The sequence below is a fragment of the Pseudomonas taiwanensis DSM 21245 genome (assembly GCF_000425785.1).
In the GTDB taxonomy this organism is placed as follows: domain Bacteria; phylum Pseudomonadota; class Gammaproteobacteria; order Pseudomonadales; family Pseudomonadaceae; genus Aquipseudomonas; species Aquipseudomonas taiwanensis.
Map to the genome: position 1 here is coordinate 1 of NZ_AUEC01000035.1, position 57,671 is coordinate 57,671.

General features: G+C 61.9%; 50 protein-coding genes. 23 read left to right on the plus strand and 27 right to left on the minus strand.

The window, feature by feature from the left end:
- Nucleotides 1-268: 268 nt before the first annotated feature.
- Together rhtA and H620_RS0115805 are read left to right on the plus strand one after the other, a co-directional pair.
- Complete coding sequence (gene rhtA, locus H620_RS0115800; RefSeq protein ID WP_027907618.1) at nt 269-1,156, plus strand: threonine/homoserine exporter RhtA; 888 nt, start codon at nt 269-271, stop codon at nt 1,154-1,156.
- A gap of 189 nt (nt 1,157-1,345) precedes the next feature.
- Nucleotides 1,346-1,627: a hypothetical protein gene (locus tag H620_RS0115805; protein WP_023379779.1), complete on the plus strand. Its 282-nt coding sequence runs from the start codon at nt 1,346-1,348 to the stop codon at nt 1,625-1,627.
- 49 nt (nt 1,628-1,676) lie between these two features.
- Here the strand turns inward: H620_RS0115805 and H620_RS0115810 are convergent, their stop codons facing one another.
- The gene (locus tag H620_RS0115810; protein ID WP_027907619.1) at nt 1,677-3,485 is read right to left on the minus strand and encodes an aminopeptidase P family protein; all 1,809 of its coding nucleotides are present in this window, start codon (nt 3,483-3,485) and stop codon (nt 1,677-1,679) included.
- Nucleotides 3,486-3,709: 224 nt separating this feature from the next.
- On the opposite strand from H620_RS0115810, the gene H620_RS0115815 reads away from it, so the two are divergent.
- Entirely contained in the window at nt 3,710-4,819 is a 1,110-nt protein-coding gene (locus H620_RS0115815; protein ID WP_027907620.1) for a DUF3182 family protein, read from the plus strand.
- Complete coding sequence (locus tag H620_RS0115820) at nt 4,803-5,573, plus strand: alpha/beta hydrolase family protein (protein WP_023379776.1); 771 nt, start codon at nt 4,803-4,805, stop codon at nt 5,571-5,573. Before H620_RS0115815 ends, H620_RS0115820 begins: the two co-directional genes overlap by 17 nt.
- Here the strand turns inward: H620_RS0115820 and H620_RS0115825 are convergent.
- Complete coding sequence (locus H620_RS0115825) at nt 5,552-5,932, minus strand: hypothetical protein (protein ID WP_027907621.1); 381 nt, start codon at nt 5,930-5,932, stop codon at nt 5,552-5,554. The two genes, H620_RS0115820 and H620_RS0115825, sit on opposite strands and share 22 nt — an antisense overlap.
- 87 nt (nt 5,933-6,019) lie before the next feature.
- Between H620_RS0115825 and soxR the strand changes: the two genes are divergently transcribed.
- Nucleotides 6,020-6,472, plus strand: coding sequence for a redox-sensitive transcriptional activator SoxR (gene soxR, locus H620_RS0115830; protein WP_027907622.1), 453 nt, complete (start codon nt 6,020-6,022; stop codon nt 6,470-6,472).
- Here the strand turns inward: soxR and H620_RS0115835 are convergent, their stop codons facing one another.
- Complete coding sequence (locus H620_RS0115835) at nt 6,473-7,453, minus strand: GlxA family transcriptional regulator (protein WP_023379773.1); 981 nt, start codon at nt 7,451-7,453, stop codon at nt 6,473-6,475.
- Nucleotides 7,454-7,535: 82 nt separating this feature from the next.
- On the opposite strand from H620_RS0115835, the gene H620_RS0115840 reads away from it, so the two are divergent.
- Nucleotides 7,536-8,084: a cysteine hydrolase family protein gene (locus H620_RS0115840; RefSeq protein ID WP_023379772.1), complete on the plus strand. Its 549-nt coding sequence runs from the start codon at nt 7,536-7,538 to the stop codon at nt 8,082-8,084.
- A gap of 19 nt (nt 8,085-8,103) precedes the next feature.
- On the opposite strand, the gene H620_RS0115845 is transcribed toward H620_RS0115840, so the two are convergent.
- Nucleotides 8,104-8,667 carry a helix-turn-helix domain-containing protein gene (locus H620_RS0115845; protein WP_027907623.1) on the minus strand — a complete coding sequence of 188 codons (564 nt, stop codon included), beginning with the start codon at nt 8,665-8,667 and terminating at the stop codon, nt 8,104-8,106.
- 83 nt (nt 8,668-8,750) lie between these two features.
- Here H620_RS0115845 and H620_RS0115850 point away from each other — a divergent pair, with 83 nt between their 5' ends.
- The 7 genes from H620_RS0115850 to H620_RS0115880 all read left to right on the plus strand — a co-directional run bounded on the left by H620_RS0115850 (nt 8,751) and on the right by H620_RS0115880 (nt 15,909).
- Nucleotides 8,751-9,701 (plus strand): DMT family transporter, encoded by a 951-nt coding sequence (locus H620_RS0115850; protein ID WP_023379770.1) that lies wholly within the window; start codon nt 8,751-8,753, stop codon nt 9,699-9,701.
- 150 nt (nt 9,702-9,851) lie between these two features.
- Nucleotides 9,852-12,767, plus strand: coding sequence for a monovalent cation/H+ antiporter subunit A (locus H620_RS0115855; protein ID WP_027907624.1), 2,916 nt, complete (start codon nt 9,852-9,854; stop codon nt 12,765-12,767).
- Entirely contained in the window at nt 12,767-13,111 is a 345-nt protein-coding gene (locus tag H620_RS0115860) for a Na+/H+ antiporter subunit C (protein ID WP_023379768.1), read from the plus strand. The genes H620_RS0115855 and H620_RS0115860 overlap by 1 nt, the downstream gene beginning before the upstream one ends.
- Nucleotides 13,108-14,787, plus strand: a complete 1,680-nt coding sequence (locus tag H620_RS0115865) for a monovalent cation/H+ antiporter subunit D (protein ID WP_023379767.1) — start codon at nt 13,108-13,110, stop codon at nt 14,785-14,787. The genes H620_RS0115860 and H620_RS0115865 overlap by 4 nt, the downstream gene beginning before the upstream one ends.
- Nucleotides 14,784-15,272: a Na+/H+ antiporter subunit E gene (locus tag H620_RS0115870; protein WP_023379766.1), complete on the plus strand. Its 489-nt coding sequence runs from the start codon at nt 14,784-14,786 to the stop codon at nt 15,270-15,272. The genes H620_RS0115865 and H620_RS0115870 overlap by 4 nt, the downstream gene beginning before the upstream one ends.
- On the plus strand, nt 15,269-15,547 hold the full coding sequence (locus H620_RS0115875) for a K+/H+ antiporter subunit F (RefSeq protein WP_023379765.1): 279 nt from the start codon (nt 15,269-15,271) through the stop codon (nt 15,545-15,547). Before H620_RS0115870 ends, H620_RS0115875 begins: the two co-directional genes overlap by 4 nt.
- A complete protein-coding gene (locus H620_RS0115880; RefSeq protein WP_023379764.1) occupies nt 15,544-15,909 on the plus strand; it encodes a Na+/H+ antiporter subunit G in 366 nt (121 codons plus the stop codon). Before H620_RS0115875 ends, H620_RS0115880 begins: the two co-directional genes overlap by 4 nt.
- A gap of 12 nt (nt 15,910-15,921) precedes the next feature.
- Here H620_RS0115880 and H620_RS0115885 read toward each other — a convergent pair whose 3' ends face one another.
- From H620_RS0115885 to H620_RS0115945, 13 genes are all read right to left on the minus strand, one after another.
- Nucleotides 15,922-16,134: a hypothetical protein gene (locus tag H620_RS0115885; RefSeq protein ID WP_023379763.1), complete on the minus strand. Its 213-nt coding sequence runs from the start codon at nt 16,132-16,134 to the stop codon at nt 15,922-15,924.
- Nucleotides 16,131-16,601, minus strand: coding sequence for a hypothetical protein (locus H620_RS0115890; protein ID WP_023379762.1), 471 nt, complete (start codon nt 16,599-16,601; stop codon nt 16,131-16,133). Before H620_RS0115890 ends, H620_RS0115885 begins: the two co-directional genes overlap by 4 nt.
- Nucleotides 16,602-16,977: 376 nt before the next feature.
- Nucleotides 16,978-17,172, minus strand: a complete 195-nt coding sequence (locus H620_RS0115895; protein WP_023379761.1) for a hypothetical protein — start codon at nt 17,170-17,172, stop codon at nt 16,978-16,980.
- 180 nt (nt 17,173-17,352) lie between these two features.
- Nucleotides 17,353-17,757 carry a TraR/DksA family transcriptional regulator gene (locus tag H620_RS0115900; protein WP_023379760.1) on the minus strand — a complete coding sequence of 135 codons (405 nt, stop codon included), beginning with the start codon at nt 17,755-17,757 and terminating at the stop codon, nt 17,353-17,355.
- 290 nt (nt 17,758-18,047) lie between these two features.
- Nucleotides 18,048-18,821 carry an enoyl-CoA hydratase gene (locus H620_RS0115905; protein ID WP_023379759.1) on the minus strand — a complete coding sequence of 258 codons (774 nt, stop codon included), beginning with the start codon at nt 18,819-18,821 and terminating at the stop codon, nt 18,048-18,050.
- Between the two features lie 13 nt (nt 18,822-18,834).
- Nucleotides 18,835-19,962: an acyl-CoA dehydrogenase gene (locus tag H620_RS0115910; RefSeq protein WP_023379758.1), complete on the minus strand. Its 1,128-nt coding sequence runs from the start codon at nt 19,960-19,962 to the stop codon at nt 18,835-18,837.
- An 8-nt stretch (nt 19,963-19,970) separates the two neighbouring features.
- Nucleotides 19,971-21,164: an acetyl-CoA C-acyltransferase gene (locus H620_RS0115915; protein WP_027907625.1), complete on the minus strand. Its 1,194-nt coding sequence runs from the start codon at nt 21,162-21,164 to the stop codon at nt 19,971-19,973.
- Nucleotides 21,165-21,176: 12 nt separating this feature from the next.
- Nucleotides 21,177-21,944 (minus strand): SDR family NAD(P)-dependent oxidoreductase, encoded by a 768-nt coding sequence (locus H620_RS0115920; protein ID WP_023379756.1) that lies wholly within the window; start codon nt 21,942-21,944, stop codon nt 21,177-21,179.
- 13 nt (nt 21,945-21,957) lie between these two features.
- Nucleotides 21,958-23,604: an acyl-CoA synthetase gene (locus H620_RS0115925; protein ID WP_027907626.1), complete on the minus strand. Its 1,647-nt coding sequence runs from the start codon at nt 23,602-23,604 to the stop codon at nt 21,958-21,960.
- Nucleotides 23,605-23,732: 128 nt separating this feature from the next.
- Nucleotides 23,733-28,178, minus strand: a complete 4,446-nt coding sequence (locus tag H620_RS0115930; RefSeq protein ID WP_162144452.1) for an NEL-type E3 ubiquitin ligase domain-containing protein — start codon at nt 28,176-28,178, stop codon at nt 23,733-23,735.
- 251 nt (nt 28,179-28,429) lie between these two features.
- A complete protein-coding gene (locus H620_RS0115935) occupies nt 28,430-32,947 on the minus strand; it encodes an NEL-type E3 ubiquitin ligase domain-containing protein (protein ID WP_027907628.1) in 4,518 nt (1,505 codons plus the stop codon).
- Between the two features lie 97 nt (nt 32,948-33,044).
- Nucleotides 33,045-34,067, minus strand: a complete 1,023-nt coding sequence (locus tag H620_RS0115940) for an AraC family transcriptional regulator (RefSeq protein ID WP_023379753.1) — start codon at nt 34,065-34,067, stop codon at nt 33,045-33,047.
- Nucleotides 34,064-34,924, minus strand: a complete 861-nt coding sequence (locus H620_RS0115945) for a LysR substrate-binding domain-containing protein (protein ID WP_027907629.1) — start codon at nt 34,922-34,924, stop codon at nt 34,064-34,066. Before H620_RS0115945 ends, H620_RS0115940 begins: the two co-directional genes overlap by 4 nt.
- A gap of 134 nt (nt 34,925-35,058) precedes the next feature.
- Between H620_RS0115945 and H620_RS0115950 the strand changes: the two genes are divergently transcribed.
- Nucleotides 35,059-36,165 (plus strand): 2-aminoethylphosphonate--pyruvate transaminase, encoded by a 1,107-nt coding sequence (locus tag H620_RS0115950; protein ID WP_023379751.1) that lies wholly within the window; start codon nt 35,059-35,061, stop codon nt 36,163-36,165.
- Nucleotides 36,166-36,203: 38 nt separating this feature from the next.
- Nucleotides 36,204-37,031, plus strand: a complete 828-nt coding sequence (phnX, locus tag H620_RS0115955; RefSeq protein WP_023379750.1) for a phosphonoacetaldehyde hydrolase — start codon at nt 36,204-36,206, stop codon at nt 37,029-37,031.
- A gap of 48 nt (nt 37,032-37,079) precedes the next feature.
- Here phnX and H620_RS0115960 read toward each other — a convergent pair whose 3' ends face one another.
- A complete protein-coding gene (locus H620_RS0115960) occupies nt 37,080-37,637 on the minus strand; it encodes an NADPH-dependent FMN reductase (protein ID WP_023379749.1) in 558 nt (185 codons plus the stop codon).
- Nucleotides 37,638-37,794: 157 nt separating this feature from the next.
- Here H620_RS0115960 and H620_RS0115965 point away from each other — a divergent pair, with 157 nt between their 5' ends.
- On the plus strand, nt 37,795-38,013 hold the full coding sequence (locus H620_RS0115965; RefSeq protein WP_023379747.1) for a hypothetical protein: 219 nt from the start codon (nt 37,795-37,797) through the stop codon (nt 38,011-38,013).
- Here H620_RS0115965 and H620_RS0115970 read toward each other — a convergent pair.
- The 4 genes from H620_RS0115970 to H620_RS0115985 all read right to left on the minus strand — a co-directional run bounded on the left by H620_RS0115970 (nt 37,997) and on the right by H620_RS0115985 (nt 42,414).
- Nucleotides 37,997-40,246 (minus strand): Orn/Lys/Arg family decarboxylase, encoded by a 2,250-nt coding sequence (locus H620_RS0115970; protein WP_023379745.1) that lies wholly within the window; start codon nt 40,244-40,246, stop codon nt 37,997-37,999. The genes H620_RS0115965 and H620_RS0115970 overlap by 17 nt on opposite strands.
- Nucleotides 40,247-40,354: 108 nt before the next feature.
- Nucleotides 40,355-41,113: a DNA polymerase III subunit epsilon gene (gene dnaQ, locus H620_RS0115975; protein ID WP_023379743.1), complete on the minus strand. Its 759-nt coding sequence runs from the start codon at nt 41,111-41,113 to the stop codon at nt 40,355-40,357.
- 51 nt (nt 41,114-41,164) lie between these two features.
- Complete coding sequence (rnhA, locus tag H620_RS0115980; protein WP_023379742.1) at nt 41,165-41,611, minus strand: ribonuclease HI; 447 nt, start codon at nt 41,609-41,611, stop codon at nt 41,165-41,167.
- A 44-nt stretch (nt 41,612-41,655) separates the two neighbouring features.
- On the minus strand, nt 41,656-42,414 hold the full coding sequence (locus tag H620_RS0115985; protein ID WP_027907630.1) for a class I SAM-dependent methyltransferase: 759 nt from the start codon (nt 42,412-42,414) through the stop codon (nt 41,656-41,658).
- 83 nt (nt 42,415-42,497) lie between these two features.
- On the opposite strand from H620_RS0115985, the gene gloB reads away from it, so the two are divergent.
- From gloB to H620_RS0116020, 7 genes are all read left to right on the plus strand, one after another.
- Nucleotides 42,498-43,277, plus strand: coding sequence for a hydroxyacylglutathione hydrolase (gene gloB / locus H620_RS0115990; protein ID WP_023379738.1), 780 nt, complete (start codon nt 42,498-42,500; stop codon nt 43,275-43,277).
- Nucleotides 43,278-43,377: 100 nt separating this feature from the next.
- Nucleotides 43,378-44,805 carry a transglycosylase SLT domain-containing protein gene (locus H620_RS0115995; RefSeq protein ID WP_023379736.1) on the plus strand — a complete coding sequence of 476 codons (1,428 nt, stop codon included), beginning with the start codon at nt 43,378-43,380 and terminating at the stop codon, nt 44,803-44,805.
- Nucleotides 44,806-45,049: 244 nt separating this feature from the next.
- Nucleotides 45,050-46,879, plus strand: coding sequence for an extracellular solute-binding protein (locus H620_RS0116000; protein ID WP_027907631.1), 1,830 nt, complete (start codon nt 45,050-45,052; stop codon nt 46,877-46,879).
- The gene (locus H620_RS0116005) at nt 46,876-48,717 is read left to right on the plus strand and encodes an extracellular solute-binding protein (protein WP_027907632.1); all 1,842 of its coding nucleotides are present in this window, start codon (nt 46,876-46,878) and stop codon (nt 48,715-48,717) included. The genes H620_RS0116000 and H620_RS0116005 overlap by 4 nt, the downstream gene beginning before the upstream one ends.
- A gap of 1 nt (nt 48,718) precedes the next feature.
- On the plus strand, nt 48,719-49,792 hold the full coding sequence (locus H620_RS0116010; RefSeq protein WP_023379731.1) for a microcin C ABC transporter permease YejB: 1,074 nt from the start codon (nt 48,719-48,721) through the stop codon (nt 49,790-49,792).
- A gap of 1 nt (nt 49,793) precedes the next feature.
- Complete coding sequence (locus H620_RS0116015) at nt 49,794-50,813, plus strand: ABC transporter permease (protein WP_023379729.1); 1,020 nt, start codon at nt 49,794-49,796, stop codon at nt 50,811-50,813.
- Nucleotide 50,814: 1 nt separating this feature from the next.
- On the plus strand, nt 50,815-52,425 hold the full coding sequence (locus H620_RS0116020) for an ABC transporter ATP-binding protein (RefSeq protein ID WP_023379728.1): 1,611 nt from the start codon (nt 50,815-50,817) through the stop codon (nt 52,423-52,425).
- A 140-nt stretch (nt 52,426-52,565) separates the two neighbouring features.
- Here H620_RS0116020 and H620_RS0116025 read toward each other — a convergent pair whose 3' ends face one another.
- From H620_RS0116025 to H620_RS0116045, 5 genes are all read right to left on the minus strand, one after another.
- The gene (locus H620_RS0116025) at nt 52,566-53,120 is read right to left on the minus strand and encodes a helix-turn-helix domain-containing protein (protein WP_023379726.1); all 555 of its coding nucleotides are present in this window, start codon (nt 53,118-53,120) and stop codon (nt 52,566-52,568) included.
- 252 nt (nt 53,121-53,372) lie between these two features.
- Nucleotides 53,373-54,731 carry an aspartate aminotransferase family protein gene (locus H620_RS0116030; RefSeq protein ID WP_023379725.1) on the minus strand — a complete coding sequence of 453 codons (1,359 nt, stop codon included), beginning with the start codon at nt 54,729-54,731 and terminating at the stop codon, nt 53,373-53,375.
- A gap of 70 nt (nt 54,732-54,801) precedes the next feature.
- Nucleotides 54,802-55,575 (minus strand): gamma-glutamyl-gamma-aminobutyrate hydrolase family protein, encoded by a 774-nt coding sequence (locus H620_RS0116035; RefSeq protein WP_023379724.1) that lies wholly within the window; start codon nt 55,573-55,575, stop codon nt 54,802-54,804.
- Between the two features lie 84 nt (nt 55,576-55,659).
- Nucleotides 55,660-57,006: a glutamine synthetase family protein gene (locus H620_RS0116040; RefSeq protein WP_027907633.1), complete on the minus strand. Its 1,347-nt coding sequence runs from the start codon at nt 57,004-57,006 to the stop codon at nt 55,660-55,662.
- A 27-nt stretch (nt 57,007-57,033) separates the two neighbouring features.
- Nucleotides 57,034-57,588 carry a helix-turn-helix domain-containing protein gene (locus H620_RS0116045; protein WP_023379722.1) on the minus strand — a complete coding sequence of 185 codons (555 nt, stop codon included), beginning with the start codon at nt 57,586-57,588 and terminating at the stop codon, nt 57,034-57,036.
- Nucleotides 57,589-57,671 lie beyond the last annotated feature (83 nt).

Genomic DNA, 57,671 nt, shown 5'->3' on the forward strand with positions numbered 1-57,671 from the left:
GCTGTCAACCTTCTTGCCAACCGCCACCGACTTCGAGATCGAAGCCCTTCCGATACTACCTGAAAATTTAACTCTTTGATTAACAAAGCGTTTCTTTTTCGACCACGTCGGAAGAGGTGCGCATTATAAGGGGATTCGAAGGCCCGTCAACCCCCCCCTGTCGCAGAAACCCACACCCCCCCCTCATAGAGAAGCAATGCTTGCGGCCCGACCGATCAATTGCGCACTATAGTGCACATCACCCCTCTCCCAGGATCGCAACACAGCAATGAACACCCAATCCCGCAGTCTGGCCGCCACCCTTTTCCCGATAGGCCTGCTGCTTATTGCCATGGCATCGATTCAATCTGGCGCCTCGCTTGCCAAGAGCATGTTTCCGATCATCGGCGCACAAGGCACTACCACACTGCGGCTGGTTTTTGCGTCCGTGATCATGCTGCTCATCCTGCGCCCCTGGCGAGCACGCATTACCGCCACCACGCTGCGCAATGTGATCATCTATGGCATGGCGCTGGGCGGCATGAACTTCCTCTTCTATATGTCCCTGCAAACCGTCCCTCTGGGCATCGCCGTAGCACTGGAATTCACCGGCCCCCTGGCCGTGGCGCTGTTCGGCTCACGTCGAGCCATCGACTTCCTGTGGGTTGGCCTGGCCACTCTAGGGTTAGTGCTACTGATCCCTGCCGGCCATGGCGGCCAGTCGCTGGACCTTGTGGGTGCCACCTACGCTCTGGGAGCTGGCGTGTGCTGGGCGCTCTATATTCTGTTCGGCCAACGTGCCGGCGCCGAGCACGGTATCCAAGGGGCTGCGCTGGGTGTAGTGGTCGCCGCCATCTTCGTGGCGCCTATCGGTATCGTCCACGCCGGCAGCGCCCTGCTGACACCTGCCGTGATCCCGCTAGCCCTGGGTGTCGCCATCCTGTCGACCGCCCTGCCCTATAGCCTGGAAATGATCGCACTCACGAAAATGCCCGCGCGCACCTTTGGCACCTTGATGAGCATCGAGCCTGCGGTCGCCGCGATGTCAGGGCTGGTGTTCCTGGGCGAGGTCCTGACATTCACTCAGTGGCTGGCCATCGCGGCGATCATTACCGCTTCGGTGGGTGCCACACTGTCGATGCGCAGGGAAGCGAATCCTCCTGTCGCCGCCGACTGATATGAGAAATATTTTCATTTGAGACAGGATTAACCATTGTGGGCGCCCGCCGTGCTGATTAAGCTGTCACAGAATCATCATGTTTACGCTATCTACTGAGCCGAACACGGACGCTGGGGACATTTCAGGAAGAATTGACGCAATTACGACAGGGCGACACCTGACAAGCCCTGCACAGTAAGGACAGGAATGAAACGTATTTTGGTCATCCTGGCCATCTTCGCTATTGCTGGATGTGCCGCCACAGCCAAGACTGAGGTCAAGAGAGGGAAGAAGGGCCTGCATATCAACTGCTCGGGGCTCTCCTCTTCATGGGACAACTGCTACAGCAAGGCCGCAAACTCGTGCAGCAAGCGAGGCTACAAAGTCATCGCGCGGTCCGGGGATACCGATGAAGAACCCGGGGATTACCTGTTCGGCATCAATCCCGCCGGCTATACCAGCCGCAGCATGATCGTCATCTGTAAATAAGGAAGGGCAGCCCAAGTGCTGCCCTTTTTCGGTCGTGCAGAGGCTCACGTCACAACGGAGTTGTTCGCGCCTCCAGCCAAGTCAGTGCGTCACCCTGCAACAGCGGCGCGAGGCGCTCACGAACGATTAGGTGATAGCCATTCAACCATTCGCGTTCCTCCTCGGTTAGCGACTCCGGGACAAGGCAACGTGTGTCGATCGGGCACAACGTCAAGGTCTCGAAAGACAGGAAGTCGCCGAACACACTCTTGCCCGCCTCACGGGTTGCCACCAAATTCTCGATTCGCACCCCCCAAGCACCCGGCCGGTAGGTGCCTGGCTCGATCGAACTGATCATCCCTGCCTGCATCGCAGTCTGCGGAGCCGCCGCCGCTTGGTAGGCAATCACCTGCGGACCTTCATGCACGTTCATGAAGTAGCCCACGCCATGCCCGGTACCATGGCCATAGTCGACCTGGTCAGCCCAGATCGGTGCACGCGCAATGGCATCAAGCAGCGGCGACAGGATGCCCCGTGGAAAGGTGGCGCGGGACAGCGCGATCATCCCCTTGAGCACACGCGTGCAGTCCTTTTTCTGTTCAAGACTCGGGGTACCCACAGGAACCATCCGGGTGATGTCGGTGGTGCCGCCAAGGTACTGCCCTCCGGAGTCTATCAACAGCAGGCCATCGCCCTCGATGACCGCATGGGACGCTTCGGTCGCGCGGTAATGCGGCATGGCACCGTTACCATTGAAGGCGGCAATGGTCGAGAAACTCAGCGAAACGAAGCCTGGACGACGTCGACGCGCAGCGCTCAATTTCTCATCGACAGTCAGCTCGGTTATCACCTCTTGGCCCTGCTGCGCCTCGAACCAGGCGAAGAATTCGCACAAGGCCGCTCCATCCTGCTCCATGACCTGCCGAATATGCCGCAGTTCCTCATCGCTCTTGCGCGATTTGCTAAGCGTCGTCGGGTTCAAACCTTCGATCAGTTGCACCCCTGCGTCCAGGTTATTCAACAGGCCGCAGGTCACGCGCGCCGGATCGACCAGCAGCCGGCTGCCGTGTGGCAGTCGCTTCAATGCCTCGTGGACCGCGCTGTAATCACGTACTTCGATGCCATCCACTTCAAGCACATGACGCAAATGCTCATCGAGCTTGCTGGCCTCCACGAACAGAATTGCCTGGTCCTTGCCAATAAGTGCAAAGGCAACGAAGACCGGGTTGTATGAAACATCGCTTCCGCGCAAGTTGAACAGCCAGGCAATGTCATCCAAGGTCGCGATGAAATGCCAGTCTGCTCCCTTCTCCTGCAAGGCACCACGCAACTGGGCAAGTTTCTCGGCCCGGCTGACCGTGGCATAAGGAGGCAGGTGCTGATAGACCGGGTTGAAGGGCAGTTGCGGGCGCCCCTCCCAGACCTCTTCCAGCAGATCCTTGTCAGTGACAAGCCGCGCTTCGCGGGCTTTTAGCCGATCTTGAAGCTGTCGCGACGAAGCCAGAGCCATGACCGCCCCATCCACGGCCACCGTGCCATCGAACGGAATATGTTCTCCCAACCATTCCAGCGCCCCAGGCTTGCCCGGCATCAGCTTCATCAGTTCGATGCCGCTTCCGGCCAGCTCTTTCTCGGCCTGCTCCCAATAACGGCTGTCGACCCATACCCCTGCAAAGCCTGCAGTCACCACCAAGGTGCCCACCGAGCCGTCAAAACCCGACAGCCAACGGCGCCCCTGCCAATAACCGGGCAAGTACTCGGACAAATGGGGGTCGGCCGAAGGCACCAGCAGGGCATCGACACCCTCCCGCGCCATGACTTCGCGCACGCGCGCCAGGCGCTCCGGCACACTTTGCTCAATCGTGGTCTGAACGTTCATGCGCACTCCTGCGGACACATCTTGGTTATTCCAGGATGAGGATAATGGAACAGCAGCCACGGTGTCGCAATCGTGGCGTCGACTCACGGCATGCAATGCCCATGACGCCCTGTAGGAACGAGACACTGCCTACGATCGAGCGGGACCACCGATCAGTTCCGGCTGAACTTACCGCAAGCCACAGCTTCACAAACTCTATATTCATCGCGCTCAGGCGGAAGCACATGGCACGTGTCACCGAGAAAACCACCGTGGTACTGCTCGACACCCGCGAGCACACCCCGGAACACGAACACAGCGTGCATCTGAAACTGGCCCAGGGCCTGGCCCAACTGCTGGGGTGCGAGACGGTCCTGTCCGACCTGCCACCGTCGCAACACGAGCAGTGCTACTACCTGCCTACCGAAACGCTGATCGACCCGCAACGGTACACGGCGCTGGGCATTCACAGCGCGCGTGACCTGTTTGGCGGTTTGGTCAGCCATCCCTACATGGCGACGAAGGCAATCTCCCATCCACTGCCGGCAAATGCCAGCTTCCCGCCCGGCTGGACCGACGACTTTGCCCGACAAGCCAGCGATGCGCTGCTGTGCGGCTACACCGTATTCAGCAAGTCCGATGCCCGCCGCGCAGCCCAGTTGTTGCTGCGCGACGGGCCAGTGCGGATCAAACCCGTCCTGTCGCGCGCCGGGCGTGGCCAGAAAGCCATCAGCGAACTGGATGGACTGGAACCGCTATTGGCCAGCATGGACGACAAGGATCTGGCACTTTGGGGTCTGGTGCTTGAGGAAGACCTGAGCGACATACAGACCTTCAGCGTCGGCCAGGTACAGGTCGCAGGCCACACCTGCAGCTATCACGGCACCCAGCAGTTGACCCGTGATCACCAAGGGGAAGAGGTCTACGGCGGCTCAGAACTGGTCGTGGTACGTGCTGATTACCACGCCTTGCTGCAACTGCCCCTGGAAGACCATGTGCGCCTGGCGATCCGCCAGGCCATGATTTACGAGGAAGCCGCAGAGCAGCACTTTCCCGGTTTCATCGCATCGCGGCGCAACTATGACATCGCACGCGGGAGCAATGGCCAAGGCCGCCTGCGCAGCGGCGTGCTCGAGCAATCGTGGCGCGTCGGCGGCGCCAGCAGTGCAGAACTCCTGGCACTGCAGGCTTTCGCCGACGACCCGGCACTGCAGCAGGTCTGCGCCTCGACCCACGAAGTTTTCGGGCAACTTGAACTACCCACTGACGCCACCCTCTTCTACCAAGGAAACGACAGTGAACTCGGACAACTCAGCAAATTCGCACGGATTCGCCACTATGAGTATTCAGAGTGAATCCGTTGATCTGCAGGTCGAAGGCGACAGCATAGCCGGCACTCTTGTCAGCCCCGGCAACAAGATGCCAGGCATTCTGTTCGTCCACGGCTGGGGCGGTAGCCAGCAACGGGACCTGGCCCGCGCCAGACAGATTACGGGACTTGGCTGCGTGTGCATGACCTTCGACCTGCGTGGCCACGAAAATACCGCTAGCCAACGCCTGACCGTCACGCGCGAGCAGAACCTCCAAGACCTACTGGTGGCCTACGACCGCCTGGCCGGCCACCCGGCCGTCGATAGTAACGCTATCGCCATCATCGGAAGCAGCTACGGAGGCTACCTGGCAACCCTGCTGACCTTGCAGCGGCCCGTAAAATGGTTGGCCTTGCGCGTACCGGCAATGTACTGGGACGAGGATTGGCATAGCCCCAAGCAAACCCTCGACCGCCAGCGCCTCAACGCCTACCGCCAGCGCCCGCTTGGCCCGGACGACAACCGCGCCCTGGCGGCCTGTGCAGCGTTTCGCGGCGACGTGTTACTGGTCGAATCAGAGCAGGATGACTATGTCCCTCATACGACGATGATGAGTTATCGCTCAGCGTTCGTCAGCGCTCACTCGCTCACCCACCGCATTGTCGATGGAGCCGATCACGCGCTTTCCAGCGAGGAGAACCAAAAAGCCTACAGCTCGATCCTGACGGCGTGGATCAGCGAAATGGTGATCGGTGCACGCCTCGACCGCTACCCGCATTATGCCCCGTGGTATGCCTGACCCTCACCGATCTGGCAGTGCAGGTCTCCATCGGCGTCGCGCACCAGGCTGCACAATGCCTGGTAGGCGGCAAAGTTGACCCCCCGGGCCCGGTGTAGGCTCAACAGGTCGAAGAACGGCTCCTCGGCAAAGCACTCTGCAGCCGCTGCCCAGGCTTGGCGGGACTGCCATTGCAGGCACTGCAGCACCCGACTGCCATCGTCGCTGGTCTGGATGCTGACCCCTTGCAAGTCTTTGCAACGCACAGCCAACTCTTCGCTGCGCACGACCAGCGCCTGGGCCAACGCTGCCTGATGCGAGGCGGGCACTTGGTATTCGATCATCTGAGTGAACCACAGGGTTTGCGGTGTGGCTGTCATCAGCAGTCTCCTTGTCGAGGGCACTTGCTACAAGATGTTCGGCAGGGTAAAACCTCCAGTTAACTCAAGGTCAAGAGCTTTTTTAGCATGCCAAGCAAGCCCCCTATCGCCGCTGACAAGCTGCTCAGTGTTGGCCAACTGGCGGCACGCAGCGGTGTCGCGGTGACGGCCCTGCACTTCTACGAGACCAAAGGGCTGATCCAGAGCACCCGCAACGCCGGGAACCAGCGCCGCTACTTGAGGGCGATGTTGCGTCGAGTCGCGGTGATCAAGATGGCCCAGCGCCTGGGCATACCTTTAGCCGAAATTGCCGAGGCCCTTGCCGAGCTGCCCAGCGACCACACCCCCACCGCCGAGGACTGGCGGCACCTCTCCGCACGCTGGCGCCAGGACTTGAATCGGCGGATCGACGAAATGATCAGGTTGCGCGACCAGCTCGATGGCTGCATCGGCTGCGGCTGCATGTCGTTGAAGGATTGCCCCTTGCGCAACCGTCAGGATCATCTGGCAGAAGAAGGCCCAGGGCCGCATCTGCCCTGATCAAGGCAACACGAATCTTCGCCGGTACTCGCTGGGCGTCAGGCCAGTGACTCGCTGAAACACCTTACGAAAGGCGCCCGGATCCTGGTAGCCCACGCCCCAGGCAATCTGCTCAACCGTACGCCGGGTGAATTCCAACATCCGGCAGGCCTGCCCAACTCTCACTTGCTGGCAATATTCGGTCGGCCTGAGCCCCGTGGCGGCACGAAACCGCCGCAGAAACGTGCGCGCCTCAAGCCCGGCGCAGGCGGCCATGCTTGCCAGGTCGGCGTCGTGGGCTGCTCCGGCCTGGAGCCAGTGCTGAACCCTGAGCACAGCTTCGTCACCATGATCCAGGCTCGGGCTGAACAGCGCCCCCGGCATTGGCGTGGAAACCGGCTCGACCGACAGGTAGCGTGCCGTCTCGCACGCCACCGAGGCGCCAAGATAACGCTCAAGCAGACGCAGCCCCAGCTCAGTCCAGGCCATCAAGCCGGCTGACGTCATGATGTCGCCGTCGTCCAGCAGCGGCTGATTGGCCTCCACACGCACCTTGGGGAAACGCTGGGCCAAGGTATGCGCGTAGTTCCAGTGGGTACTGGCCGCGCGCCCGTCGAGCAGCCCGCTGGCGGCAATGAAGAACACCCCGATGCACACCGACGCCAATACCGTACCCCGGTCATGCCAGTGACACAGTGGCAAGCGGTGACGCTCCAGTACCTCAGGCACTGGCATCGACTCCAGACTCGGCGGAATGATCAGCACCCGCAGCCCATGCCCTTCGCGCCCCGGCTCATCGGCAATACAGCGCAATTGCCCGGTCTCGTCCAACTGCCAATGGCTGACACGCACGCGTGGCAGGTCGTCAGCCCCCAACTCGGCCGCCACACGGTTGGCAACGGTGAACAGGTCATCGAGGCCATGCACCGCCGCACGCTGTGCGCCAGGATAGATCAGCAGGCCGATCTCCAGGCTGCCAGGGTTGTCAGTTTTTGCCGCCATAGTGTCGTTCGCGCCAATCCTCAGGTCAGTGCGTACAGCCTATAACTATGGCCTGACAACGACTACTGCCACAGGAGGCAACATGAGCAAGCACGCCCTGATCATCATCGATATCCAGAACGACTACTTCCCCGGCGGCAAGTGGCCTCTCGACGGTGTCGAAGCCGCTGCCGACAACGCTGCACGACTGCTCGCCGCCGCCCGTGCGCGACGCGATCTGGTGGTGCATGTTCGCCACGAGTTCGAAAGCGCTGATGCACCGTTCTTCGCCCCTGGCTCGACCGGTGCCCACTTTCACAAGAAAGTCGCCCCCCTGGACGGTGAGCCAGAGGTGCTCAAGCACAAGGTCAACGCGTTCCTCGACACCTCGCTCAAGCGCACCCTGGATCAACACGGTGTAAAAAGTCTGACCATCGTCGGCAGCATGAGTCACATGTGCATCGACGCCGCTACTCGTGCCGCCGCCGACTATGGCTATGCAGTCACGGTGGCGCACGATGCCTGCGCGACGCTGCCACTGGAGTTCGATGGCAAGCAGGTTCCAGCGGTCGATGTGCATGCCTCGGCCATGGCCGCACTGGCATTCGCCTATGCCAAGGTGTTGAAGACCGACGACTTGCTGGGGCAGTGAAACCGGACCATACCTACGGTCAGATCACTACATTACGCACGAACCGCGTGGGCACGTTTCCATCATTGCGGTAGGCGTACCGACAGTTGCTGGGAAACACATGGAACTGGCCGACCTGCAAGCAGTGCTCGGCCCCTTCGATGATCAGGGTCAGTTGCCCTTCAGCCACGTAGATCTGCTCGCTCCACCCTTCTGCGTCGGCTTCGCTGCGGTAGCACTCCCCCGGCGCGAGGGTCCACTCCCAGATCTCGACCTCTCGTCGGGCCGCACTGCTGGCCAGCAGCACGGCCTTGCTCTGCGGGTGCTCACCGGCCCAGGCCAGCTCTTCGATGCGGCTTGGGTCGCGGTGGTCAGGCGCCTGGATCAACGTGCTGAACGCCACGCCCAGCGCCTCGGCGATCAAGTCGAGGGTGGTCAGGCTGACGTTCTTTTCCCCGGCCTCTATCGCCACGAGCATGCGCCTGCTAACCCCGGAGCGCTCCGCCAGGGCACTTTGGCTGAGCCCCAGGCCGTTACGCAAGCGACGGACGTTTTGGCTCACGTGTTGAAGCACCGATGAACGGTGCGCGGAATCTTTGTGCACTATATTGCTCACTGGAAGAGGTTGCGCAGTATACTGCCCACTTTGCGGCGATTGTGCGCCGCCCCCTCCGAGTGCGCAAGACCATGAACCAGCCAGACACCGCCCCAAAGACGTCGTTATCTTTACGCCTGAGCAAGGCCGAACTGGTCCTGGTGTTCATCACCATGCTCTGGGGTGGCACCTTCCTGCTGGTCCATAACGTGATGACCGTCAGTGGCCCGATGTTCTTCGTCGGCCTGCGTTTTGCCGCCGCCGCCCTGTTCGTCGGCCTGGTATCGGCGCGCGCACTGTCGGGCCTGACTTTCACCGAGCTGAAGGCCGGCATGCTGATCGGTGTATCCATCATGCTCGGCTACGGCCTGCAGACCATGGGTCTGCAAACCATCAGCAGCAGCCAGTCGGCATTCATCACCGCACTTTACGTACCCTTCGTCCCGTTGCTGCAATGGCTGGTGCTCGGGCGTCGACCTGGCCTGATGCCGAGCATCGGCATCTGCCTGGCCTTCGTCGGCCTGATGCTGCTGGCCGGCCCGGAAGGCGGCGCCCTGCATTTCAGTGAAGGGGAACTGGTCACCTTGGTCAGCGCCGTGGCCATCGCTGGCGAGATCATCCTGATCAGCCGCTATGCCGGCCAGGTCGATGTGCGCCGGGTGACCGTGGTGCAGTTGGCCACCGCTTCGTTGCTGTCGTTTCTGATGATCGTTCCGACCCAGGAGCGCATTCCCGACTTTTCCGGGTTGCTGCTGGCCAGCGCCTTGGGACTGGGCGCGATGAGCGCGGTCATTCAAGTGGCCATGAACTGGGCCCAGCAATCGGTATCGCCGACCCGCGCCACCTTGATCTACGCGGGCGAGCCGGTCTGGGCCGGGATCGTCGGGCGCATCGCTGGCGAACGTCTGCCGGGCGTGGCGCTGATCGGCGGCGCTCTGATCGTATTGGCCGTGATCGTCAGCGAGTTGAAGGTCCGCCGCGGTGACGCGGCCGACCACGCCTCGGATGAAACCCTTCAGCACGAACGTGAAGGCAGCCGGTAAAGCGCGTAACAGCAGCTATGCTTTGTAAAAAACTGTTATAAAAAAACAGCTTGTCACACCGGTTTTGTACGATTCTGCGACAGCTTGCGTGTTGGTGATCAACTGCTCGGCACGTATGATCCTTGGCAAACCTCTCCAGAATAGAACGCTATGTCATTGATAGTGCTATTGCTTCTGCCGTTCGTGGGCAGTTGCCTGGCAGCCGTGCTGCCGCACAATGCACGTAACGCCGAGTCCATCCTTGCCGGGCTCGTAGCCTTGGTCGGTACCGTCCAGGTAGCACTGTTGTACCCGCAAGTCGCCCATGGCGGGGTAATTCGCGAAGAACTGCTATGGCTGCCAAGCCTGGGCATGAACCTGGTGCTGCGCATGGATGGCTTTGCCTGGCTGTTCTCGCTGCTGGTGCTGGGCATCGGCACCCTGGTGTCGCTGTACGCCCGGTACTACATGTCGCCACAAGACCCGGTACCGCGCTTCTTCGCCTTCTTCCTGGCATTCATGGGCGCCATGCTCGGTTTGGTGATTTCCGGCAACCTCATCCAGCTGGTGTTCTTCTGGGAGCTGACCAGCCTGTTTTCGTTCCTGCTGATCGGCTACTGGCACCACCGCGCCGATGCTCGCCGGGGGGCCTACATGGCGCTGATGGTCACCGGCGCCGGCGGGCTGTGCCTGTTGGTCGGCGCGCTGCTGCTCGGCCATGTGGTCGGCAGCTATGACCTGGACAAGGTGCTGGCCGCTGGCGAGACCATTCGCCAGCACGCGCTCTACCCGGTGTTGCTGCCACTGATCCTGATCGGCGCCCTGAGCAAGAGTGCGCAGTTCCCCTTCCAGTTCTGGCTACCCCACGCCATGGCTGCGCCCACGCCCGTGTCGGCATACCTGCACTCGGCAACCATGGTCAAGGCCGGGGTGTTCCTGCTGGCCCGTCTGTGGCCGGTACTCTCAGGCAGCGAAGAGTGGTTCTGGATCGTCGGCGGTGCCGGCGCGCTGACCCTGCTGCTTGGCGCCTTCGCCGCGATGTTCCAGAACGACCTCAAGGGCCTGCTGGCGTACTCGACCATCAGCCACCTCGGGCTCATTACCCTGCTGCTGGGCCTTAACAGCCCGTTGGCTGCCGTAGCGGCGGTGTTCCACATTCTCAACCACGCCACCTTCAAGGCGTCATTGTTCATGGCCGCCGGCATCATCGACCATGAAAGCGGCACCCGCGACATTCGCCGCCTCAGCGGCCTGATCCGCCTGGTCCCCTACACCGCCACGCTGGCCATGGTCGCCAGCGCCTCGATGGCCGGCGTACCGCTGATGAACGGTTTCCTGTCCAAAGAGATGTTCTTCGCCGAGACGGTGTTCATCTCCTCTACCGCCTGGGTCGAAGCCGCATTACCGGTGATTGCCACGCTGGCGGGCACCTTCAGCGTGGCCTACGCCCTGCGTTTCACCGTCGATGTGTTCTTCGGCCCAACTGCGCAGGACTTGCCGCACACCCCGCATGAACCGCCGCGCTGGATGCGTGCCCCCGTGGAACTGCTGGTGCTCACCTGCCTGGTGGTGGGCATTTTCCCAGCCCAGTCGGTCGGCCCATTGCTGGCGGCGGCTGCACTGCCGGTGGTAGGTGGAACCTTGCCCGAGTACAGCCTGGCCATCTGGCACGGCTGGAATGCCCCGTTGATCATGAGCCTGATCGCCATGAGCGGGGGCATCGTGTTGTACCTGCTGCTGCGCAACCAATTGCGTCGCGGTCGTTTCCCTTACCCACCACTGATCGAACGGTTCAACGGCAAGCGCTTGTTCGAACACGGCCAGGTCCGACTGATGCTGCTGGCGCGGCGCATCGAACGGCTGTTGACGTCCCGCCGCCTGCAGGCGCAACTGTTCATGCTGGTGCTGGCAGCCTTCCTGGCCGGGCTCACGCCGATGCTTTACAGCGGCCTGAGCTGGGGTGACCGTCCGAAGATCCCGGGTTCTGGCGTGTTCGTCGCCCTGTGGCTGATCGCCATCGCCTGCGCCATCGGGGCCGCCTACCAGGCCAAATACCACCGGTTGGCGGCGTTGATCATGGTCAGCGTCTGCGGTCTGATGACCTGCATAACATTCGTCTGGTTCTCGGCACCGGACCTGGCACTGACCCAGCTGGTGGTCGAAGTGGTCACCACCGTGCTGATACTGCTCGGCCTGCGCTGGCTGCCGCGCCGTATCGAGGGCGTCTCGCCGCTGCCCGGCAGCCAGGAGCGTGCGCGTCTGCGGCGTCTGCGCGACCTGCTGCTGGCGGTGCTGGTCGGCGCGGGCATGGCGGCGTTGTCATATGCCATGCTGACCCGGCCGACCCCCAACGACATTTCATCGTTCTACCTCAGCCGCGCCCTGCCCCAGGGCGGCGGGACCAATGTGGTCAACGTGATGCTGGTCGACTTCCGCGGCTTCGATACCCTGGGGGAAATCACCGTACTGGTCGCCGTGGCCCTGACCGTGTTCGCCCTGCTGCGCCGCTTCCGCCCGCCCAAGGAAAGCATGCAGCTGCCTGCACAACAACGGTTGCTGGCACCAGACGTGGTCACCGACCTGATCAACCCGCGTCATGCCGCCGATACCGCACTGGGCTTCATGATGGTGCCAGCCGTATTGGTGCGCTTGTTGCTGCCGATCGCCCTGCTGGTGTCGATGTACCTGTTCATGCGCGGCCACAACCAGCCAGGCGGCGGTTTTGTCGCCGGTCTGGTGATGTCTGTGGCGTTCATCCTCCAGTACATGGTTGCCGGGACCCAGTGGGTCGAAGCCCAGATGAGCCTGCGGCCGCTGCGCTGGATGGGTACCGGCCTGCTCTGCGCCACCCTGACCGGGGTCGGCGCAATGTTGCTGGGTTACCCTTTCCTGACCACCCATACCGCTCACCTGCACCTGCCCGTGCTGGGTGACGTGCACGTGGCCAGCGCCTTGTTCTTCGATGTCGGCGTGTACACCGTCGTGGTTGGTTCGACCTTGTTGATCCTCACCGCCCTGGCGCACCAATCGGTCCGCGCCTACCGCCCGGCCAACCCGTCGAAATCCAGCCAAGCAGGAGCCGCCTGATGGAAGAAGTCATTGCAATCGCCATCGGTGTGTTGGCCGCCTCTGGAGTGTGGCTGATCCTGCGTCCTCGCACCTATCAGGTGATCATGGGCCTGTGCCTGCTGTCCTACGGCGTAAACCTGTTCATTTTCAGCATGGGTAGCCTGTTCATCGGCAAGGAGCCAATCATCAAGGACGGCGTCACCCAGGACCTGCTGCACTACACCGACCCACTTCCCCAGGCCTTGGTACTCACTGCCATCGTCATCAGTTTCGCCATGACCGCGCTGTTCCTGGTGGTGCTGCTGGCCTCCCGTGGCCTGACCGGCACCGACCATGTCGATGGCCGGGAGCGTGAAGAATGACTGGAGCGAGCCAACTGATCGTCGCGCCCATCCTGCTGCCATTGCTCACGGCAGCAGTGATGCTGTTGCTGGGCGAGAAACATCGCCAGCTCAAGGCCCGCCTGAACCTGCTGTCCAGCATCAGCGGCCTGGCCATCGCCATCTACCTGTTGCTGTGGGTGCGCACCCAAGGTCAGGCGGAGTCCATTGGTGTCTACCTGCCTGGAAACTGGTCGGCACCGTTCGGCATCGTGCTGGTTGTCGACCACCTGTCTGCCCTGTTGCTGACCCTGACCGGGGTCATTGCTGTGAGCGCCCTGATGTTCGCCCGTGCCCGTTGGGACAGTGCCGGCGCCAGCTTCCATGCGCTGTTCCAGATCCAACTGATGGGCCTGTACGGGGCGTTCCTGACCGCCGACCTGTTCAACCTGTTCGTATTCTTCGAGGTGCTGCTGGCAGCTTCCTACGGTCTGTTGTTGCACGGCTCGGGCCGGGCACGGGTCAGGGCTGGCCTGCACTACATCGCCATCAACCTGTTCGCTTCGTCGTTGTTCCTGGTGGGCGCGGCGATGCTCTATGGCGTAACCGGCACACTGAACATGGCCGATCTGGCCCTGAAGATACCGCTGGTGCCCGAAGCCGACCGTGGCCTGCTGCATGCTGGCGCCGCGATTCTGGCCATGGCGTTTCTGGTCAAGGCCGGCATCTGGCCACTGAATTTCTGGCTGGTACCCGCCTATGCCTCAGCCAGTGCTCCGGTGGCGGCGCTGTTCGCCATCATGACCAAGGTCGGGCTGTACGCGGTGTTGCGCCTTTGGACCTTGCTGTTCTCCGGCCAGGCCGGGGCCTCGGCGCACTTCGGTGGCCAGTGGCTGGTCTATGGTGGCCTGGTGACGCTAGCGGTGGCGGCAGTGTCGATTCTTGCTGCGCAACGCCTGGAACGGCTGGCTGCCCTGAGCATCCTGGTCTCCGCTGGTACGCTGCTGGGCGCGATCGGTTTCGCCCAGCCGGCCCTGATCGGCGCTGCGCTGTTTTACTTGGTCAGCTCGACCTTGGCCCTATGCGCACTATTCCTGCTTGCAGAACTGGTCGAGCGTTCGCGCTCGGCCAACGAACTGCCCCTGGATGAAGAGGAAGATGCCATTCCGCCGCCGCTGGAGTCGCTGCACCCTCCAAAAGGCATCAACCTCGACGATGAACAAAAGGCCGTGATCGGCCAGATCATCCCATGGACCATGGCCTTCCTGGGCCTTAGCTTCATCGCTTGCGCACTGCTGATCATCGGCATGCCGCCGCTATCGGGCTTCATTGGCAAACTCAACCTGATCAGCGCCCTGTTCAATCCACAAGGGCTTGGCACTCCGAGCGAACAACCGCTGAGCGCGGCGGGCTGGGGGCTGGTGGCACTGCTGGTGCTGTCTGGCATGGCTTCTCTGATCGCCTTCTGCCGCGTCGGTATCCAGCGCTTCTGGAAGCCCGAGGAACGTCCTTCACCGGTACTGCGCCGCTTCGAATACCTGCCGATCGTCATCCTGCTTGGCCTGTGCATCATCCTGAGCTTCAGGGCCGAGCCTGTGCTGCGCTATACCCAGGACACCGCTGCCAGCTTGCAAGCACCCGATGCGTACATAGAAGCCGTGATGGCCGCACGCCCGATACCGGGCCCCACCACGCTCGACGGGCAGGTGCAACCATGAGCCGACTATTCCCTGCCCCGCTGCTGTCCCTGTCGCTGTTCGTGCTGTGGCTGCTGCTCAACTTATCGGTGAGCGCCGGCAACCTGCTGCTTGGCGCAGCCCTCGGCATGCTGGCGCCTTTGCTCATGGCCCCTCTGCGGCCTCAGCATGCCCATGTGCGACGGCCGCTGGTCATCGCCAGGCTGATCTTCCGGGTAGGTATCGATGTGATCGTGTCCAACCTGTTGGTCGCACGCGGCGTGTTGCGCGCAGGCAAGCGACCACCCCGCTCGGCATTCGTGCACATTCCGCTGGATCTGCGTGATGCCCATGGCCTGGCGGCGTTGTCGATGATCACCACGGTCGTGCCTGGCACCGTCTGGTCAGAACTGGCCCTGGACCGCAGTGTGTTATTGCTGCATGTGTTCGACCTTGAAGACGAACACGCCTTCATCGAACACTTCAAGCACACCTACGAACGCCCGTTGATGGAGATATTCGAATGACAGGCCTGCTTGCCAATGCAGTCCTCGCCAGCCTGTTCATCTTTGCGTTGGCCATGGCCCTGGCGCTGATCCGGCTGTTTCGTGGCCCGTCCGCCCAGGACCGAGTCCTGGCGCTGGACTACCTGTACATCCTGGCGATGCTGATGATGCTGGTGCTCGGCATTCGCTATGCCAGCGATACTTATTTCGAGGGCGCCTTGCTGATCGCGTTGTTCGGCTTCGTCGGCTCGTTTGCCCTGGCCAAGTTCCTGCTGCGCGGCGAGGTGATCGAATGACGGACACCCTGGACTTGCCTCTGTGGCTTGAGCTTGTCACCGCCGCACTGCTGCTGACCAGCAGCCTGTTCGCCCTGGTGGGAGCCTTGGGCTTGTTGCGCCTGAAGGACTATTTTCAGCGTATGCACCCACCGGCACTGGCTTCCACTATCGGCGCCTGGTGCGTCTCTCTGGCCTCGATCCTTTATTTCTCGTGGCTCAAGGAGGGCCCGGTACTGCACGCCTGGCTGATTCCGATCCTGCTGTCGATCACGGTACCGGTAACCACACTGCTGCTGGCCAGGGCCGCGCTGTTTCGCAAACGGATGTCGAAGGAAGCGGTGCCTGAGGAAATCAGCAGCCACAAAAATCACGACCACTGAGCAGCCGCCTTTCTACCCCTCGCTCAGACGCTGCAATTCACGCCGCACCATCGCGGCATAGGGTGCTGGGCTCAGCTGATAGAGCTGGCCCGCTACCCAGGCCAACCAGGCACCCTGCATCCGCTCCCGCTGTGCCAACAGATGCTCGGCCTGCGCGGTGGCTTGCGCCTGATACCGCAGATGAAACTCGGCCCGGCTCTGGGGCGTAACGGCGCTTTCACTCATTCACTGGCCTTGAAGGTGGTCAACTCACCCTTACGCCATTTCGCAACCTTGCCGGTCACGGCCTTGAGCAATTTGCCCAGCCCTTCCTGAACTTGTTGCTGGGCGGCGAACACCAGCATCACGCCGTGGCCTTCGCGAAACACGATGCCTTCACCTTCAGGGACGGAAACGAACGCATAGTCACCTACGCCATAGACATTGAGCTTGATGTCACGAAAGCGCATCTCCAGCTTGCCGCCTTCGCGACTGGGCAATACCGCAGCCCGGAAGTGGTCACCCACCTTCAACTCCAAACGTTGCTTGTCGTCGACGACCAACGCACTGTCGGTGTCGATTTCAGCCATGTACAAACCTTCGGGGCTTTGCTCGGTGACATAGACAAAACGCCCCTGAAACAGTTTGACGAGCCTTGCGCGCAAGTCGCCCAAGGCAAACAGAGCGTGGGTATCAAGAGTACTGACTGCCAATGAAGTGATCCTCAAACCGTTTACATCCGCACTCACTCTTCGTGCAAGAGGCGCGGCCAATTCATGTCGATAGACAAAGATTAATAACGCAATACACGAGATGTCTGTGCCTGCAGACGCTGCTGCATGCAGGAATCGTTACTCTGACTTGCCAGATCTGGCCTAAGTGCAGGCTTTCGGCATATTCCCCTCGGGGAAGCGTAAAGTCTGACAGCAAAAATGCCAGAAAAGATGCGACAGATTGCGACAGGCCCCTCGGCAGAATGGGCGCTGGAATCTATCGGTGCATTACGTAGGCGGAAATATGCACGAAAACACCAAAATCCGTCGAGAGAAAAAGAGGTTTTTTCTTACGCCGCTGGGCGCAATATCCTACTTAGGCGGCTCGCCCCTTATCCAATTGCTGTAACCATGCCACCTGGCACTCGACCGCTTCGGCACGGCTGGCGAAGGCAGTGCCCCGGCGTTCGCCGTTGACCAGTACCACCCAGCACACCCGCCGCCCCTGCGCCTGCAACATTGCAGGTACGCCAGAGCCAATCATCACGGCTACATCGACTCGGCTATTCATCATTCCCTCCGGAATTTAATTAGCAACCTAACGATGAGCCCATGATACGCCTGCCAAGGTGCCGGAAAAAGCGCGCTTCAGCACAGCTGTATTGCGCCGATGGCAACAAATCTTTCGCAAACGACAGTCACGCAAAAAGCCCCAGGGATCGCTCCGTGGGGCTTGGTCAGACGCGTCGACTCAGATCTGGCGCTGGTGACGGTCGAGCTGCTCGTGACGCTCTTGAGCTTCGATGCAGTATTTGGTGGTCGGACTGATCAGCAGGCGCTGCAAGCCGATAGGCTCACCGCTGTCGTCGCACCAGCCGAAGCTTTCGTCAGCGATACGGCCCAGGGCCATTTCCAGCTGCGGCAGCAGGCGCTGGTCACGCTCGATGGCATTGACCAGCCAGTGGCGCTCTTCTTCGACCGAGGCCACATCGGCTGGATCCGAAGGGGTATCCAGGCTTTCGATGGTGGCGCGGCTCAGCTCGATGCGTTCATGGGTTTCGACTTTCATCGCCTGCAGCAAGGCAGTGAAGAATGCCAGCTGTTCAGCGTTCATGTAGTCATCGGCCGACATGGCCAGCAACTGTTCCTTGGTCATCGATTTCTCTATGAAAAATGTGCATTGGGCGATTCGGGTGCCGCCAGCGCCTTGGCGCGGGCAGCGGAATTCTTCAAGCGCCAACCGGCACTCTTTTACAGGGGGCGGCAGTCTAAGGCGCCACGTCGCCCGGAGCAACTGCAATCACAAGGGAATTTGACCGAAATGGCCTGGATTCCGCCCATCGGCAGATCCAGGCAGGGCCGACCCACGACCTTTGCTGGTCGTGGGAGGCCAGGGGAAGAGGCGCGAAAACCTGCCGTGGCGCCCAGGCCACGACAGGGTTGTACTCAACGGTCCTTGAACTGTGCTTCGCGCTTGCCGATGAAGGCCGCCATGCCTTCCTTCTGGTCTTCGGTGGCGAACGCAGCGTGGAACACGCGACGTTCGAAGCGAACACCTTCGCTGAGGGTGACTTCGAAGGCCCGGTTGACGCTTTCCTTGACCATCATGCTCACCGGGATCGATTTGCTGGCGATGGTCGCAGCCACCTTCAGTGCCTCTTCCAGCAGCTCGGCCTGTGGCACCACGCGGGCCACCAAACCTGCGCGCTCGGCCTCCTCGGCGCCCATCAGGCGGCCGGTCAAGCACAGCTCCATGGCCTTGGCCTTGCCCACTGCACGGGTCAGACGCTGGGTGCCGCCCATGCCCGGCAGTACGCCCAGGTTGATTTCCGGTTGACCGAACTTGGCGTTGTCGGCGGCCAGGATGAAGTCGCACATCATCGCCAACTCGCAGCCCCCGCCCAAGGCAAAGCCAGAAACAGCCGCGATGATCGGCTTGCGTCGATTGGCAATGCGGTCGGCATCGCTGAACAGGTCGTCGACATAGATCTGCGGGTACTGAAGCTCGGCCATTTCCTTGATATCAGCGCCGGCGGCGAAGGCCTTGGCGGAGCCGGTCAGGACCACACAGCCAATGTTGGGGTCACGTTCGAGCTGGTCCAGCGCCTGGTTGATCTCAGCCACGATCTGCGCGTTCAGCGCATTGAGCGCCTGGGGGCGGTTGAGGGTGATCAGGCCGACCTTGCCGTGGATGTCCAACAGGATGGTTTCGAATGCCATGCAGGATGCTCCTTCAAAGATTACGCGCAATGACCATGCGCTGAATGTCGCTGGTGCCCTCGTAGATCTGGCACACCCGAACGTCGCGGTAGATTCGTTCCAGCGGGAAGTCGCTCAGATAGCCATATCCACCCAGGGTCTGCAAGGCATCCGAGCATACCTTTTCGGCCATTTCCGAGGCGAAAAGCTTCGCCATCGAGGCTTCCACCAATGCCGGGCGCCCGGCATCACGCAAGGCTGCCGCGTGCAGCACCATCTGCCGGGCGACCGCAATGCGAGTGGCCATGTCGGCCAGGCGGAAGGCCACTGCCTGGTGCTCGATCAACGGCTTGCCGAAGCTCTGCCGCTCGTTGGCGTAGTCGCGCGCCACTTCGAACGCAGCCCGCGCCATACCGACCGCTTGGGAGGCAATACCGATGCGGCCACCTTCGAGGTTGGCCAGGGCGATCTTGTAGCCCTGCCCTTCCTCACCGAGACGATTGGCGACTGGCACCCGCACGTTGTCGAATACGATCTGGCAGGTGTCGGAGGCATGCTGGCCGAGCTTGTCCTCGACTCGCGCGACCTGGTAGCCAGGTGAGTCGGTGGGCACGATGAACGCGGTGATGCCACGCTTGCCCGCCTCCGGGTCGGTGACGGCGAACACGATGACCACCCCTGCGTTCTGCCCGGAGGTGATGAACTGCTTGCTGCCATTAAGCACATAGTGGTCGCCTTCGAGCCGTGCACGGGTTTTCAGGCTACTGGCATCGGAACCGGCCTGGGGTTCGGTCAGGGCAAAGGCCCCAATCATCGAACCACTGGCCAGGGGGGCGAGGAATTGCTGCTTCTGGTGCTCGGTGCCGAATTTCAGGATCGGCACGCAACCGACCGAATTGTGCACACTCATGATGGTCGAGCAGGCACCGTCGCCGGCCGCGATCTCCTCCAAGGCCATGGCATAGGCCACATAGCCGGTGTCACTGCCACCGTACTGTTCCGGCACCAGCATGCCGAACAGGCCCAGACCGGCCATTTCCGCAATGGCCTCACGTGGATAGCGGTGGGCCTTGTCCCACGCCTCGGCAAACGGTTTCAACCGCTCCTGGGCGAAGTCTCGCACTGCGTCGGCGATCTGTTGTTGCTCATCAGTTACCAACATGGCTCACCTCAATACAGGCATTCGACGGCCATGGCAGTGGCTTCACCGCCGCCGATGCAGATCGCTGCCACGCCAAGGCGCAAGTTGTTCTGGCGCAGGGCCGACAGCAGGGTCACCAGGATGCGCGCGCCCGAGGCACCGATGGGGTGGCCCAGGGCGCAGGCGCCGCCATGGATGTTGACCTTTTCAGAGGGTAGGTCGAGGTGTTTCATGGCCGCCAGGGTGACCACGGCGAATGCCTCGTTGATTTCGAACAGGTCGACCTCGGCCAGGTTCCAGCCGGTGCGCTTCATCAATTTGTCGATCGCACCGATCGGTGCGGTTGGGAACAGTGCCGGCGTATCGGCGAATGCGGAGTGTCCATGGATGACCGCCAGTGGCTTGAGGCCGCGTTTGTCGGCTTCGGAGCGACGCATCAGCACCAGTGCGGCAGCACCGTCGGAAATCGAACTGGAGTTGGCGGCTGTCACGGTACCGCCTTCGCGGAAGGCCGGCTTGAGCTGCGGGATCTTGTCCAGCTTCGCCTTGGGCGGCTGCTCGTCATCCTTGACCAGGCGCTTTTCCTTACCCTCGGTGACCTCGACCGGGACAATCTCGGCGGCGAAGCGCCCGTTCCTGATGGCTTCCTGGGCACGGGTCAACGACGCGATTGCAAAGTTATCCTGCGCTTCGCGGCTGAATCCGTTGGCCTGGGCGCAGTCCTCGGCGAAGGTTCCCATCAGGCGCCCTTTGTCATACGCATCCTCCAGGCCATCCATGAACATGTGGTCGATGATCCTGCCGTGGCCCATGCGGTAGCCGCCACGGGCCTTGTCCAGCAAATACGGTGCGTTGGTCATGCTCTCCATGCCCCCCGCCACCACCACATCGGCGCTGCCGGCCAGCAGCAGGTCATGGGCCATGATGGCCGCCTGCATGCCCGAGCCACACATCTTGTTCAGGGTGGTGCACGTGGTGTGCTTGTCGAGCCCGGCGCCCAACGCAGCCTGGCGGGCCGGTGCCTGGCCCTGACCTGCCGGCAGCACACAGCCGAACAGCACCTGCTCGACACTGGCGGCATCGACCCCAGCGCGCTCGACGGCGGCGCGGATGGCGGCGCTGCCCAGTTGCGGCGCGGTCAGGCTCTTGAGTTCGCCCTGCAACCCACCCATGGGCGTGCGCACAGCGCTGACGATGACGATCGGATCGTTGGCAATGGTCATGTTCGGTTCTCCTTACTTGGCAGCCATGCGCAGCGCGCCGTCGAGGCGAATCACCTCGCCGTTGAGCATGCTGTTTTCAATGATGTGTCGGGCCAGCGCGGCATATTCCTGCGGCCGTCCCAGGCGCGGCGGGAACGGCACGCCAGCGGACAGCGAGTCGCGCACTTCCTGGGTCATGCCGGCCATCATCGGCGTTTCGAAGATACCTGGGGCGATGGTCATCACCCGAATCCCGAAACGCGCCAGTTCGCGGGCGGCCGGCAAGGTCAGGCTGGCGATGGCGCCCTTGGACGCGGCGTAGGCGGCTTGGCCAATCTGCCCGTCATAGGCGGCGATGGAGGCGGTGTTGATGATCACTCCGCGCTCGCCGCCCTCGTCCGGCTGACCTTCGGCCATGGCCGCGGCTGCCAGGCGCAGCAGGTTGAAGCTACCGATCAGATTGACGTTGATCACCTTGGCGAAGCTGGCCAGGCCGTGCGGCCCCTGCTTGCCCAGCACTTTCTCGGCACCGACGATACCGGCGCAGTTGACCAGCCCGTGAAGGCTGCCGAAGGCGGCGACCGCCGCCTCCACCGCTGCCTTGGCGGCCTGTTCGTCACTGATATCGGCAACCGCGAAACAGGCATTGTCACCCAGTTCGCGGGCCTTGGCTTCGACGGCGGCGGCATTGAGGTCGACCAGCATCACCTTGGCGCCAGCTTCGACCAGCATCTGCGCGGTTGCAGCGCCAAGCCCGGAGGCGCCGCCGCTGACAATGAAGTGCTTATGGCTGATTTGCATGTTGTCTTTCCTTTCAGGCGCTGGCGCGGGTTGCCAGGTGCGCGTGTTGTTTGGCGATTTCCTGGTTGCGCAGGATGAAGCGTTGCAGCTTGCCGCTCGGGGTCTTGGGCAGCTCGCTGACGAATTCAATTTCGCGAGGGTAGGCATGGGCGTACAGACGTTGGCGCACATGCTGGCGCAAGGTTTCCTCCAGCTCCGGGCTGCCGCTGAAGCCCGCGGCCAGCACCACGAAGGCCTTGATCAGCTCGGTACGCTCGGGGTCCGGCTTACCGACCACGGCCGCTTCGATCACCGCCGGGTGTTCGATCAGCGCGCTCTCGACATCGAACGGGCCGACGCGGTAGCCGGAGGTGGTGATCACGTCGTCACTGCGGCCGACGAAACTGATGCTGCCGTCCGCGTTCAACTCGACGGTATCGCCGCTCAGGTAGTACTTGCCGACGAAGGCCTTGGTGGGCAGGCCGTGATAGCCGCCGAACCAGCACAGCGGCGACTGTTCGCGGTCCACCGCCAGAATGCCCGGTTGACCGGCCGGCAGTTCCAGACCTTGCTCGTCCACCACGACGATCCGGTGGCCAGGAATGGAGAAACCAGCCGAACCCAAGTGCACCGGGTGCTGCAATCCATGGTGATTGCACAACACCATGCCCAGTTCGGTCTGGCCGTAGTGATCGTGGATGGTCACGCCCAGCTCATCGGCGAACCAGCGGATCACCTCAGGGTTAAGGGGTTCACCGGCGCTGCTGACCACGCGCAGCCGGCCTTTGATCGGCGTGGAAAACTCGCTGCCCGCGGCGATCAGCAGACGGTAGGCCGTGGGCGAGCCTGCCAGGTTGGTGATACCTAGCTTGTTAATGACCCGCGCGCAGCTTTCGACGCTGAAGGGGCCATCGTAGAACGTCGTGGCGTGGCCCAGCGACAACGGGCCGGTGACGGCGTAGTAAAGACCGTAGGCCCAGCCTGGGTCGGCCAGGTTCCAGAAGTTGTCGTCCGGCCGCAGGTCGATGGCATCACGCATGTAGCCCTGGAAGGCGACGATCGCGCGCAGCGGTACTTCAAGAGGCTTGGCCGGACCGGTGGTGCCCGAGGTGAACATCAGCAGGAACGGATCATCGCCGCTGCGCATGACAGGTTCGCAGTGCTGATCGGCAGCAGCCAGAACCTGATGGAAATCCAGTTCGCCTACCGGCGCTTTCACGGTAATGAGGGTCGGGCAGTCGTTCATCTCATCCAGCTTGCTGCGGTTCAGGCTGTCGGTGACCACTACACGAGCATGGGACTGCTCCAGGCGATGCTCGATGGCCTTGGGGCCGAAAGCCGTGAACAGCGGCTGGTACACAGCCCCCAATCGCCACGTGGCGAGAATGGTGATCAGCAGTTCCGGGGTGCGCGGCATCAGACCGGCGACCCGGTCGCCAGCCTGGACACCTTGTGCCTTGAGGACATTGGCAAAGCGTGCGGCCTGCTGCTGAAGCTGGTCGAAGCTGTAGCGTTCGCTTTGGCCGTCACGGCCTTCCCAGATCAGGGCGAGCCTGCCCCCGCCTGCATGTCGGTCGCAGCACTCGACACAGGCATTGAGGGCTTTGAGGTTGCCGTGCAGGGCGGTATGAGCAACCTGTTCGTAGTTGAACGAACGGACGGCCTCGGCGTAATCGCGCATCGTCAGACTCCTGGATTCTTATTGTTGGAGCGCACCATGGGTCTAACGATGTTGTCGCTGCCGACGTCACTCGGCAATGGCCAAACCGCTCAATCGGGATGAGCGGTTTGGCCGTTTCCAGCAGGATTTCAGTTGGCTGGATCCTGCACGCTCAACGCCTCGGCGCTCAAGCGCAGGACCAATCGATGAACGGCGTCGTCGAACGCTCGCTGGATGTGCGCGACACGCTCGGCGTCCTCGGTGCCCTCCTCCTCCAGTTGCTCCCAGAACGGTTGTTTGACTTGCTGGAACTCGGTGGCGTATTGACGTTCCAGGTGCGCGATCCAGAAATCCCGCTGGCTAATATCGTTCAACAGCGCATCGGTCGCCGATGCCCAGCGCACTTCGGCTGCGGCATTGCTGAGCTGCATCGGGCTGACCCCGGCCAGCTGCTCGAACTGCATGGTTTTCGGTTGTCCTGGAAGATTCAATGTGCGAGCCAGGCCTACGCGATAGGCTAGACTGATCTCGATCGCGTCCACCTGCGCTAACGCGAACTCCCTGGACTGCTCCTCGGGCCACCCAGAGGTACGCAGCCGGTCTACCTCCAAGGTCACCCGCCGTTCCACCTCTTTGCCGGCGATCATCGCAACCCGATCCAGCCTGAACAGTCCACAAGCCAGCTCGAGCAAGGCCTGCTCCTGCCCGCCTGCCGCCGCAGATTGCATCGCCTCAGCCAGCAATACGCGGACTTCGAGCGTGCTGAAGCACGAGATGACCTGGTCGACGCAAGTTCGCACGGCAGCCAGCTCGAACAATTCAGCCCGCAGGGCGGCGTTCTCGCTGGCTGCGGCGATCATCGCCCAAACCCGGCGCGACAGATCCTGCGGTACGTGCTGGAAGTCACTGGTCTGCGTCAGTTCTGCCAGCACTCGGAAGAACGCATCGCTATCGGGCTCGTCCAACAAATCATCCCATTGCAGGCTTCTTGCGGTTCTCGTCGCAGAGTCCGCGAGCTGCAGCCAGGCCGAGCGGGCCAAGCCTGGCGCTTCCGTTGGTCCCGGGGGCTCTACCTGCACCGGGTTGGCAGCGTACAAGCGCTCGCGCTCGGCGACTGGCAGCGCGTTGTTTTCCAACCTGATGGCAAGGCGCACATGCAACGGTGCGAGCAGCAAAGTATCAGGGAGCTGCGCGATCTGGTTGTCACGCAGGTCCGCCGCCTCAAGGTGCAGGCATTGCTCCAGCGCTGTGGGCACGCTGTGCAGATTGTTCCGGCGCAGGTTCAATTCTCGCAGACGCGTCAACTGCCCCAGGCGCAAGCTGATCGAGCCTAGTCGGTTGAAGCCCAAATCCAGGGTGTCCAATTGGGTGAGGCCACTTAAAGCCTGGGCGCCCTCTTCGGTCATGCGAATCCGGTTACGCGCCAAGTGCAGTATGCGCAGCTGGCTCAACCCCCCGATACCCGCGGGCAGGCTGGTCAGGGCGTTGTTGCTTAGGTTCAACCCACGCAATCGGCTGAAAGACCCCAGGAAACTTGGCGGCACGTGTTCCAGTTGCAAACCGACCAGTACCAGGTCGGTGATGTGCGCAAAGTCGGTGTTGGCTGGCAGCGCGGGCAGACCTCCGATATCCAGGCCAACCAGGGTCAGGCGACTGGCCGGTGCAGTGGTGCTCGAAACGCTGTTCTGTGGCCCTCCGAGACGCCAGCTGCGGCGCAGCTCCTCGGAGGCGAAACGACGTGCCCCCCGCTGACGCCCCGCTGGCACCTGCATCACCCATGTCTGCATTGCCCGATCGAGGGCAAGGTACTCCTGGTACTGCCTGATCATCACGGCATATGCAGTCTGCGGCGACTCCAGCAGGGTCGCCACATAGTCCTCCAGTGCTTGGGCACTGTGTGTCGGATACAGTGCGCCCAAGGACTCTAGCAACAAGCGTCGCGAAGGGTGCCGCGCCTCGTCATGCCCGTTGAGCGGATAACCCATACGCCCGTCTGGCAGACGCCGTAGTGAATTCCTCGTAGGTTTTATCTCCCGTGCGCCCAACAACTCGACAAGCGCCTTGTTGTCGGCCGGCAACCAGGCTCGTAGCGCATTGTTGATCTGTTCGCGGGCTTGGGAACCATCCCAGCCCAGGCGCGCCAGATCGTCTCGGGAGAGGTACCTGGCCAACACCTCGCCAATCTCGACAGGGTCGACCTGGTCGACACTCAGTTCGCGTCCTTGCAGGTCGTAGCATTTGAAGCCACCGGCCTGCCTTACCAGAACGGTGGAGATGCACAGTGGATCATTCTGCGGATGAAGCCGCGCCAGCGGGCGTCCGACATCCGAACCTTCGCGCAGTTCGATGTCCACTGTCGTCGACAGGCGCGCATGCTTGCGCAACAACGCAAAGGCCAGCGCAACCGTGTCCGGATGATAGCTGCCCTTGAGGTACAGCCCTTCGCGGGCACGCGTCAGCCGCGCCAGCTGCAAATGCGCTCGGGCCCGCTCGGCAACGGGCAAAGGAATCCGCTGTTCGCTGCGCATCCAGCGGCGCTGCGTATCGGTTGCCTGCCTGAGTACGTCGAGCGCATAAGCATCGGGCAACCCTTTGAAATCCCTCGAAACCAGGTCCAGCAGAGGGTCCATGGCAAGGTATTTGCGCGAGAAGTGATCGAACAGCTGTTCGCGTACCGCTGCGCCCTCTTCGATCAATGCCACGCGTTGCTCCTGCGATGTCAGCCCCTCGAGCCCGAAGTGCTCGACGCACCACTGGAACAGCTCGGGGTCAGCATTCAGCCCTCGATCCAGTTGCTCGAGGAATCCGTCGACACGGGCGTCCACGGCAAAGCGTTCCAGGGTGTCTCGCAGTGCAACCGGGAGCGCCCGCCCCTCGACCAACAGGCCGCGCAGGTGGTCTTGGTCGACATCCGCGACCTTCAGTATCTGCCCGATACGCTCGGGGTCCAAACGGGTTGCCGGTGGCCACAGGCGCCCCAGCAAGAGGGGCGCTCCCTCCCATTCGAGCGGCCGCTCGGATGACAGCCGCCAACCGCGCTCTCCATTGAACGCCAGCTCCGGTCCGAAACCCGATTCGCGCCGTGGATGGCGCAACCGCCACGAACTGCGCCCCGGCACGGGAACCACCTGAAAATACTTGTTATCGTTGTACCACCACTGTCCCAGCGCGTTGGACAACAGGCCATTATCCTGCTCCAGCAAGTCATCCGGCGGTGACGGATCTTCGTAATGGCCGATCTCTGCGGACCATAATCGCGCCCGCCCCTCGCCATCCAGCACGGGCACCATCTGGTCGACGTTGGCGCTGCGTAGGAAGCCGCGGGCGACCAACGTCGTCCCGGCCGCCAGCGCGGTGCCGATCGCCACTGACTCGACCACACCCAGCAGGTGTTCCAGGGCTTCGTGCTGATGGCCCTGTTTCCAGTCCTCGACCCCTTCGAAAACCTCGGACAGAATCTGCCCCACCCAGTGGGTCACCAACACGGCGCCGATCACCGGCACGAACAACCCGGCCAGGCTGACCAGGCCTATGCCGACGGACTCCAGTGTTCGCAGGTGCTCGGCACTGACGCGGGCGTCGACCTGTGCGGTGGGTACTGCCAGAAAACGCGCATTGTCGCGAATTCGCTGCAACTGCTGCTCGGCCAGCACCTTGAATATCTGCTCATCGATTGCCCCACACGCACAGCTTGCATCGGTCTGATCGTCTGCCAGGCGCTTGTTCAGCGTCGAGAGGTAGGCAGCGCGGTCCGCCATCGCAATCCGCTGAACGAAAGCTTGCCGATAGGCTGCATCGCGCAACAGGGCTCCCAGCGCCCAACTGGCTTGCTGCCAACTGCCGAATGCGCGCAGGGGGCACTCAGGATCGCCAGGCAAGTACAGAATCACACCTTCGATGATGAACGGCGGAACATCCCTGAACGCGGGGTTGAGGCGTTGCAACTCGAAAGCCAATGCACCGTCCACACGACAGCCAAGAACCTCCAACGCCCCTGCACGCACCCTATGGCTATGAGGGTGGGTCAACGGCTGACCAGCCGCGAAGCGCCGCAGCATGTTCACTTCATCGGTGGGCAGCTGCCGTTTCAGCGACGCCAACTCTACGGCCAGCCTCAATTGCGTGCGCTTGTCCTCGGCCAGTGCAGCCCGGTAGTCGGTGTCCAACACGCTGTCGAGATGCTGCTGATACTGTCGACCGACATCCAGCGTCCGGCAGATGTCCACCAGTTGCTCGCTGTCGGTGGTCAACACCCGCTCAGCCTGCCCCGTCGCTGGATCGGCGGGGTACACCAGAGCGGTGTGCTCGAAGAACGACTCGCCTTGCTTGAAGTTCTGCATCAGTTTCAGCACTGCCGGCGAACGCACGAAATACGCTTCGTGCAGTATCGGGCCTGAGGCATCGGCGACCAGCTTTCGACGCTCTTCACGCCATTGCGCCTTGCCCAGCTCTACGGTCAGAGAAAGCGACGATTGCAGTTTCTCTTGCAGGCGTTGGGTGACGAATGTATCCAGCGGTTCGAGTCCTGCCAGTGCGACCTGCACCTTGTGCTGGCTCTGCACATGGTGCTCGAAGCAGGTCCGCAGGATTTGCACCTGGGCATACGTGGAGCTTCGGAGCCATTGCGGCAGGAGTTGTGCAATGAAAGCGTCGGTCGCGCGTTCTCGCGGCATATCTTGGGTGGTTTCGATCATGGTGGGTACTGCAGCGATTGATGGACCGCTCACACTGCCGCCACCCGAGGCGCGGCTGAACCGGGAAGGCTACCCACCGAGGCGGCGCTCGCCGCTGCACCCGATGGGTGGCATCCACTGCCTGGCCCAGGCAACGCCGGGCCATTGCGGTGTCATCCCAGTCGCGCCGTTTCGGACCTCAGTTCATGACGGGTCAGTGCCACCCGATGGCGATGCACTGCAGCATCGTGCGCGATCTGAAGGTCGTCCAGGGCGCGCGCGCGTTCGGCCGCTGTTGCCTGTGGATTTTCTGCGTGGTACCTGCCGATGCGAGCCCGGTGCGCCGACTCCAGCACCTGGAAGTCATTGGCGTGACGATTTTCCAGGTAGGACTGCCAGAAGCGGCGTTGACTCAGGTCTTCTGCCAGCTCCTCGATTCCTCCAACCCGTTCGATTCGTTGCCGGTCGCTGAATATCGATTCCTCGGTGATTCCCGGAAGGCTATCGCCATGCATCGTCTGGGGCTGCCCAGGCAAACTCAGCGCCTCTCTGAGCCGCACACGATAGAGCAAGTCGATATCCCGACCATCGACATCCGCCAGGTGCGTGGCACTCGGATCTGCCCGCCGAGCGATGGCCCGTTGCTCGTTCACTCGCACCGTCGCCTCGCGCGAAAGCAAGGCGATAACGTCCAAACGATAGAGGCCACGGCCCAGTGCGATCAGCGCACGCCCCTGCACGCCCTGCACCGCGGCCCGTTCCGCGCGCGCTTCGAACATGCGCACCTGCAAGCGGGTGAACACATCAGCGACACGATTGCGCACGGTAGGCACCTCATCCACCCACTCGAACATCCGCTCGCGCAGCGAAGCATGCTGTTGCAGTTCTTCGAGCAATGACCACACCTGGGTCGCCAGGTACCGGCGTGCCTGAGCGTAGTCAGAGACATACTGCAACTGACCCATCAGCTGAGCGAATGGTCCGCTGCCGCTGGCCCCCATCACGGCGTCCCATGTCGAACCTCGTTCCGACCTCGCGGATTCAGGCAAAATTCCGATCCACAAAGCGCGGATGTCGTCCTGGGACAATCCAGCCTGTGGGGCTTCCGGTATCGTATCGAGTGCGTACAGGCGTATCACCTGCCGGTTGCTCAACAGGTTGCGCTCCACCACGAATGCCTGACGGAAAGATTGCGGCATCTGTAACGTCTCGGGAGCGACTTCGGCCAGCTGGTTGTCTCGCAAGTCCGCTAATTGCAAGTGTTGGCACAACTCGATGTACCCCGGCCAGAGGCTCAGCCGGCAATGCCGTACGTTCAGCTGAACCAGGTGCTGAAGCTGACCGAAAGGCACGTAGAGCACGCCCAGGGGATTGTAGCTGAGGTCCAACCGCATCAACTGGGGCAGGCTGGCGAGCGCCTGGAAAGCCGACAGGGTCATGCGAATGAAGTTACGCGCCAGGCGCAGGGTACGCAGCTGGGTCATGTGGGCCAGTCCGGTCGGAATGGCCAATAACCGATTGCCGCTGAGATTCAGGTTGTTCACGTTGACGAAACTGTGCAGGAAGTCAGCGGGCACCGCGGTGATCGAGCTGTCATTGATGGCCAAGGACGTCACATGATTGAACTGCACCTGCCCAGGCAACGCAGGCAGACTCGCCAACTCGCCAAGACTCAACGCCAGACGCAAGCCACCCGGCTGCCCGTCAGCGGCCGGCACTTGCTCGCCTTGCCCGCGCCAGGCGCGTAGCACGCGGTCCGAGAGCAGTTGCCGACTGGCCTGCCTTGTCGTGTTCAGCTCAGCCGAGACCCACCTGTTCAGTGCCTGCTGCAACTGCACATGATCATCCTGCAGCGCTGCCAGGCCTGCAAACGGCATGTCTTCACCGTGCAACAGGCGCTGCAGTTCCTGTTCAAGCTGGTCATCGTCCAGACCGGGAAACAGCTGGCGCAAACCATTGAGCAACGTTTGCTTCGATGAACCCTGCGCCGCGCCTTGGCCACGCCCGCTCAGCACGTAGCCGACGCGACCATCGGGCAGCCGTTGACCTGGGTTGAACCAGCGAGGCTGGGCAGGCCAACCGAGCAGTTCGATGCACCGGTCGTGGGCGTTCGGAAGCCGCGTGATCAGCAACTGACGTAACTCATCGGCTGGATCGTCGCCTAGGCCCAGCGCCTGCAATTGGGCCGACGACAGCACTGCCGCGATCGCTTCGAAAATGGTAGTCGGCGCCGTTCTCGAAGGTCTCCATGACTGCCCCCGGCCATCGAACAATTGAAAGTGCCTGCCAACGCGCACCAGGCTGATGCGCCCCGTTTTGGGACCCGCCGGATCGAGTTCGGCCAACAGACGCCCCGTGGGCGTTGCCTCGCGCACTTCCAGGTTCAGATCGGCCGGCCTTCCCGGCAGCTGGCGGAGCAAAGCAATCGCCAGCTCGTCGGTTTCCGCGCAGCTGGCGCTGCCAAGGTAAAAACCTTCCAGCGCACGGGTCAGCCGAGCCACCCGCAGCAAAGACCGCGCCTTGCTTGCCATCGCCAGCGACAAGCGCTGCTGCACAAGCGCTATCTCCAACTCGCTTCTGTCAATGCCGCTGAGCACCTGCGGAATGTAGCCTTTGGGAAGCCCGGGAAAATCACGCGACACCACGAGCGCCAGCGAGGAGCTCGACCGTGGCGCGTAGGCAAAGCTCTCGAACAGCCGCCACCGCATCAGCGGCATCTGCTCGATCAACCTCTCGCGCATCCCCTGCTCGGGACCGGCGACTTCATGTTGAGCAGTGCACCATGCCAGCAGATCTTCTTCATCCTGCCCCAGCGCACCACTGTTCAGGTGGCCGATGAAAGCCTCGATCCGAGCGTCAACTTCGAACCGGCGCAGCGTGTCGGCGAGGTTGATGGGTGCAGGTCGGCTCTCCACCAGCAAACCCCGCAGTTCATCCACGTCCATGCCGGCCACCTGAAGAATCTGCCTGGCCCTTTCAGCATCCACAGGGGACGCTTGCGGCCACAGGCAGTCCAGCATGCGCGCGCCATCGTCCCACTCGAGCGGTTGATCCTGTTGCAACCGCCAACCGCGCTGACCATTGTGTTGCACGACCGGACCATAGGCGCTGTCACGCAAAGGGTGGCGAAGTCGCCATGGGCCCAGGGGATCGGGGCGATGCACTTCGTAGTAACGGGTCTGCACCCGCATCCAGCGGCGCTTGCCCTGGCCGTACAGGCCGTCCGGCTGCAGACGCCTGTCTTCGGGCATGGTTTCGTAGGGCGTCAAATCACCAGACCAGAGACGCTTGCGATGGGTATCAAGGGCAATCGGCTCAAGCGCATCCACGAAGGCACTGCGCACCACGGCCACGCCCGCGACCGTGGCAACCGTGTAGGCCAGGGCCTCTGCGACACTCAGCACATGCTCCAGGGCCTCGTGCTGATGGCCTTTGGACCAATCAACGGCGCCTTCGAACACGTCGGACAAGGTCTGCACCACCAACTGTCCAAGCAGCAGCGCCCCCACGACCGGGTTGAACAGGCCTACCAGGTTGACAAGCCCCATGCCCACCGACTCCCAACGCTGAATCCGTCGCCCAGCGGCGGCGGCATCGACCTCAGCCGTTGGCACCAACAATAGCCGCGCATCATCCTTGACCTGCTGCACCTGGGCCCTGGCCAACGTGAGGAACGCATCCTCCACGATCGAGCCTCTGACCAATTGCAGGTCCGGTCGGGCATCCTTCAGGCGCAGATCAAGGGTCTGCAGGAAGGTTGCGCGATGCTCCAGGTGGACTTGCTCCGACAGGCACTGGCGCAAGCCCGGGCGCTGCAGTTCGCTGACCAGCTGCTCGTGCAACTGCGCCAGCGAAGTGAAGCGTCGCAAGGCCTGGTCGGGGGCGCTAGGCAGATAAAGCAGCACGCTTTTTATCACACCATCGAACTCGCGCAGCACGACTAACAATGCATTGGAAAGCGTCTGCCCCAGCAGCTCGACATGATTGACACTGTGTGGAACCGGTTGCCCGACCGTGTGCGGAATGTGCGTTGCGATGTCACGTAGGGCGATTTGCTCCAACGCGGATATTTCCCCCCGCAGCGCGGCGATTTCGATGGCGAGGATGAATCCACTGCGCTTGTCTTCGGCCAGCAGATTCAGATTCTGCCCGCCATACACCTGTTCGACCTGGTCCTGGTATAGCTTGCCCGCGTCCAACGTCCGGCATCGCTCGATGAACGCGTCGTCGGCGGCCACCAGCACATCATTGGCACCTTCCAGGACCAAGCCACTGCCCACGTAGAAGCGACTGTCCGCGGCAAATCCCTGCATCAGCTTCGATAGTGCGGGCGAATGGGTGTACTTGGGTTTGTAGACAAAGTCGGGCCACGCCAGCTGCCCCGCAAAATCGGGAGAAACCGTGACCCAGTGCAGATCGGACACCTGTGTGCCTGGAGGCAGTGCATCGCCTAGCAGGGCCTGGAACTGTCGCTCGGCAAACTGCTGCAACGGAAGCAGTTCATGGGTCGCTGCTCGCAACCGATCATGGCTGGCCTGGTGCCTTTTGAAGCTATCGCGCAGTTTCCTGATCTGCCCGCGCGAGGCTCGCCTCAGCCAGTCCGGTAACTGGGCCTGGATGAAGTCATCGGTAGCGGTCGAAAGCCTTGCTTGTACGGAAGACGCTTGCTGGGAAGGAGGGATAAGCGTCATGGTGGCTCCGATCTGGGCAGAAAGGGGCCATATGCTTGTACCTAACCCACCCTCGGCTGCAGCTGGAAACGCTTCGACACGCACGGCAGAGGTTGATTCATTCGCTCCCGTCTCGGGCTTGGATCAGCGCCCGATAGTGACCTGGGTTGCAGCCGAACCATTTACGGAAGGCCTTGTAGAACGAGCTGCTGTCGGCAAACCCCAGCCGTTCGGCGATATCGCCCAGGCCCGGCTCGACCTGGGCCAACCAGGCAATCGCCAGCTCGCGTCGTGCGCTGTCCTTGAGGCGTTGGTAGGTCTGCCCCTCCTCCGCCAGGCGCCGGCGCAGGGTTGCGCTGGACAAGCACAAGCCACGCGCCAGGCTGTCGGCATCCGGCCAATGTGCCGGGTCGATCTTCAGCAAATCGCTGCGGATGCGCCTGGCCAGGCTGGCCGGATCGCGGTACTTGACCAGAATGTTGCCCGGCGCTTCGGCAAGAAAGCGCTGCAGCTCCTGGGGCGTGCGCCTAAGCGGCAGGTCCAGGCAGTCGGCGGCGATGATCATGCGGGTACGCGGACGGTCGAATTGCAGGTTCTCGGAAAACATCACCCGGTAGTCGTCGCAGAACGGTGGCTCGGCACAGCGCAGGTCGATAGCCAGGATCGGAATCCGCCGCCCCGCCAGCCAGCAGGCCACACCGTGCACGATCATCCAGAAGGTGAAATAGGTGAACGCGCGCCGTGGCAGGTCACGGGGCTCGTTGACGACGATTTCGGCCAGGCTCTGCTGGCGTACCAGGCTCGGTTGCAGATCCTGCAGCATCAACGACAGAAAGCCCAAGGCAATTTCAAGCCCGGCACCGAGGCTCTGCTGAGCCATGGCTGCGCGGGTCAGAAAGGCAAGGCTGCCCATCGGCAAACCACGGGGGTCCATGGCGAAGAACTCATCGTTGCAACGTCGGGCAAGCAGCCGCCACAGCTTGGCATAGGCGTCGGCAGACACCCTCGCCTGCGCCAGCTCCAGTTGTTCCGGCTCGATGCCGGCGCGAAGCAGCAGGCCCACGTCAGGTGACCCAGCGGGGCATGTCTGCAACAAAGCCTCACGTACCAGTTGCATGGAGATCGTGTCTTTTTCGCTCATTGCCCATCCAACCCCAGGAATGCCTTGATCAAACGTAACTCGCGGCGGCGCTCCAGGCAGCCGACCATGTGCCGGTTGACCAGACCGTCGCCAGCTATGGGCCGAGCCACCACCCGAGGATCGTGGGCCACCTCCACCGATGAGACAATACCGATACCCAGCTCGGCCGCGACGGCCTCTGTCACCGCCTCACGACTGTCCAGTTCCAGCAGCACCCGGGGTTGCACCTTGGCTGCCGCACACGCCTGGTCAAACGTGCGCCGGGTGATCGAGCTGGGTTCACGCAGCACCATGATCTGCTTGTCCAGATCGGCCAGCGCCAGCTCACCCGAGGCATGCGCCCAAGGGTGGCCCACTGGCAACAGCGCACAAATCCGTGAATCACCCAGGCCCTGCAAGTACAGGCCATTGCGCGCCTCGACTTCGGTCAGCACGGCCACATCGGCATGCTCGGACAACAGCGCCGCCAGGGTTTCCTGGGCATTGCCCAGGCGCAGGTTGACCGTGATACCAGGGTAACGCGCGCGCAACTGCGCCAGCATGGGCATCACCCGGTGCGGACCGTCGGCAGCGACTTCCAGGCGCCCGGTCAGCAGTTGCCGATTGGCCTCCAGCATCACCTGTGCTTCTTCTGCCAGGCTGAACATGGCCCGGGTGATGGCTGCCAGGCGCGTACCCTCCTCGGTCAGTTCGACCCGCCGCGCCGTGCGCCGCAACAGCGTGATCTGGTAGTGCTCCTCCAACGCCTTGATGTGCCCGGTCACCGCTGGCTGGCTGATGAACAGACGCGCCGCGGCACGGGTGAAACTGCCTTCACGGGCAACCGCGTCGAATGCACGTAACTGGAACAGGTTCATATCTATCGGCCTGACTTATGACTGGCATAACAACAAACAATTTGATTGATAAAAGGGCGAATTGCAACCTAGCACCCGTAGTTTCAGCGCCACCTCTATTGGCGGACCACCCGCAGCTTGTGAGGAACCACGGAATGAGCAATGCCCCGATTCTGCTGACCCCCGGCCCACTGACCACATCGCTCCGCACCCGCCAAGCCATGCTGGTGGATTGGGGCTCCTGGGACCGCGACTTCAACCAACTCACCGCCAGCGTCTGCGAGCAATTGCTGGCGATCATCGATGGCAGCGCCAGCCACCACTGCGTTCCCCTGCAAGGCAGCGGCACCTTCGCTGTCGAAGCCGCCATCGGCACCCTGGTGCCCCGCGACGGCAAGGTGCTGGTGCTGATCAATGGCGCCTACGGCCAGCGCCTGGCCAAGATCTGCAAGGTACTGGGCCGCACCTACAGCACTTTCGAGACCGCCGAGGACCAGCCGACCACCGCCGCCGACGTCGACCGCCTGCTGGCCGCCGACCCCACCGTGACACACGTCGCGTTGATCCACTGTGAAACCAGCACCGGTATCCTCAACCCGCTGCCGGAGATTGCCCAGGTCATCAAGCGCCACGGCAAACGCCTGATCATCGATGCCATGAGCTCGTTCGGCGCACTGCCGATCGATGCCCGCAAGATCCCGTTCGAAGCCCTGATCGCCGCCTCGGGCAAGTGCCTTGAAGGGGTACCGGGCATGGGCTTCGTGTTCGCCGAGAAAAACGCCCTGGCCGCCGCCGAAGGCAATGCCCATTCCCTGGCCATGGACTTGCACGATCAACACCAGTACATGGCCAAGACCGGCCAATGGCGCTTCACCCCGCCGACCCATGTGGTCGCTGCCTTGCACGAGGCCCTGTTGCAGTACAACGAAGAAGGCGGCCTGCCAGCACGCCACCAACGTTACGCTGACAACTGCAAGACCCTGCTCGATGGCATGGCAGCCATCGGCCTGCGCAGTTTCCTTCCGGCCGAGATCCAGGCGCCAATCATCGTCACCTTCCATGCACCGAACGACGCCCGCTACCAGTTCAAGGACTTCTATGAACGGGTCAAGGCCAAGGGTTTCATCCTCTACCCAGGCAAGCTGACCCAGGTCGAAACCTTCCGCGTCGGCTGCATCGGCGTGGTCGGAGCAGACGGTATGCAGGCCGCTGTCAATGCCGTGGCCCACGTGCTGCGGGAAATGGAAGTGCTGGACATCTGACCCGCCCAATCACCTCGAACTCCCAGGAACTCGCGCACATGAACTACAGCAACCCCACCCAGCTGCAAGCCGCCATCCTCGACTGGGCCGGCACCGTGGTCGACTTCGGCTCCTTCGCCCCGACCCAGATCTTCGTCGAAGCCTTCGCCGAATTCGACGTCCAAGTGTCCATCGAGGAAGCCCGAGGCCCGATGGGCATGGGCAAGTGGGACCACATTCGCACTCTGTGCGATGTCCCGGAAATCGCCGAGCGCTATCGCAAAGTGTTTGGCCGCACGCCCACCGACGATGACGTCACGGCCATCTATGAACGCTTCATGCCACTGCAGATCGAGAAGATTGCCGTGCACTCGGCATTGATCCCCGGCGCTCTGGACACCCTCACCGGGTTACGCAAGGATGGCCTGAAGATCGGCTCCTGCTCGGGCTATCCGAAAGTGGTGATGGACAAGGTGGTGGAGCTGGCTGCGCAGAACGGTTATGTCGCCGACCATGTCGTCGCCACCGATGAAACGCCCAACGGGCGTCCTTGGCCGGCCCAGGCACTGGCCAACGTGATCGCCCTGGGCATCGACGATGTAGCGGCCTGCGTCAAGGTCGACGACACCGTACCCGGCATTCTCGAAGGCCGTCGTGCCGGCATGTGGACCGTGGCACTGGTGTGCTCGGGCAATGCCCTGGGCCTGACCTGGGAAGGCTACCAGTCATTGAGCGTGGAAAAGCTGGAGCGCGAGCGCCAGCGTATTCGCTCGATGTTCGCAGGGTCGCGCCCGCACTACCTGATCGACACCATCAACGATCTGCCGGAGGTAGTTGCCGATATCAACCGCCGCTTGGCCAAGGGTGAAATGCCGCAGGCCTCCTGACTGGCTGTTGCGACCCCTATCGGCGTGACGACAGGGGTCCGACCCGCTTTACACAGCGCGATTCAACTTCACCCACGAGGCGAACTTGTCGATGAACCCCTGCAGGAACGGCCGGGTCTTGTCACTGAGCTTGCCAGCTTCATCGAACAGGCTCGCCGCCCCACCGATATAGGCTTCTGGCATCTGCATGCACGGCATGTCGAGAAACACCAGCGACTGACGCACGGCGTGGTTGGCACCGAAGCCACCGATGGCCCCCGGCGAGACACTCACCACCGCCGTTGGCTTGCCCGCCCATGCGCTTTGCCCGTAAGGCCTGGATCCCACGTCGATGGCATTTTTCAGGCAGCCCGGCACCGACCGGTTGTACTCCGGGGTAACGAACAGCACGGCATCGCTGCGACGAATTTCGTCACGAAAGTGTTTCCAGGAGTCAGGCGCCGTGGCCTCGACATCCTCGTTGTACAGCGGCAAGTCAGCGATCTCGACGATCCTCAGGGCAAGGCTGGACGGCGCCAGCTCCGAAAGTGCCCTGGCCACCTTGCGATTGTACGAATCCTTGCGCAAGCTGCCGACGACGACCGCTACCGAATACACCTGGCTCATGGCGATTTCCAACCTTTGCTGGGGAATGGGACGTTGTAGTTATAGATGACCGTTCCTCGGTTCCATGGTTTTTTTTCTTGGCCGCTAAAACTTACTGCGGGCCCGAGCGGTCTATGCCTGCAGACATTTCCCAGGCAATTCAGAGGTTTTCACCCAAATGGCAGCAGTAATGGTCGGTCAGTTCCACGCCCGTGACGCCGAAGGCCGTATCTATCCCGTGCATGAATTCCAGGAGTCCACGCTCCAGGTCGACGGCACCACCCTGGGCGCACCGATCACCACTTATCGCCTGGCCATCGGCGACCGGGTCAACCACCTGGGCGAAGACCGCTTCGAACTGGCGCGCACTGGCGTCGAGATCATTCGCATTCCTTGATGCAGTCCACCGTGTAGATGCCGTTCTCGTGCTGCAGCCCATGCACATCGGCGACGAAGCCAGGAAAGCCGCTGTCGAAAGCGCGGGCGAACACCAGGTAATCGAGAATCGAGCGGGTGGTTTCGGTAAAGCGTTCGCCCGGCATGATCAGGGCGATACCCGGCGGATACGGCACCAGCATCACCGCCGCGACCCGCCCCAGCAGCGCCTCGATCGGCACCGCTTCCACCTCGCCGCGCACCATGCGGTCATAGGCCTGGGCCGGGCTCATCACCACCTCGGGCAAGCGTGTGAACAAACGCTTGAACTGCTTGGCGGTAGCATTGGCGCGGTAGCAATCGTGCAGTTGGTTGCACAGGTCCCTCAGGCCCATGCCCTGGTACCGCACAGGTGCCACCGCCACGACACTGGGCAGGCAAGCGCTCAATGCCGTGTTGCCGTCGTAATGGCGTTTGAACTCGAGCAATTCGGTGAGCAAGGTGCTCCATTTGCCTTTGGTGATCCCCATGGAGAACAGCACCAGGAAGCTGTACAACCCCGTCTTCTCCACCACCAGCCCCCGCTCCCAGAGGAACTTGCTGACCACCGCTGCGGGAATACCATGCTCGCCCAGCACGCCGCCGGCATCGAGCCCTGGCATGACCAGCGTGACCTTGAGCGGGTCCAGCAGCACATAGTCGTCCGCCACTTCACCAAAACCATGCCACTGGGCGCCCGGCTGCAGCAACCAATCCTGTACCGCCAGGCGGTGGATGCCCTCGGCGGTCGTCGGCTGCCAGATACTGAACCACCAATCATCCGCTGCGATGTGTTCACGCAAATTGGCCAGGGCCCGGCGAAAACTCAGGGCCTCGTCGAACATTTCCTGCAACAGTGAACGTCCGGCGGGGCCCTCCATCATGGTCGATGCCACGTCCAGCGAAGCCAGGATGCTGTATTGCGGGGACGTGGAAATATGCATCATGAACGCTTCGTTGAAGCGGTCGCGGTCCAGCTGGCGCTGCGCGCCATCCTGCACGTGGATCATCGATGCCTGGCTGAAGGCGGCGAGCAGTTTGTGGGTCGAGTGAGTGCTGAACACCAGCGGGCTGTCCGCCTCACAGACAGTGCCCATGGCGTAGCGATTGTCGAAGAACTCATGAAATGCCGCATAAGCGAACCAGGCTTCATCGAAATGCAACACCTCGACGCTGGCACCCAGCGCCTGTTTGATCAACCCGGCGTGGTAGCACAGCCCGTCGTAGGTAGAGTTGGTCACCACCGCCAGCTTGATCCGGGCTCCACGGTCGCGCGCAAGAGGGTTGGCCTGGATTTTCGCCCGGATGGCCTCGGCACTGAACTCACTGAGCGGGATCGGGCCGATGATGCCCAGCTCGTTGCGCTCCGGGCACAGGTAGATGGGGATGGCCCCGGTCATGATGATCGCATGCACTACCGACTTGTGGCAGTTGCGGTCTACCAGTACCAGGTCGTCACGGCCAACCATGGCATGCCAGACGATCTTGTTGGCCGTCGAGGTACCATTGATCACGAAGAACGTGTGGTCGGCACCGAAGTTGCGGGCGGCGCGGGCCTCCGCAGCTGCCAGTGGGCCGGTGTGATCGAGCAGCGAGCCGAGCTCGGGCACTGAAACCGAGAGGTCGGAACGCAGGGTGTTTTCCCCGAAGAACTGATGAAACGCCAAGCCTACGGGGGTTTTGCGGTAGGCCACGCCACCGCCATGACCGGGGGTGTGCCAGGAATAGTTCGATTGCGCGGTATGCTGGACCAAGGCTTTGAAGAATGGCGGCAGCAAGCCATCGAGATAATTATGAGCGGCTCGGGCCACTTGCCGTGCCAGGAATGGCACGGTGTCTTCGAACAGGTAGAGGATGCCGCGCAGTTGGTTGAGCTCGCCCATGGCCTCGGCGGGCGCATTCTCCAACGTGACCTGCTCGCCCAGGGCGAAAATAGGCAGGTCCGGGGCACGCAGGCGTGCCAGGCGAATCAACTCGGCCATGTTCTGCAGCAGGTGGGTATTCTCGCCGACACCTTCGGCGGCGACCAGCATGCACGCCAGTCCGTGGTGAGTGGCGGCAACCAGACGGGCCTCGGCATGGTCGGCCGCGGCGAGGATGGCGAAACCGTCCTGGCTCAGCTCCTCGGCTATACCGCGTATACGCTCCCCGGCAACACTGTCGGCCTTGATTGCCCGGTGGACAATGAGAATGGGGAACTTGAGGTCCTTGTACATCAGCTACTACCCCCTTTCGAACAGGTCATGCTGTTCAGGGTAGTTGAGGATCTGGGCAGCCCCTGCAGGCGCCGGCTTGCCGGCAATCAGCCCGGTACGGTCAGCGAATTACCCGGCAGGCGTTTCCGTCAATACCTGCCACATCGCCGGCCCGCCCGCCGACTTGGCGATTGCCGCCAACCGCTCGGCATGGGCTTCCAGTTCCTCGGCAGTGGCCATGATCACCCGCCCCGGCGCGCGCCCGGTAATGCGGCGAATCTCGCTGCCAGCACCGCCCTGCCCCTGCTGATCGTTATCGCCACCATGGCCTGCCAGTGACAGGCTGGTTTGGCCACCCGTCATCGCCAGGTAGACGTCAGCCAGCAGTTCCGAGTCGAGCAAGGCGCCGTGCAATTCACGGCCTGAGTTGTCGATGTCGTAGCGTTTGCACAACGCATCGAGGCTGTTGCGCTGCCCTGGATGACGGGCACGGGCCAGCAACAGGGTGTCAAGGATGGTGCAGTGCTGGGAGATATCAGCGCGGTCGTGCTGCCCGAGCAAGGCGAATTCGTTGTTGATGAAGCCTACGTCGAACGCCGCGTTGTGGATGACCAGCGTGGCGCCCTGGATGAACTCGAAGAACTCCTCGGCCACATCGGCAAAACGCGGCTTGCCGACGAGGAAGGCATCGGTGATACCGTGAACGCCAATGGCGCCCTCGTCACTCTCGCGATCAGGTTGCAGATAGACGTGGAAGTGGCGCCCGGTCAGGCGCCGGCCGATGACCTCGACACAGCCGATCTCGATGATTCGATGGCCTTCGCTCACCGGCATGCCGGTGGTTTCGGTATCGAGAATGACCAGCCTGGTATCTTGCTGCTGCTCCACGCGGAGGGCTCCAACTTGCATCTATGACAAAGGGGCGGATTGTACCCCAGCTCAACCCTGGGTGCGCACTTCGTCGACGCCGCGGTTGGCCAATTGGTCGGCACGCTCGTTGCCGGGGTGGCCGATATGACCGCGCACCCACTTCCAGGTCACCTTGTGACGATTGACTTGCTCATCGAGCTGCTGCCAAAGGTCGGCGTTTTTCACCGGTTCCTTGGAAGCTGTCTTCCAGCCCCGTTTCTTCCAGTTGACCATCCACTCGTTGATGCCCTTCATGACGTACTGCGAGTCGGTGGTCAGCACCACCTCGCATTCGCGCTTGAGCGCCATCAGCCCCTGGATCGCGGCCATCAGTTCCATACGGTTGTTGGTGGTTTCGCGCTCGCCGCCCCACAGCTCTTTCTCGACGCCCTTGTAGATCATCAGGACGCCCCAGCCACCAGGGCCAGGATTACCCTTGCAGGCACCATCGGTGTAGATTTCGACGCTATCGCTCATGTACCACTCGTTTAAAATGCAGTGTGTCGGCCACGCGGGGCCTGTCAGGGCTCGTTGCTCTCGCGGTTGACCTTGGCCATCGGCAGTGGCAGCAACTTGCCCATGGGTTCGCGGCGTTGCTGACGCAGCGGCCGCAGGCCAACCACCATCTTGCGCGCCACCAGCAGGTACACCCCGCCACCGGCGCTCTGCCAGCCCCCGGCCACCCGTTCCCAGCCTGCCAGGCGTTGCTGCCAGGCGGGCGAGGCAAGCGGCGGACGATAGCACCCGAAGCGGCGTTTCTCCAGCGCGAAACCCAGCAGGTTGAGCCAGTCGCCCACTCGCGACGGCGAGATGCAGCGGGCCTTGCGCAGGGCGCCATGGCTGAAGAGATGACGCACGCCCCAACTGCTCCAGGGGTTGATACCGACGATCAGCAGGTGCCCGCCGGGGCGCACGGCGCTGGCTGCCTCGCGCAGCAGCCCGTGGGGCGACAGGCAGAAATCCAGGCCATGTTGCAGCACCACCACGTCGGCGGCGTGCTCGCCGAGCGGCCAGGCCTGTTCTTCGCAGACGATCTCCACACCCGGCAGCGGCGCGCCGAGACGAACGTTGCGCTGAACCTGCGGCGCACTGGGGGGCGCATCGGCGCAGGGGCCGTAGTGCACCAGGAAGCCGCCAAAAAAGCGCCCCAGTTCTTCTTCGAGCAGTTTGTCCTCTTCCTCGAGCATCAGTCGCCCGAGTGGCCCGTTGAACCAGTCACGGGCCAGGCTGATCAGCTCGACCCAGTCCGGGTCGGCCTGGGCAAAGGCTTGGTCGGTCATTGCGCTCTCCCTCGAAGGTTCTCGCACCGCGCCATCGCGGCTAAGATGCCTTCATGTGCCGCTTGGCGATTCGGATCCGCACCATGATACAGATCGATGCTCTCCCCGCTTTCTCCGACAACTACATCTGGTTGTTACAGGATACTGCCAAACGCCGTTGCGCGGTGGTCGATCCTGGTGACGCCGGCCCAGTGGAGGCCTGGCTGACCAGTCACCCAGGCTGGGTGCTGGAAGACATCCTGGTCACCCATCACCATAACGACCACGTTGGCGGTGTCGAGCGGCTCAAGCGCCTGACCGACGCCCGTGTCTGCGGCCCGGCCCACGAGCGTATTCCGTGCCGCGACCTGGCGCTGGACGAGGGCGACCAGCTGACCGTACTGGGCGTGACCTTCCAGGTGCTGGCCGTGCCCGGCCATACCCTCGGGCATATCGCCTACTTCAGCGACCAACCGTCAACCCCGCTGCTGTTCAGTGGCGACACACTGTTCGCCGCCGGCTGCGGCCGCATGTTCGAAGGGACCCCAGAACAGATGCAACCGGCCCTCGCCCGCCTGGCGGCCTTGCCCGAGCGTACCGAGGTCTACTGCGCCCACGAGTACACCCTGAGCAACCTGCGTTTCGCCAGGGCCGTGGAGCCCTCCAACCCGCACGTTCTGCAGCGTTTCGAGGACGTTACCCGGCTGCGCGCCGACAATCGCATCACCTTGCCATCAACTATCGGCCTGGAGCGGCTCACCAACCCCTTCCTGCGTACCGCTGAAACATTAGTTAAACAAAAAGCAGACGAATGGAAGGGACATTCAAACCCCACGCAGGTCACTGTTTTTGCTGCCTTGAGGTCTTGGAAGGACACCTTCTGATAACCTCAAGATATATCGCAAACCGTGGTCAACGGTTGACCCGGGAGGGACCGGTTTCTAGAATCGCCGAAATTTTTCGCCCGGAAACCTGTCCCAGCCGATGTCTTCCCGTAGCCGCAGAACCTCTCATTCCGTCGCCCTGACGCGCCTGGCCAAAATCAGTGCGCTGGCCCTGGCCGCCACCTTGGTGGGTTGCCAGAGCACCCGTCAGCTCGACGAATCCGACAGCGTTCGCGCGCACAACTACCAGGCTCGGATCAAGCACAAGCCTTCGCCACTGGCGGTCAAGCCTGCCGACCAGGCACCCCAGGATGTGTGGGAGCGCATGCGCCAGGGCTTCGCCCTGCAGGACAACATCGACGTCAACCCGCGCATCGAGCAGCAGCGCCTGTGGTTCGCCAGCAACCCGACCTTCCTCGAAAGCGCTGGCGAGCGAGGCAGCCTGTACCTGCACTACATCGTCGAGCGGCTCGAAGAACGCGACATGCCGCTGGAGCTGGCGCTGCTGCCTGCCATCGAAAGTGCCTACAACCCGATGGCCTACTCCCGCGCCCATGCCGTCGGCCTGTGGCAGTTCATCCCGTCCACCGGTCGCCACTTCAACCTGCGCCAGACCAACTTCTACGATGGCCGCCGCGACATCACCGCGTCCACCAACGCTGCACTGGACTACCTGACCCGCCTGCACGACATGTTCAACGGTGACTGGCTGCTGGCCCTTGCCGCCTACAATGCGGGTGAAGGCACGGTCAGCCGGGCTATCGAGCGGAACGAGAGGCTTGGCCTACCCACCGACTACTGGAACCTGCCGCTGCCACAGGAAACCCGCGACTACGTGCCCAAGCTACTGGCCCTGTCGCAGGTGGTGATGACGCCGGAGGCCTATGGCGTGAACCTGAACCCCATCGCCAACGAACCCTATTTCGAAGCCGTGGCGATCAACGATCGCCTCGACCTGTCACGGGTGGCCGCCTTTGCCAACATCGACGAAGACGAACTGATCCAGCTAAACCCGGCGTTCAAGAAGCGCATGACCGTCGATGGCCCCAAGCAACTGCTAGTGCCAACGGCCAAAGCGCAACTGCTGTCCGACAGCCTGAACAACCTCAAGCCAGAACAACTGGTCAGCCTGCAGCCGCGCAAGGCCGTGTTCGAGGCTGCGGTCGCCGAGGCCAAGGCTCCTGCGGCGCGCAGCTACCGGGTCAAGCGTGGCGACAACCTGGCCAGCATCGCCAAGGCCAACCGTGTTTCAGTGAAGGATATCCAGCGCTGGAACAAACTCCCGGGCAATCGCCTGCGTGCAGGCCAGGTACTGGCCCTGCGTGGTGGCAACGCGCCCAGCGCGGCGGGCAACCGTGTAGCGTCGTCGCAGAAGCGTTCCACCCAATACAAGGTGCGCAAAGGTGATTCGCTGTACCTGGTGGCCAAACGTTTCAACGTCGAGATGAAACACCTCAAGCGGTGGAACCCGCGCAGCGGGCATGCCCTCAAGCCAGGGCAGACCCTGACGGTTTACCTGTCGCACTGATGTGCATCGGGTTGCTTGGCAGCTTGTGGGCGCGGGTTAACCCGTGCGGCACGCGACGCGGTGCATGGCACCGGCTTCGCCGGTGATCGCCGGCAAGTCGGCGCCTACCGATAAACGCTGACTCGATGAATTGGCGGGCAATCGGCGGGAGCCGAACAGGCCTTCCGAGACACCCTTTTTCCAACCCCGCCAAGCTGTTACTGTAGCCCGACCAAAGCCCAACGCCTCTGGATCGGATGCCGAATTGATACGTCCCCTCCTGCTGTCACTCAGCCTGGCCTTGAGCTTTCCCGCAGTCGCGATGGTGAGCGAAAGCCACGGATACGCGCAGTTCGGCACGCTCAAGTACCCGGCCACATTCACCCATTTCGACTGGGTCAACCCGCAAGCGCCCAAAGGCGGCACGTTGCGGGCCATGGCATTTGGCACGTTCGACACGCTCAACCCCTACACCTTCAAGGGCTCCAGCCCGGTCACCACACCGAACTTCCTGCAATACGGCATTAGCGAGCTAAACGAACCGCTGATGATCGGTACCGGCCAGTACGACCCATCCGGTGATGAACCGACCTCCAGCTATGGCCTGATCGCCCGCTCGGTGGAATACAGCGAGGACCGCAGCTGGGTGGTATTCAACCTGCGTCCTGAAGCCCGATTCCACGACGGTCACCCGATCACTTCGGCAGACGTTGCGTTCTCCTACCGAACCCTGCTCAAGGAGGGCCACCCGATCTACCGCACCAATCTACAGGAAGTGCGGCGGGTGGATATTCTTGGGCCGCTGCGTATCCGCTTCGTGTTCAAGCGCACTGGCAACCCCTTGCTGATCCTGCGTTTGGGAGAAATGCCAGTGCTGCCTAAGCATTACTGGCAAAACCGCGACTTCAAGGCCACAACCTTCGAGCCGCCGCTGGGCAGCGGTCCATACCGCATCACCCAGGTGCAGCCAGGCCGCAGCCTGGTGTTCGAGCGTGTGAAGAATTACTGGGGCAAGGACCTGGCGGTCAACCGGGGCAAGTACAACTTCGACCGTGTCGAGTACGAGTTCTACCGCGACGCCACGGTGGCCTTCGAAGCCTTCAAGGCCGGCGAATTCGACATCTATATCGAGCACCAGGCCAAGAACTGGGCGAACGGCTACAACTTTCCGGCGGTGCGCCGGGGTGATGTGATCAAGGCGCAAATACCCCACCGCATTCCGACCCAGACCCAAGGGCTGTTCATGAACAGCCGCCGCGCCACCTTCAGCGATGCGCAGGTTCGTCAGGCCCTGGGCCTGATGCTCGATTTCGAGTGGACCAACCGCGCCCTGTTCAGCAGCGCCTACCGGCGTTCGACCAGTTACTACCCCAACAGCGAGTTCGCGGCGACCGGCCTGCCCACCGGCAAGGAATGGCTGCTGCTCGCACCGTTCCGCGACCAGTTGCCAGATAAGCTGTTCACCGAGCCCTACAAGGTCAGCCACACCGATGGCCGCGGTATCAACCGCCAGACCCTGCGCCAGGCCCTGGCCCTGTTCGCCCAAGCCGGCTGGAAGCTTGACGGCCAACGCCTGGTGAACAACAAAGGCCAGCAGTTGCGCATGGAACTGTTGCTGGTTAACCCCAACCTTGAACGCATCCTGCAACCTTATGTCGAAAACCTGGCGAGCATCGGTATCGACGCGCGCCTGCGCACCGTGGACCGGGCCCAGTACAAACAGCGCCTGGACCAGTTCGATTTCGACATGATCCTGATGACCCTGAACCAGACCCTCAGCCCTGGGCTCGAGCAATGGCTGTACTTCCACTCCAGCCAGGCGACCACCAAGGGCAGCAAGAACTATGCTGGGGTCAAGGACCCGGTGGTCGACCACCTGCTCGACACGTTGCTCGCCGCCCGTACCCGCGACGACCAGGTCGCCGCCGCCCGCGCCCTGGACCGTGTGCTTTCGTGGCATTACTACATGATTCCCAACTGGTATCTCGACAATCACCGCCTGGCGTACCGCAACCGGTTCGCTTTCGTCGCCACACCGCCCTATACACTGGGCTTGAACAGCTGGTGGCTCAAGACTTCGGAGAAAGCCCAATGATGCCAACGCATCGACTGCGCCGGCTGGCAGGCAGCCTGTGGCTCGCCTGCCTGAGCCTACCGGCATTGGCCGCGCCACAACATGCGCTTACCCTTTACGACGAAGCGCCCAAGTATCCGGCCGACTTCAAGCACTTCGACTACGTCAACCCGGACGCCCCCAAGGGCGGTACCTTCCGTCAGTCCAGCTTCGGCGGCTTCGACAGCCTCAACCCCTTCATCAACAAAGGGGTCGCCGCCGACAACATCAGCATCATCTACGACACGTTGATGCGCCAGAGCCTGGACGAGCCGTTCACCGAGTATGGCCTGGTGGCCGGCAAGATCGAAAAAGCCCCGGACAACAGCTGGGTGCGCTTCTACCTGCGCCCCGAAGCCCGCTTCCATGACGGCCACCCGATGCGGGCCGACGATGTGGTGTTCACCTTCAATGCCCTGACCAAGCAAGGGGCGCCGCTGTACCGGCAGTACTATGCCGACGTGGCCGAAGTGGTCGCCGAAGATCCGCTGCGGGTGCTGTTCAAGTTCAAGCACGGGAACAACCGTGAGCTGCCGCTGATTCTCGGCCAACTGCCAGTGCTGCCCAAGCACTGGTACGAGGGCCGCGACTTCACCCGCGGCAACCTGGAAATTCCGCTGGGCAGCGGCCCGTACAAGGTGGCCGAGGTCAAGGCTGGCCGTTCGATTCGCTACGAGCGGGTCAAGGACTACTGGGCCAAGGACCTGCCGATCAACCGAGGTTTCTACAACTTCGACGCCATGACCTTCGACGCTTTCCGCGACAACACCGTGGCCCTGGAAGCGCTCAAGGCCGGGCAATTCGACTACTGGCTGGAAATGAGCGCGAAGAACTGGGCCACCGCCTACAACGTACCGGCGGTACGTGAAGGTCGCTTGATTCGCGAAGAGCTGCCCAACGGCAACCCAACCGGTATGCAAGGCTTTATCTTCAACCTGCGCCGCCCGCTGTTCCAGGACGTACGCGTACGCGAAGCGCTGAGCCTGCTGCTGGACTACGAATGGACCAACAAACAGCTGTTCAACGGTGCCTACACCCGCACCGGCAGCTACTTCGAAAACTCCGAAATGGCCGCCCGTGGCCTACCCAGCGCCGATGAACTGAAGATTCTCGACCCTTTGCGCGGCAAGATCCCCGAGCAGGTCTTCACCGAGGCATTCCACAACCCGGTCAGCGATGCCAGCGGCGTGATCCGCGAGCAACAGCGCAAGGCATACCAGCTGCTGCAGGACGCCGGCTGGAAGATCGTCGACGACAAGATGGTCGATGCCCAGGGCAAGCCGGTGTCCATCGAGTTTCTGCTGGCACAGACCGAGTTCGAGCGTATCCTGCTGCCGTTCAAGCGCAACCTGGCCGACCTGGGCATCGACCTGAACATCCGCCGGGTCGACGTTTCCCAGTACATCAACCGCCTGCGCTCGCGCGACTTCGACATGATCGTCGGTGGTTTCCCGCAGTCCAACTCGCCCGGCAACGAGCAACGCGAGTACTGGACCAGCGCCGCCGCCGACAACCCCGGCAGCCGCAACTTCATCGGCCTGCGCGACCCGGCCATCGACCAACTGGTCGAGCAGTTGATCAACGCCGATTCGCGCCAGAGCCTGATCAACCATACCAAGGCACTGGACCGTGTATTGCTCTGGGGCTACTACGTGATCCCCAACTGGCACATCAAGACCTGGCGCGTGGCCTACTGGAACAACGTCGGCCACCCGAACGTGTCGCCCAAATACGACGTGGGCATCGACACCTGGTGGATCAAGCCCGAAGTCGCCCCGGCCACGCCGGATACAGCGGCCCCTGCCGATGAGGCCAACTGACATGCTGGCCTACATCCTGCGACGCCTGCTGCTGATCATTCCAACGCTGTTCGGCATCCTGATCATCAACTTCATCATCGTCCAGGCCGCCCCCGGTGGCCCGGTGGAACAAATGATCGCCAAGCTCGAAGGCTTCGAAGGCGCCACCAGCCGCATCGCCGGCGGTGGCGCGGAGGTCTCGGTGGCCGGTTCCAGCTACCGAGGGGCGCAAGGCCTTGACCCGGCGCTGGTCGCCGAGATCGAGCGGATGTACGGCTTCGACAAGTCGGCGCCGGAACGGTTGTGGATCATGATCAAGAACTACGCCCAACTGGATTTTGGGGAAAGCTTCTTCCGCGACGCCAAGGTCATCGACCTGATTGCAGAGAAGATGCCGGTGTCGATCTCGCTGGGGCTGTGGAGCACCCTGATCATGTACCTGGTGTCGATCCCCCTGGGGATCGCCAAGGCAGTGCGTCACGGCAGCCACTTCGACGTCTGGACCAGCTCGGCGATCATCGTCGGCTATGCCATTCCCGCGTTCCTGTTCGCCATTTTGCTGATCGTGCTGTTCGCCGGCGGCAGCTACTTCGACTGGTTCCCGCTCAGGGGCCTGACCTCGAACAACTTCGACGCGCTGTCCACCAGCGGCAAGATACTGGACTACTTCTGGCACCTGGTACTGCCGATTACCGCGCTGGTGATCGGCAACTTCGCCACCATGACCCTGCTGACCAAGAACAGTTTCCTCGACGAGATCAACAAACAGTATGTGATCACCGCCAAGGCCAAGGGCCTTAGCCGGTCGCGGGTGCTGTACGGCCATGTGTTCCGCAACGCCATGCTGCTGGTGATCGCCGGCTTCCCGTCGGCCTTCATCGGAATCTTCTTCACCGGCTCGCTGCTGATCGAGGTGATCTTCTCCCTCGATGGGCTGGGGCTGATGAGTTTCGAAGCGGCGATCAACCGCGATTACCCGGTGGTCTTCGGCACCCTGTTCATCTTCACCCTGCTGGGGCTGGTGGTGAAACTGATCGGCGACCTGACCTACACCCTGGTCGATCCACGCATCGACTTCGCCAGCCGGGAGCACTGACATGGCCCTGTCCCCTCTCAACCGTCGGCGCTTCGAGCGCTTCAAGGCCAACCGCCGGGGCTGGTGGTCATTGTGGCTGTTCATCATTCTGTTCGGCCTGAGCCTGGGTGCCGAACTGATCGCCAACGACAAACCCATCGCCGTGCGTTACGACGGCCAATGGTATTTCCCGGCGTTCAAGCGCTACCCAGAGACCACCTTTGGCGGCGAATTCCCGCTGGAGGCCAACTACAAGAGCCCGTATATCCGCGAGCTGTTGGCCAAGAAAGACAGCCTGGTGCTGTGGGCGCCGATTCCGTTCAGCTACCAGAGCATCAACTACGACCTAAAGGTCCCAGCCCCTGCGCCGCCTTCGGCCGACAACTGGCTGGGCACCGATGACCAGGGACGCGACGTGCTGGCCCGAGTGATCTACGGTTTCCGCGTTTCGGTGCTGTTCGCCCTGACGCTGACCGTGCTCAGCTCCATCGTCGGCGTCATTGCCGGCGCCTTGCAGGGCTACTACGGCGGCTGGGTCGACCTGGCCGGACAGCGCTTCCTGGAGGTCTGGTCGGGCTTGCCGGTGCTGTACTTGCTGATCATCCTGGCAAGTTTCGTTCAGCCCAATTTCTGGTGGCTGCTGGGGATCATGCTGCTGTTCTCCTGGATGAGCCTGGTGGACGTGGTCCGCGCCGAGTTCCTGCGCGGGCGTAACCTCGAATACGTGCGCGCCGCCCGTGCCCTGGGCATGCGCAATGGCGCGATCATGTACCGGCACATCCTGCCCAACGCGATGATTTCGACCATGACCTTCATGCCCTTCATCCTCACTGGCGCCATCGGCACCCTGACCGCCCTGGACTTCCTCGGCTTCGGCCTGCCGCCCGGCGCGCCTTCGCTGGGTGAGCTGGTGGCCCAGGGCAAATCCAACCTGCAGGCGCCCTGGCTGGGCATCAGCGCCTTCGCCGTACTGGCGGTGATGTTGAGCCTGCTGGTGTTCATCGGCGAGTCCGCCCGTGACGCCTTCGACCCGAGGAAATGACATGAGCGAAGACAACCTGATCGAAGTCCGTGACCTTGCGGTGGAGTTCGTCACCGGCGAGCAGGTCAACCGCGTGGTCGATGGCATCAGTTTCGACATCCGCAAGGGCGAGACCCTGGCCCTGGTCGGCGAGAGCGGTTCGGGCAAATCGGTGACCGCCCACTCGATCCTGCGCTTGCTGCCCTACCCCCTCGCACGCCACCCCGGCGGCAGCATCCGCTACGAGGGGAAGGACCTGTTGCATCAAAGCGAAAAGGCCATGCGCCACATTCGCGGCAACCGCATCGCGATGATCTTCCAGGAGCCAATGACCTCCTTGAACCCGCTTCACTGCATCGAGAAACAGATCAACGAGATCCTGCTGATACACAAGGGCCTGACGGGCAAGCAAGCCACCGCCCGCACCCTCGAACTGCTGGAAATGGTCGGTATTCCCGAGCCGAAGAAGCGTCTGAAGGCCTTGCCCCATGAACTGTCCGGCGGCCAGCGCCAACGGGTGATGATCGCCATGGCCCTGGCCAACGAGCCTGAACTGCTGATCGCCGACGAACCAACCACGGCACTGGACGTGACAGTTCAGCTGAAGATTCTTGAGCTGCTCAAGAAACTGCAGAAGCGCCTGGGCATGGCCCTGTTGTTGATCAGCCACGACCTCAACCTGGTGCGGCGCATCGCCCACCGCGTGTGCGTGATGCAACGCGGACAGATCGTCGAACAAGCCGACTGCAGCCAACTGTTCAGCGCACCGCAACACCCTTACACGCAGATGCTGATCAACGCCGAGCCGAGCGGTTTGCCTGCACATAACCCGGAGGGCGCGCCGCTACTGGAGGTGAAGGACCTCAAGGTCTGGTTCCCGATCAAAAAGGGGCTTCTGCGGCGCACGGTTGACCATGTGAAGGCGGTGGATGGCGTCAACTTCAGCCTGCCCCAGGGGCAGACGCTAGGGATCGTGGGTGAGTCCGGCTCCGGTAAATCGACATTGGGCTTGGCCATCCTGCGCTTGATTTCAAGCCAGGGGGCAATCCGGTTCCACGGGCAGAACCTGGAGCGCTTGAACCAGAAGGAAGTCAGGCCACTGCGGCGGGAAATGCAGGTGGTGTTCCAGGACCCCTTCGGCAGCCTGAGCCCGCGCATGTGCGTGGCGGACATCGTCGGCGAGGGTTTGCGTATCCACCGCATCGGCACTGCGCAGGAACAGGAAGCGGCGATTATCGCGGCACTGGAGGAAGTGGGGCTCGATCCGCGGACCCGTCACCGTTATCCCCATGAGTTTTCCGGAGGCCAACGTCAGCGGATCGCGATTGCCCGGGCCTTGGTGTTGAAGCCTGCACTGATCTTGCTGGACGAGCCAACTTCAGCGCTGGACCGGACCGTACAACGGCAGGTCGTGGAATTGCTGCGCAATCTGCAGAGCAAGTACAACCTTACCTACCTGTTCATCAGTCATGACCTGGCGGTGGTCAAGGCGCTGAGTCACCAGTTGATGGTGATCAAGCATGGACATGTGGTGGAACAAGGGGATGCGCAGACAATCTTCCATGCGCCGCAGCATGCCTATACGCGGCAGCTGCTGGAGGCGGCGTTCCTGGAAGTGGAAGCGGTCGGATAGGTTGCCCGCGAAAAACCAACTACTCGGGGATCAGGAGGCGTACCGCGTCTTCTGCTCGCCGAGCGTGTGGTTTCAGCGCACCCTGCAGAAGGTCACGAGCCTCGGCGAGCTGGCGAAAAAACAGTCTCACTGCGCGTGCCTCAATTGAAGACCCAAAGCACGCGGGTGGGTTTGTCCGTTAGGTTGGCGTAACGAAAACGTGCGTGGGATTGCAACTGAAAGCTGTCATTGGTGCGAAGCGTCACAGGCTCACCTTCGTCCAGCCAAACCGTCAACTCGCCTTCGAGCACGAAGCAGCCCTGCTCCGAACTGTCATCCAGGTATTCCTCCCCGCTGCTAGCCCCTGGTTCGAGGTGGCTGTCCAGCATGGAAAAAGCCCCGTTGATCGTGGGCGAGACCAGCACATCGGTAATACCACCGCCCAGATGCAGCGTACGACGGGCCTCAGGACGGGTTACCCAATCGAGCCCACGGGGTTTGTCCAGGTTGTAAAAGTACGCCGTCGACACACCGAGCGTTTCACTGATCGCCGTCAAGTCCGCCACGGTTGGACGCGACACGCCCCGTTCTACCTGGGAGAGAAAACCCACCGAACGGCCAATACGTTGAGCCAGCTCGCCCAGTGTCAGGCCTTTGAACTTGCGCAAGTCGCGAATGAGTACAGCCAGCTCTTCAATTTCTTCGTGAACTTTCATGCTTGAACCTTGAACGCAAGAACATCGCATGCCGTGATCTTCAATGGGCTCGACAACATGAAGGCGGGTTCACGAGTTTGTGCGAAGTAAACGTACGACCCAAGATCAAGCGCGGCTAAGCAACATAGAAATGATTGGCATGGAAAATACAGGAATGCCTTCACAAATCAAGCCCGCCACCGCGCTTGCTTCAAGGCAGTGAAGCGAGCCCCTCGGCGGGAACCGCTTGGCCCCTACCGAGACGCCCTACCCTCACTGAATGGCCTGGTAGGTCAGGTCCAGGCACTTGCGCGCCTTTTCCACCAGTTCGTCGATCTCTTCGATGCTGATGACCAGTGGCGGCGCGATGATCATGGTATCGCCCACGGCGCGCATGATCAGGCCATTGTCGAAACAGTGCTGGCGGCAGATCATGCCGACCCCTTGGCCTTCGTAGCGCGCCCGAGTGGCTTTGTCCTTCACCAGCTCGATCGCACCGAGCATGCCCAACCCGCGCACTTGGCCCACCAGCGGGTGGTCGGCCAACTCGCGCAGGCGCTTTTGCAGGTAGGGCGCGGTTTCTTCGCGGACCCGCTCGATGATCTTCTCGTCGCGCAGGATACGCAGGTTTTCCAGGCCTACCGCAGCCGCCACCGGGTGACCGGAGTAAGTGAAGCCATGGTTGAAGTCACCGCCTTCGCCGAGCACCTTGGCCACTTCGTCACGCACGATCACACCGCCCATGGGGATGTAGCCAGAGGTGAGGCCCTTGGCGATTGTCATCAGGTCGGGCTCAAGGCCATAGTAATCGGTACCGAACCACTGGCCGGTTCGACCGAAGCCGCAGATCACCTCGTCGGCGACGAACAGGATGTCGTACTTGGCCAGAATTTCCTTGACCTTCGGCCAGTAGGTCTGCGGCGGAATGATGACACCTCCGGCTCCCTGGATCGGCTCAGCGATGAAGGCGGCGACATTGTCCACGCCAACCTCAAGAATCTTCTGTTCCAGCTGCTCGGCCGCCCACACACCGAATTCGGCCTCGGTCATGTCGCCGCCTTCGCCAAACCAGTACGGCTGCGGGATGTGCACGATATCCGGAATCAGGCCGCCCTGCTGGTGCATGCCGCTCATGCCGCCCAGCCCCGCACCGGCCACGGTGGAGCCGTGGTAACCGTTGATGCGGCCAATGATGACCTTCTTGCTCTTCTTGCCCTTGATCGCCCAGTAGTGACGAACCATGCGCACCACGGTGTCGTTGCCCTCGGAACCGGAGCCGGTGAAGAACACATGGTTCATGCCTTGCGGGGCCACGTCGGCAATCGCCTTGGCCAGTTCCAACGCGGGTGGGTGCGCGGTCTGGAAGAACAAGTTGTAGTACGGCAGTTCCTTCATCTGCCGGCAGGCCACGTCGGCCAGCTCGTCACGACCGTAGCCGACCGCCACGCACCACAGGCCGGCCATGCCATCGAGGATCTTGTTGCCTTCGCTGTCCCACAGGTACACGCCCTTGGCCGAGGTAATGATACGCGGACCTTTCTCGGCAAGTTGTTTGACATCGCTGAAAGGTGCCAGGTGATGGTCACGACTCATCGCTTGCCAGGCAAGGGTCTGCGAATTCTTTTCACTCATCGACTTCTCTCCATCAATATACGCAGGCGGGCTGCGCGAATACTTTTCTATATGCGGGATCGGGCAGTTTTCAGGCGGACTTCAACATCAGTTGGCGCAGCACCGAACGTTGCCGGCAGGCTTTTCCAAACGACTGGAAGATCGTCAGGTAATGTGGGTTTTCCAGCACCTGAAACTCCGGGTGCCATTGCACGGCCAGGGCAAATCCCTTGCTGCCTTCCACCGAGATCGCTTCCACCAGGCCATCCGGTGCACGCGCTTCCACCCTTAACCCAGGCGCCAACACATCTATGCCCTGGCCATGTATGGAATTGACATCGATGATCGCCGGCAACCCCATGCGGTCCATCATGCCGCCTGGCTGTATATGCATCGTGTGGCGCGGGCCATATTGCTTTTCCATGGGTTCATCCTTGCCCTCGCGGTGGTCCATGAATGAACCCGTCTCATGAACTTTCTGATGTAAGGTGCCACCCAGCGCAACATTCATCTCTTGGAAGCCACGGCAAATGCCAAGTACCGGAACGCCTGCCGCGATGGCTGCACGCATGAGCGGTAAAGTCGTGGCGTCGCGCACAGGGTCGTGATGAGTTCCCGGTGCACTGGCTGGGCCGTTGTAATGGAAAGGTTCGATATTGGACGGCGAGCCGGTAAAGATCAGCCCATCCACCGTGTCGATTATGTCGGCGGTATCCATCAAGTCAGCGAGACTGGGAATCACGATTGGTAAACCACACGCCGCCTTGGCCGCAGCGCGCGCATACTTCTCGCTGATAATCTGGGTCGCATGCTGTTCAATCATGCGGGTGCATGCTGTGATGCCGATAACGGGCACACGTGGCATATCATCCTCCGGCAAATCAGTGTTGGGAGTTATATTCAAACTTGTTGAATAGAGGGTGCAGCGTCATGACTTGGCTATTGGCACTTACAAGAACCAGCGATATTCGCGAGCACTGATGTCATTGAGAAAATCCAGTTGCTCCTGGTATTTGTTTTCGCAGTAGACCATCACGAACTCACTGCCTAGCCCCTCGTTGACCACCGGATGGTGGCGCATGGCGGCTATTGCGCTCAGGGCATCCTTGGGAAAGTCGATACCGCTCTTGCGGTTGTCGTTCAGTGGCGCAATGGGTTCGATGCCGCGATCCAGGCCATGCTCCATCCCAGTCAGGATGGCCGCCAGCACCAGGTACGGATTGGCATCGGCGCCGGCGAGCCGGTGTTCGATACGCACGTTGCGCGAGTCGGACTCGGGAATGCGAATGCAGGCGTCGCGGTCTTCGAAGCCCCAGCTCGCAACGCTGGCAGCGTTGACCATGGCCCCGTAGCGGCGGTAGGCATTATGGTTGGGTGCGAAGATCGGCATGCAATGGGGAAGCAGCTCCAGGCACCCGGCCACCGCATGGCGCAAGTTGCGCTGTTCGCGACCGGCGAGGATGTTGTTGCCAGCGTCGTCGTACAGACTCACATGCACATGCATCCCGCTGCCCGGGGCGTCCAGGTATGGCTTGCTCATGAAGCTTGCACGATAGCCATGCTTCATCGCGACACCGCGAGTGCTGCGGCAGAACAGCGCCGACCAGTCCGCCGCGCTCAGCGCATCGTCGCTGTGGGAGAAGTTGATTTCGAACTGGCCAGGGCCAAGCTCCGCCGTGATGACGTTTGCCGGCACGCCCTGCTCGTTAGCGACATCGACCATCTCATGCAGTACGGACGAAAATCGCGACAACCGTTCGATATGCATGTTCGGCTGATCATCTTCATCGTCAGTCGCGGTATCGCGCGGGAACCGCGGCAGGCCGTCCTTGAGCTTGCGATCGAACAGGTAGAACTCAAGCTCGAAGGCCACGACCGGGCGGATGCCGCGCTTGGCAAGACGTTCGACCACACGGGCCAGCACTTCACGGGGCTCGAACTCGATAGGATTTGCAGTGCCGTCCGAAGTCATCAGCATCTGTGCGATCACTTCCTTTTCCCAGCGCACCGGTCTCAACGTCCCAGGCACCAGGCGCCGTGCTGCATCCGGGTCTCCATCGGCAAAGCAGTAGTCTCCAATCGGGTAGAGGCCACCCTGGGTGCCCAGCAGTACACAATTCTGCGGCACCTTCAGCGGGGCGCCGGCTGCGACTTTCTCGAGCATGTCCATTGGGTATCGCTTGCCATAAAAGTGCCCGGGAATATCCAGTGCAATCAGGTCGACATACCGTACTTCTGGGTGTTCCGCTCGGAACGAGCGCACTTCAGTCAACAGATCCGGAAAGATGAGACTCATCTTCTTATCCTTGTGATGTGAACGAATTCAATTGAATACCCAAAGCACGCGGGTGGGCTTGTCCGTCAGATTGGCGTAACGCAAGTGCGCGTGGGGTTGCAGCTGGAAGCTGTCGTTTGCCTGGAGTGTCACGGCGTCGCTGTCGTCCAACCACACCGTCAGGTCCCCCTCGAGCACGAAGCAGCCCTGTTCCGAACGGTCGCTCAGGTACTGCTCGCCACTGGTCGCACCCGGCTCGAGAAGGCTGTCGAGCATGGAGAAGGCGCCAGCGATAGTGGGCGAAGCGAGCACATCGGTAATGCCCGAGCCGAAGTACAACGTGCGTCGCTCATGAGGGCGAGTCACCCAACTGACGGCGCGAGGCTTGCTCAGGTTATAGAAGTATGCGGTGGAAACGCCGAGCGCTTCGCTGATTGCGGTAAGGTCCGCCACGGTGGGACGGGTAGCACCCTGCTCGACCTGGGAAAGGTAGCCCACCGAACGATCAGCGCGCTCAGCCAGTTCGCTCAACGACAGGTTCTTGAATTTGCGCAGGTCGTGAATAAGGATCGCCAGGGCCTCAACCTCTTCGTGCATCTTCATCGCTTAGAACCACCGTGAATTTTTTAGACTTATTTTTCATGAAAAAATACATGAAAAAATTCACGAGTCAAGCGACGTGTCAT

Excerpts from the sequence above, each read along its gene's own strand:
- soxR (WP_027907622.1), top strand. The coding sequence starts at position 6,020 with ATGCCAAGCAAGCCCCCTATCGCCGCTGACAAGCTGCTCAGTGTTGGC.
- phnX (WP_023379750.1), top strand. The coding sequence starts at position 36,204 with ATGAACTACAGCAACCCCACCCAGCTGCAAGCCGCCATCCTCGACTGG.
- H620_RS0115935 (WP_027907628.1), bottom strand. The coding sequence starts at position 32,947 with ATGACGCTTATCCCTCCTTCCCAGCAAGCGTCTTCCGTACAAGCAAGG.
- H620_RS0115945 (WP_027907629.1), bottom strand. The coding sequence starts at position 34,924 with ATGAACCTGTTCCAGTTACGTGCATTCGACGCGGTTGCCCGTGAAGGC.
- H620_RS0115925 (WP_027907626.1), bottom strand. The coding sequence starts at position 23,604 with ATGCGCGATTACGCCGAGGCCGTCCGTTCGTTCAACTACGAACAGGTT.
- H620_RS0115840 (WP_023379772.1), top strand. The coding sequence starts at position 7,536 with ATGAGCAAGCACGCCCTGATCATCATCGATATCCAGAACGACTACTTC.
- H620_RS0115905 (WP_023379759.1), bottom strand. The coding sequence starts at position 18,821 with ATGGCATTCGAAACCATCCTGTTGGACATCCACGGCAAGGTCGGCCTG.
- H620_RS0115940 (WP_023379753.1), bottom strand. The coding sequence starts at position 34,067 with ATGAGCGAAAAAGACACGATCTCCATGCAACTGGTACGTGAGGCTTTG.
- H620_RS0116045 (WP_023379722.1), bottom strand. The coding sequence starts at position 57,588 with ATGAAGATGCACGAAGAGGTTGAGGCCCTGGCGATCCTTATTCACGAC.
- H620_RS0115985 (WP_027907630.1), bottom strand. The coding sequence starts at position 42,414 with ATGACCGACCAAGCCTTTGCCCAGGCCGACCCGGACTGGGTCGAGCTG.
- H620_RS0115825 (WP_027907621.1), bottom strand. The coding sequence starts at position 5,932 with ATGACAGCCACACCGCAAACCCTGTGGTTCACTCAGATGATCGAATAC.
- rnhA (WP_023379742.1), bottom strand. The coding sequence starts at position 41,611 with ATGAGCGATAGCGTCGAAATCTACACCGATGGTGCCTGCAAGGGTAAT.
- H620_RS0115880 (WP_023379764.1), top strand. The coding sequence starts at position 15,544 with ATGACGGACACCCTGGACTTGCCTCTGTGGCTTGAGCTTGTCACCGCC.
- H620_RS0115810 (WP_027907619.1), bottom strand. The coding sequence starts at position 3,485 with ATGAACGTTCAGACCACGATTGAGCAAAGTGTGCCGGAGCGCCTGGCG.
- H620_RS0115805 (WP_023379779.1), top strand. The coding sequence starts at position 1,346 with ATGAAACGTATTTTGGTCATCCTGGCCATCTTCGCTATTGCTGGATGT.
- H620_RS0115895 (WP_023379761.1), bottom strand. The coding sequence starts at position 17,172 with ATGAATAGCCGAGTCGATGTAGCCGTGATGATTGGCTCTGGCGTACCT.
- H620_RS0115860 (WP_023379768.1), top strand. The coding sequence starts at position 12,767 with ATGGAAGAAGTCATTGCAATCGCCATCGGTGTGTTGGCCGCCTCTGGA.
- H620_RS0115875 (WP_023379765.1), top strand. The coding sequence starts at position 15,269 with ATGACAGGCCTGCTTGCCAATGCAGTCCTCGCCAGCCTGTTCATCTTT.
- H620_RS0116010 (WP_023379731.1), top strand. The coding sequence starts at position 48,719 with ATGCTGGCCTACATCCTGCGACGCCTGCTGCTGATCATTCCAACGCTG.
- H620_RS0116005 (WP_027907632.1), top strand. The coding sequence starts at position 46,876 with ATGATGCCAACGCATCGACTGCGCCGGCTGGCAGGCAGCCTGTGGCTC.
- H620_RS0115835 (WP_023379773.1), bottom strand. The coding sequence starts at position 7,453 with ATGGCGGCAAAAACTGACAACCCTGGCAGCCTGGAGATCGGCCTGCTG.
- H620_RS0115950 (WP_023379751.1), top strand. The coding sequence starts at position 35,059 with ATGAGCAATGCCCCGATTCTGCTGACCCCCGGCCCACTGACCACATCG.
- H620_RS0116020 (WP_023379728.1), top strand. The coding sequence starts at position 50,815 with ATGAGCGAAGACAACCTGATCGAAGTCCGTGACCTTGCGGTGGAGTTC.
- H620_RS0115960 (WP_023379749.1), bottom strand. The coding sequence starts at position 37,637 with ATGAGCCAGGTGTATTCGGTAGCGGTCGTCGTCGGCAGCTTGCGCAAG.
- H620_RS0115885 (WP_023379763.1), bottom strand. The coding sequence starts at position 16,134 with ATGAGTGAAAGCGCCGTTACGCCCCAGAGCCGGGCCGAGTTTCATCTG.
- H620_RS0116030 (WP_023379725.1), bottom strand. The coding sequence starts at position 54,731 with ATGAGTGAAAAGAATTCGCAGACCCTTGCCTGGCAAGCGATGAGTCGT.
- H620_RS0116025 (WP_023379726.1), bottom strand. The coding sequence starts at position 53,120 with ATGAAAGTTCACGAAGAAATTGAAGAGCTGGCTGTACTCATTCGCGAC.
- H620_RS0115855 (WP_027907624.1), top strand. The coding sequence starts at position 9,852 with ATGTCATTGATAGTGCTATTGCTTCTGCCGTTCGTGGGCAGTTGCCTG.
- H620_RS0115915 (WP_027907625.1), bottom strand. The coding sequence starts at position 21,164 with ATGACCATTGCCAACGATCCGATCGTCATCGTCAGCGCTGTGCGCACG.
- H620_RS0115970 (WP_023379745.1), bottom strand. The coding sequence starts at position 40,246 with ATGTACAAGGACCTCAAGTTCCCCATTCTCATTGTCCACCGGGCAATC.
- H620_RS0115850 (WP_023379770.1), top strand. The coding sequence starts at position 8,751 with ATGAACCAGCCAGACACCGCCCCAAAGACGTCGTTATCTTTACGCCTG.
- H620_RS0115965 (WP_023379747.1), top strand. The coding sequence starts at position 37,795 with ATGGCAGCAGTAATGGTCGGTCAGTTCCACGCCCGTGACGCCGAAGGC.
- H620_RS0116040 (WP_027907633.1), bottom strand. The coding sequence starts at position 57,006 with ATGAGTCTCATCTTTCCGGATCTGTTGACTGAAGTGCGCTCGTTCCGA.
- H620_RS0115900 (WP_023379760.1), bottom strand. The coding sequence starts at position 17,757 with ATGACCAAGGAACAGTTGCTGGCCATGTCGGCCGATGACTACATGAAC.
- H620_RS0115995 (WP_023379736.1), top strand. The coding sequence starts at position 43,378 with ATGTCTTCCCGTAGCCGCAGAACCTCTCATTCCGTCGCCCTGACGCGC.
- H620_RS0115910 (WP_023379758.1), bottom strand. The coding sequence starts at position 19,962 with ATGTTGGTAACTGATGAGCAACAACAGATCGCCGACGCAGTGCGAGAC.
- rhtA (WP_027907618.1), top strand. The coding sequence starts at position 269 with ATGAACACCCAATCCCGCAGTCTGGCCGCCACCCTTTTCCCGATAGGC.
- H620_RS0115820 (WP_023379776.1), top strand. The coding sequence starts at position 4,803 with ATGAGTATTCAGAGTGAATCCGTTGATCTGCAGGTCGAAGGCGACAGC.
- gloB (WP_023379738.1), top strand. The coding sequence starts at position 42,498 with ATGATACAGATCGATGCTCTCCCCGCTTTCTCCGACAACTACATCTGG.
- H620_RS0116015 (WP_023379729.1), top strand. The coding sequence starts at position 49,794 with ATGGCCCTGTCCCCTCTCAACCGTCGGCGCTTCGAGCGCTTCAAGGCC.
- H620_RS0116035 (WP_023379724.1), bottom strand. The coding sequence starts at position 55,575 with ATGCCACGTGTGCCCGTTATCGGCATCACAGCATGCACCCGCATGATT.
- H620_RS0115920 (WP_023379756.1), bottom strand. The coding sequence starts at position 21,944 with ATGCAAATCAGCCATAAGCACTTCATTGTCAGCGGCGGCGCCTCCGGG.
- H620_RS0115870 (WP_023379766.1), top strand. The coding sequence starts at position 14,784 with ATGAGCCGACTATTCCCTGCCCCGCTGCTGTCCCTGTCGCTGTTCGTG.
- H620_RS0115865 (WP_023379767.1), top strand. The coding sequence starts at position 13,108 with ATGACTGGAGCGAGCCAACTGATCGTCGCGCCCATCCTGCTGCCATTG.
- H620_RS0115815 (WP_027907620.1), top strand. The coding sequence starts at position 3,710 with ATGGCACGTGTCACCGAGAAAACCACCGTGGTACTGCTCGACACCCGC.